At 41.8% G+C, this 57,671-nt stretch carries 53 protein-coding genes, 4 tRNA genes, 4 pseudogenes and 1 riboswitch (1 of these 62 running past the window's edge); of the genes and pseudogenes, 29 read left to right on the top strand and 32 right to left on the bottom strand.

What is annotated here, in order from left to right; all coding sequences use genetic code 11:
- Positions 1 to 317 carry the 3' portion of an ADP-ribosylglycohydrolase family protein gene (locus IQ274_RS09660; RefSeq protein ID WP_194142110.1) on the top strand. 625 nt of this gene lie to the left of the window's left edge, so 317 of the gene's 942 nt are visible here — the last part of the coding sequence; the start codon falls outside the window, past its left edge; its stop codon occupies positions 315 to 317.
- Between the two features lie 62 nt (positions 318 to 379).
- On the opposite strand, the gene IQ274_RS09655 is transcribed toward IQ274_RS09660, so the two are convergent.
- The 4 genes from IQ274_RS09655 to IQ274_RS37285 all read right to left on the bottom strand — a co-directional run bounded on the left by IQ274_RS09655 (position 380) and on the right by IQ274_RS37285 (position 3,260).
- Entirely contained in the window at positions 380 to 1,378 is a 999-nt protein-coding gene (locus IQ274_RS09655) for a transposase (RefSeq protein WP_194142109.1), read from the bottom strand.
- 21 nt (positions 1,379 to 1,399) lie between these two features.
- Positions 1,400 to 2,251, bottom strand: coding sequence for a hypothetical protein (locus tag IQ274_RS09650; protein WP_012407575.1), 852 nt, complete (start codon positions 2,249 to 2,251; stop codon positions 1,400 to 1,402).
- A 139-nt stretch (positions 2,252 to 2,390) separates the two neighbouring features.
- Complete coding sequence (locus tag IQ274_RS09645; RefSeq protein WP_163927757.1) at positions 2,391 to 3,050, bottom strand: Npun_F0813 family protein; 660 nt, start codon at positions 3,048 to 3,050, stop codon at positions 2,391 to 2,393.
- A gap of 84 nt (positions 3,051 to 3,134) precedes the next feature.
- Positions 3,135 to 3,260 carry a hypothetical protein gene (locus IQ274_RS37285; protein WP_265578530.1) on the bottom strand — a complete coding sequence of 42 codons (126 nt, stop codon included), beginning with the start codon at positions 3,258 to 3,260 and terminating at the stop codon, positions 3,135 to 3,137.
- Positions 3,261 to 3,406: 146 nt separating this feature from the next.
- Here IQ274_RS37285 and IQ274_RS09640 point away from each other — a divergent pair.
- Both IQ274_RS09640 and IQ274_RS09635 read left to right on the top strand, forming a co-directional pair.
- Positions 3,407 to 3,479 (top strand) — tRNA-Arg (locus IQ274_RS09640).
- A 39-nt stretch (positions 3,480 to 3,518) separates the two neighbouring features.
- Positions 3,519 to 4,205 (top strand): group I intron-associated PD-(D/E)XK endonuclease, encoded by a 687-nt coding sequence (locus IQ274_RS09635; RefSeq protein WP_228058123.1) that lies wholly within the window; start codon positions 3,519 to 3,521, stop codon positions 4,203 to 4,205.
- A 64-nt stretch (positions 4,206 to 4,269) separates the two neighbouring features.
- Here IQ274_RS09635 and IQ274_RS09630 read toward each other — a convergent pair whose 3' ends face one another.
- The 5 genes from IQ274_RS09630 to IQ274_RS09610 all read right to left on the bottom strand — a co-directional run bounded on the left by IQ274_RS09630 (position 4,270) and on the right by IQ274_RS09610 (position 6,574).
- A complete protein-coding gene (locus IQ274_RS09630) occupies positions 4,270 to 4,632 on the bottom strand; it encodes a hypothetical protein (protein WP_228058122.1) in 363 nt (120 codons plus the stop codon).
- Between the two features lie 428 nt (positions 4,633 to 5,060).
- Positions 5,061 to 5,132, bottom strand: a tRNA-Thr gene (locus tag IQ274_RS09625).
- An 87-nt stretch (positions 5,133 to 5,219) separates the two neighbouring features.
- A tRNA-Tyr gene (locus IQ274_RS09620) sits at positions 5,220 to 5,305 on the bottom strand.
- Positions 5,306 to 5,429: 124 nt separating this feature from the next.
- Positions 5,430 to 6,404, bottom strand: coding sequence for a quinolinate synthase NadA (nadA, locus tag IQ274_RS09615; RefSeq protein WP_194142108.1), 975 nt, complete (start codon positions 6,402 to 6,404; stop codon positions 5,430 to 5,432).
- 14 nt (positions 6,405 to 6,418) lie between these two features.
- Complete coding sequence (locus tag IQ274_RS09610) at positions 6,419 to 6,574, bottom strand: hypothetical protein (RefSeq protein ID WP_163937771.1); 156 nt, start codon at positions 6,572 to 6,574, stop codon at positions 6,419 to 6,421.
- On the opposite strand from IQ274_RS09610, the gene IQ274_RS09605 reads away from it, so the two are divergent.
- Entirely contained in the window at positions 6,554 to 7,474 is a 921-nt protein-coding gene (locus tag IQ274_RS09605; RefSeq protein WP_194142107.1) for a TIGR04168 family protein, read from the top strand. The genes IQ274_RS09610 and IQ274_RS09605 overlap by 21 nt on opposite strands.
- A 131-nt stretch (positions 7,475 to 7,605) precedes the next feature.
- A tRNA-Ser gene (locus IQ274_RS09600) sits at positions 7,606 to 7,690 on the top strand.
- A 51-nt stretch (positions 7,691 to 7,741) separates the two neighbouring features.
- Here IQ274_RS09600 and IQ274_RS09595 read toward each other — a convergent pair.
- Both IQ274_RS09595 and IQ274_RS09590 read right to left on the bottom strand, forming a co-directional pair.
- A complete protein-coding gene (locus IQ274_RS09595; RefSeq protein WP_194142106.1) occupies positions 7,742 to 8,095 on the bottom strand; it encodes a four helix bundle protein in 354 nt (117 codons plus the stop codon).
- A 9-nt stretch (positions 8,096 to 8,104) separates the two neighbouring features.
- On the bottom strand, positions 8,105 to 9,643 hold the full coding sequence (locus IQ274_RS09590) for an NACHT domain-containing protein (RefSeq protein ID WP_194142105.1): 1,539 nt from the start codon (positions 9,641 to 9,643) through the stop codon (positions 8,105 to 8,107).
- A 158-nt stretch (positions 9,644 to 9,801) separates the two neighbouring features.
- On the opposite strand from IQ274_RS09590, the gene IQ274_RS09585 reads away from it, so the two are divergent.
- Positions 9,802 to 10,017: a hypothetical protein gene (locus tag IQ274_RS09585; protein WP_194142104.1), complete on the top strand. Its 216-nt coding sequence runs from the start codon at positions 9,802 to 9,804 to the stop codon at positions 10,015 to 10,017.
- On the opposite strand, the gene IQ274_RS09580 is transcribed toward IQ274_RS09585, so the two are convergent.
- Positions 10,000 to 10,143 carry a hypothetical protein gene (locus tag IQ274_RS09580; RefSeq protein WP_194142103.1) on the bottom strand — a complete coding sequence of 48 codons (144 nt, stop codon included), beginning with the start codon at positions 10,141 to 10,143 and terminating at the stop codon, positions 10,000 to 10,002. The two genes, IQ274_RS09585 and IQ274_RS09580, sit on opposite strands and share 18 nt — an antisense overlap.
- On the opposite strand from IQ274_RS09580, the gene IQ274_RS09575 reads away from it, so the two are divergent.
- The 3 genes from IQ274_RS09575 (at position 10,143) to IQ274_RS09565 (ending at position 11,495) form a co-directional block, all read left to right on the top strand.
- Positions 10,143 to 10,412 carry a hypothetical protein gene (locus tag IQ274_RS09575; protein ID WP_194142102.1) on the top strand — a complete coding sequence of 90 codons (270 nt, stop codon included), beginning with the start codon at positions 10,143 to 10,145 and terminating at the stop codon, positions 10,410 to 10,412. The genes IQ274_RS09580 and IQ274_RS09575 overlap by 1 nt on opposite strands.
- Positions 10,409 to 10,867, top strand: a complete 459-nt coding sequence (locus tag IQ274_RS09570) for a type II toxin-antitoxin system VapC family toxin (RefSeq protein ID WP_194142101.1) — start codon at positions 10,409 to 10,411, stop codon at positions 10,865 to 10,867. Before IQ274_RS09575 ends, IQ274_RS09570 begins: the two co-directional genes overlap by 4 nt.
- A 181-nt stretch (positions 10,868 to 11,048) precedes the next feature.
- Entirely contained in the window at positions 11,049 to 11,495 is a 447-nt protein-coding gene (locus IQ274_RS09565) for an acyl-CoA thioesterase (RefSeq protein ID WP_194142100.1), read from the top strand.
- Here IQ274_RS09565 and IQ274_RS09560 read toward each other — a convergent pair.
- The 3 genes from IQ274_RS09560 to menA are packed head-to-tail and all read right to left on the bottom strand — an operon-like array spanning position 11,488 to position 14,784.
- Positions 11,488 to 12,873, bottom strand: coding sequence for a 2-succinylbenzoate--CoA ligase (locus tag IQ274_RS09560; protein WP_194142099.1), 1,386 nt, complete (start codon positions 12,871 to 12,873; stop codon positions 11,488 to 11,490). The two genes, IQ274_RS09565 and IQ274_RS09560, sit on opposite strands and share 8 nt — an antisense overlap.
- A complete protein-coding gene (locus IQ274_RS09555; RefSeq protein ID WP_194142098.1) occupies positions 12,858 to 13,874 on the bottom strand; it encodes an o-succinylbenzoate synthase in 1,017 nt (338 codons plus the stop codon). The genes IQ274_RS09560 and IQ274_RS09555 overlap by 16 nt, the downstream gene beginning before the upstream one ends.
- A gap of 13 nt (positions 13,875 to 13,887) precedes the next feature.
- A complete protein-coding gene (menA, locus tag IQ274_RS09550) occupies positions 13,888 to 14,784 on the bottom strand; it encodes a 2-carboxy-1,4-naphthoquinone phytyltransferase (protein WP_163935189.1) in 897 nt (298 codons plus the stop codon).
- A 307-nt stretch (positions 14,785 to 15,091) separates the two neighbouring features.
- Here menA and IQ274_RS09545 point away from each other — a divergent pair, with 307 nt between their 5' ends.
- Entirely contained in the window at positions 15,092 to 16,507 is a 1,416-nt protein-coding gene (locus IQ274_RS09545; RefSeq protein WP_163935186.1) for an isochorismate synthase, read from the top strand.
- A gap of 191 nt (positions 16,508 to 16,698) precedes the next feature.
- On the opposite strand, the gene IQ274_RS09540 is transcribed toward IQ274_RS09545, so the two are convergent.
- The gene (locus tag IQ274_RS09540; RefSeq protein WP_194142097.1) at positions 16,699 to 18,003 is read right to left on the bottom strand and encodes a glutamate-5-semialdehyde dehydrogenase; all 1,305 of its coding nucleotides are present in this window, start codon (positions 18,001 to 18,003) and stop codon (positions 16,699 to 16,701) included.
- 403 nt (positions 18,004 to 18,406) lie between these two features.
- Positions 18,407 to 20,692, bottom strand: a complete 2,286-nt coding sequence (locus IQ274_RS09535) for an ATP-binding protein (protein ID WP_194142195.1) — start codon at positions 20,690 to 20,692, stop codon at positions 18,407 to 18,409.
- Positions 20,693 to 20,976: 284 nt separating this feature from the next.
- Here IQ274_RS09535 and IQ274_RS37280 point away from each other — a divergent pair, with 284 nt between their 5' ends.
- The 6 genes from IQ274_RS37280 to IQ274_RS09510 all read left to right on the top strand — a co-directional run bounded on the left by IQ274_RS37280 (position 20,977) and on the right by IQ274_RS09510 (position 29,945).
- Positions 20,977 to 21,285: an aldehyde dehydrogenase family protein gene (locus IQ274_RS37280; RefSeq protein ID WP_265578529.1), complete on the top strand. Its 309-nt coding sequence runs from the start codon at positions 20,977 to 20,979 to the stop codon at positions 21,283 to 21,285.
- A complete protein-coding gene (locus IQ274_RS09530; RefSeq protein WP_265578528.1) occupies positions 21,266 to 22,495 on the top strand; it encodes an aldehyde dehydrogenase family protein in 1,230 nt (409 codons plus the stop codon). Before IQ274_RS37280 ends, IQ274_RS09530 begins: the two co-directional genes overlap by 20 nt.
- Positions 22,496 to 22,632: 137 nt before the next feature.
- Positions 22,633 to 23,850, top strand: coding sequence for a transporter substrate-binding domain-containing protein (locus tag IQ274_RS09525; RefSeq protein WP_194142096.1), 1,218 nt, complete (start codon positions 22,633 to 22,635; stop codon positions 23,848 to 23,850).
- A 757-nt stretch (positions 23,851 to 24,607) separates the two neighbouring features.
- Complete coding sequence (locus IQ274_RS09520; protein ID WP_194142095.1) at positions 24,608 to 25,927, top strand: MFS transporter; 1,320 nt, start codon at positions 24,608 to 24,610, stop codon at positions 25,925 to 25,927.
- A gap of 701 nt (positions 25,928 to 26,628) precedes the next feature.
- Positions 26,629 to 28,446 (top strand): vanadium-dependent haloperoxidase, encoded by a 1,818-nt coding sequence (locus IQ274_RS09515; protein WP_194142094.1) that lies wholly within the window; start codon positions 26,629 to 26,631, stop codon positions 28,444 to 28,446.
- A gap of 449 nt (positions 28,447 to 28,895) precedes the next feature.
- The gene (locus IQ274_RS09510) at positions 28,896 to 29,945 is read left to right on the top strand and encodes a cyanophycinase (protein WP_175586902.1); all 1,050 of its coding nucleotides are present in this window, start codon (positions 28,896 to 28,898) and stop codon (positions 29,943 to 29,945) included.
- Here the strand turns inward: IQ274_RS09510 and IQ274_RS09505 are convergent.
- Positions 29,897 to 30,472: pseudogene (locus IQ274_RS09505) on the bottom strand (SDR family NAD(P)-dependent oxidoreductase). The gene IQ274_RS09510 and the pseudogene IQ274_RS09505 overlap by 49 nt on opposite strands.
- A gap of 194 nt (positions 30,473 to 30,666) precedes the next feature.
- On the opposite strand from IQ274_RS09505, the gene IQ274_RS09500 reads away from it, so the two are divergent.
- Positions 30,667 to 31,623 carry an aldo/keto reductase gene (locus IQ274_RS09500; protein ID WP_194142093.1) on the top strand — a complete coding sequence of 319 codons (957 nt, stop codon included), beginning with the start codon at positions 30,667 to 30,669 and terminating at the stop codon, positions 31,621 to 31,623.
- On the opposite strand, the gene IQ274_RS09495 is transcribed toward IQ274_RS09500, so the two are convergent.
- From IQ274_RS09495 to bcp, 3 genes are all read right to left on the bottom strand, one after another.
- Positions 31,571 to 32,779, bottom strand: coding sequence for a cysteine desulfurase family protein (locus IQ274_RS09495; RefSeq protein WP_194142092.1), 1,209 nt, complete (start codon positions 32,777 to 32,779; stop codon positions 31,571 to 31,573). The genes IQ274_RS09500 and IQ274_RS09495 overlap by 53 nt on opposite strands.
- Positions 32,780 to 32,784: 5 nt before the next feature.
- A complete protein-coding gene (locus tag IQ274_RS09490; protein WP_194142091.1) occupies positions 32,785 to 33,411 on the bottom strand; it encodes a type I restriction endonuclease in 627 nt (208 codons plus the stop codon).
- Positions 33,412 to 33,747: 336 nt separating this feature from the next.
- Positions 33,748 to 34,227, bottom strand: a complete 480-nt coding sequence (gene bcp, locus IQ274_RS09485) for a thioredoxin-dependent thiol peroxidase (RefSeq protein WP_194142090.1) — start codon at positions 34,225 to 34,227, stop codon at positions 33,748 to 33,750.
- 131 nt (positions 34,228 to 34,358) lie between these two features.
- On the opposite strand from bcp, the gene IQ274_RS09480 reads away from it, so the two are divergent.
- The 9 genes from IQ274_RS09480 to arsH all read left to right on the top strand — a co-directional run bounded on the left by IQ274_RS09480 (position 34,359) and on the right by arsH (position 42,079).
- Complete coding sequence (locus IQ274_RS09480; protein ID WP_194142089.1) at positions 34,359 to 35,255, top strand: FAD-binding domain-containing protein; 897 nt, start codon at positions 34,359 to 34,361, stop codon at positions 35,253 to 35,255.
- 34 nt (positions 35,256 to 35,289) lie between these two features.
- Positions 35,290 to 35,706 carry a hypothetical protein gene (locus IQ274_RS09475; protein ID WP_194142088.1) on the top strand — a complete coding sequence of 139 codons (417 nt, stop codon included), beginning with the start codon at positions 35,290 to 35,292 and terminating at the stop codon, positions 35,704 to 35,706.
- A gap of 87 nt (positions 35,707 to 35,793) precedes the next feature.
- A riboswitch (cobalamin riboswitch) is annotated at positions 35,794 to 35,901 on the top strand.
- A gap of 44 nt (positions 35,902 to 35,945) precedes the next feature.
- Positions 35,946 to 37,415 carry a precorrin-3B synthase gene (cobG, locus tag IQ274_RS36435; RefSeq protein ID WP_228058121.1) on the top strand — a complete coding sequence of 490 codons (1,470 nt, stop codon included), beginning with the start codon at positions 35,946 to 35,948 and terminating at the stop codon, positions 37,413 to 37,415.
- 93 nt (positions 37,416 to 37,508) lie between these two features.
- Positions 37,509 to 38,138, top strand: a complete 630-nt coding sequence (locus IQ274_RS36430) for a precorrin-8X methylmutase (protein ID WP_228058120.1) — start codon at positions 37,509 to 37,511, stop codon at positions 38,136 to 38,138.
- Entirely contained in the window at positions 38,138 to 38,845 is a 708-nt protein-coding gene (locus IQ274_RS09465) for a precorrin-2 C(20)-methyltransferase (protein ID WP_194142087.1), read from the top strand. Before IQ274_RS36430 ends, IQ274_RS09465 begins: the two co-directional genes overlap by 1 nt.
- A 227-nt stretch (positions 38,846 to 39,072) precedes the next feature.
- Positions 39,073 to 39,399, top strand: coding sequence for an ArsR/SmtB family transcription factor (locus tag IQ274_RS09460; RefSeq protein WP_012412683.1), 327 nt, complete (start codon positions 39,073 to 39,075; stop codon positions 39,397 to 39,399).
- 196 nt (positions 39,400 to 39,595) lie between these two features.
- Positions 39,596 to 40,657: an ACR3 family arsenite efflux transporter gene (arsB, locus tag IQ274_RS09455; RefSeq protein ID WP_194142086.1), complete on the top strand. Its 1,062-nt coding sequence runs from the start codon at positions 39,596 to 39,598 to the stop codon at positions 40,655 to 40,657.
- A gap of 36 nt (positions 40,658 to 40,693) precedes the next feature.
- A complete protein-coding gene (gene arsC / locus IQ274_RS09450) occupies positions 40,694 to 41,107 on the top strand; it encodes an arsenate reductase, glutathione/glutaredoxin type (protein WP_194142085.1) in 414 nt (137 codons plus the stop codon).
- A 306-nt stretch (positions 41,108 to 41,413) separates the two neighbouring features.
- A complete protein-coding gene (gene arsH / locus IQ274_RS09445) occupies positions 41,414 to 42,079 on the top strand; it encodes an arsenical resistance protein ArsH (protein ID WP_194142084.1) in 666 nt (221 codons plus the stop codon).
- A 71-nt stretch (positions 42,080 to 42,150) separates the two neighbouring features.
- On the opposite strand, the gene IQ274_RS09440 is transcribed toward arsH, so the two are convergent.
- The 6 genes from IQ274_RS09440 to IQ274_RS09415 form a co-directional block, all read right to left on the bottom strand.
- Positions 42,151 to 42,837, bottom strand: coding sequence for a PHP domain-containing protein (locus tag IQ274_RS09440; RefSeq protein ID WP_193945992.1), 687 nt, complete (start codon positions 42,835 to 42,837; stop codon positions 42,151 to 42,153).
- A 486-nt stretch (positions 42,838 to 43,323) separates the two neighbouring features.
- On the bottom strand, positions 43,324 to 44,460 hold the full coding sequence (locus IQ274_RS09435) for an AIR synthase related protein (RefSeq protein ID WP_163930670.1): 1,137 nt from the start codon (positions 44,458 to 44,460) through the stop codon (positions 43,324 to 43,326).
- Between the two features lie 87 nt (positions 44,461 to 44,547).
- Entirely contained in the window at positions 44,548 to 44,754 is a 207-nt protein-coding gene (locus IQ274_RS09430) for a hypothetical protein (RefSeq protein ID WP_114084819.1), read from the bottom strand.
- 436 nt (positions 44,755 to 45,190) lie between these two features.
- On the bottom strand, positions 45,191 to 45,793 hold the full coding sequence (locus tag IQ274_RS09425) for a superoxide dismutase (RefSeq protein ID WP_163930668.1): 603 nt from the start codon (positions 45,791 to 45,793) through the stop codon (positions 45,191 to 45,193).
- 489 nt (positions 45,794 to 46,282) lie between these two features.
- On the bottom strand, positions 46,283 to 47,890 hold the full coding sequence (locus IQ274_RS09420; protein WP_163930666.1) for a bifunctional pantoate--beta-alanine ligase/(d)CMP kinase: 1,608 nt from the start codon (positions 47,888 to 47,890) through the stop codon (positions 46,283 to 46,285).
- A 178-nt stretch (positions 47,891 to 48,068) separates the two neighbouring features.
- Positions 48,069 to 49,178, bottom strand: coding sequence for a septal ring lytic transglycosylase RlpA family protein (locus IQ274_RS09415; protein WP_194142083.1), 1,110 nt, complete (start codon positions 49,176 to 49,178; stop codon positions 48,069 to 48,071).
- 889 nt (positions 49,179 to 50,067) lie between these two features.
- On the opposite strand from IQ274_RS09415, the gene glsA reads away from it, so the two are divergent.
- A complete protein-coding gene (gene glsA, locus IQ274_RS09410) occupies positions 50,068 to 51,051 on the top strand; it encodes a glutaminase A (RefSeq protein WP_194142082.1) in 984 nt (327 codons plus the stop codon).
- Between the two features lie 87 nt (positions 51,052 to 51,138).
- Here glsA and IQ274_RS09405 read toward each other — a convergent pair whose 3' ends face one another.
- The 5 genes and pseudogenes from IQ274_RS09405 to IQ274_RS36425 all read right to left on the bottom strand — a co-directional run bounded on the left by IQ274_RS09405 (position 51,139) and on the right by IQ274_RS36425 (position 56,278).
- Positions 51,139 to 52,023 (bottom strand): nucleotidyltransferase domain-containing protein, encoded by an 885-nt coding sequence (locus IQ274_RS09405; protein ID WP_202985803.1) that lies wholly within the window; start codon positions 52,021 to 52,023, stop codon positions 51,139 to 51,141.
- A 102-nt stretch (positions 52,024 to 52,125) separates the two neighbouring features.
- Positions 52,126 to 52,941 carry a DUF1838 domain-containing protein gene (locus IQ274_RS09400; protein WP_163930659.1) on the bottom strand — a complete coding sequence of 272 codons (816 nt, stop codon included), beginning with the start codon at positions 52,939 to 52,941 and terminating at the stop codon, positions 52,126 to 52,128.
- Between the two features lie 187 nt (positions 52,942 to 53,128).
- On the bottom strand, positions 53,129 to 54,313 hold the full coding sequence (locus IQ274_RS09395) for an AbrB family transcriptional regulator (protein ID WP_163930657.1): 1,185 nt from the start codon (positions 54,311 to 54,313) through the stop codon (positions 53,129 to 53,131).
- A 567-nt stretch (positions 54,314 to 54,880) separates the two neighbouring features.
- A pseudogene (locus tag IQ274_RS37990) lies at positions 54,881 to 55,040 on the bottom strand (IS701 family transposase); the annotation flags it as partial.
- A gap of 137 nt (positions 55,041 to 55,177) precedes the next feature.
- A pseudogene (locus tag IQ274_RS36425) lies at positions 55,178 to 56,278 on the bottom strand (serine hydrolase domain-containing protein).
- A 232-nt stretch (positions 56,279 to 56,510) separates the two neighbouring features.
- Here IQ274_RS36425 and fdhD point away from each other — a divergent pair.
- Together fdhD and IQ274_RS36420 are read left to right on the top strand one after the other, a co-directional pair.
- Positions 56,511 to 57,344 (top strand): formate dehydrogenase accessory sulfurtransferase FdhD, encoded by an 834-nt coding sequence (gene fdhD / locus IQ274_RS09380; RefSeq protein WP_194142080.1) that lies wholly within the window; start codon positions 56,511 to 56,513, stop codon positions 57,342 to 57,344.
- 72 nt (positions 57,345 to 57,416) lie between these two features.
- Positions 57,417 to 57,671: pseudogene (locus tag IQ274_RS36420) on the top strand (hypothetical protein); the annotation flags it as partial.

The following is a 57,671-nucleotide window of genomic DNA, read 5'->3' as shown; positions in this document are numbered from 1 at the left end:
AAAAGCCGCATTTTGGCAGAATTTTTAGTGGTGAGATTGCCAAGTTACCAGTTGAAGAGATTAATTCTGGTGGCTATGTGATTGATACCTTAGAGTCATCCCTGTGGTGTTTATTAAATAGCTCGTCTTATTCTGAGGCGGTGCTGAAAGCTGTCAACTTAGGTGGAGATACCGATACTACTGCCGCCGTCACTGGTGGGTTAGCCGGAATTTATTACGGGGTGGAAAATATTCCTCAAAAATGGATGAACCAAATTGCCCGTAGACAGGACATTATTTACTTAGCAGAGCGTTTTGCAAGGGCTGTATACACTTAAACTTAGCAGTCGAAAGTTAAGAGTTAAGAATTATGAAATTTCTAACTCCTAACTTTTAACTCCTAAAGCGTTGACAAAGAGTATACCTGACCATCAATCAACAGTCGTGTAATGCCCTTAGCTTGCAGATGAGTACGAGCCTTATGGAGCATTTTACTATCAGGAACTTTAATCACGCGATCGCGCTTGGTAGAAAAACGCTTGGCGACGCGATGATTATCAAACACCGGCAGAGTTCTTTGCTGAGTTTCCAGGCTGGGAATTTGTCCCAAATCACCAAAGTCCTTGAGAGGTCGGGTAATTAATTCCGAGGAACGGTCAATTACCAAATAACAAGTTTTCGGCAAATTGGCTATCGACAGAGGTAAAACTTGAACTGATGCTTCACCTGGTCTTCTTTTTGTGACTAAAGGTCTTTCGTCATCCAGGTCATCATCATCAAAGTCTTCTTCCTCAAAGTCATCATCCTCTAAATCATCATCTTCTAAATCATCCAAATCCTCCGATTCATCTAGCAAATCTTCGCCCAGCATCTGCGCGATGACAGCCGCTCCTGGATGTTTATCTTTTAGCGGTGGAATGGAGATGCTGACTATTTCCGGCGGCTTTTGCTCTGGAGTTTCTAATTTCTCTGTAACTCGGAGCTTCGGTTTTTCTGCCGCCGAGGGGCGACGGCGCACCCGTCTACTAGCAGCGAGTGATTCTGCCGTTTCCTCTGAGTAAACTTCCTGCTCTACACGAATTACCCGACGTGGCTGCGGCTCAACCTTTGTCACTTCCAACGGTGGGCTTTCGATGGGTGGAACTTCTATCTCCGGCTCCGGTTGAGTCAGCAATGGTAACTGCTCGTAGCTTACCTGCGCCCTGCCTTCAGGAGTTCTCGCAGCCCGCTTTAAAGAGACTAAGTATTCATACTCGTCCTCTGGCAAAGTGCTTTTGAGCAGGCGACTAATTGTCGAGTTACTCACACCATAGCGTTCTGCCAAAGTTGAGGTTGTTTCGGCAGTCTCTCGATATAATTTAAGAATTTCTTGCTTGTCAGAGTCTGTTAGTTTTCTCACGGTAGATACCAAAAATCTTTACTAAGCTCGTTTACGTCCACTGGTACGCCGCGTTCGTCTTAGTGATGCGTCATATTCTAAGACAGCGCCCATGCCAAATAACACCCCACTAAACACCCAAAACACTTCTAATATCTCCCCACTTTGATAGTTGGGGCCTTGGGCGTATTTAAACCACATATCTGCAATGTAAAGCGAAAAGGCCGCTGCTGCAATCATTCGCCAAGACTGGGAAACTCTTCCCCCCCAAAAGGCTAACAGCAAAGTGGTAGCAATAATTAACAGAACCACATCGCTAACTACGTAAAACCAATTCAAAATAGCGACTAGCAGTTCTGAGGGTGTTTCCTGTTGCATAGAAATCCACCATGCCAACAAACTACCGAACACTGCAATTGCTAACACAATTAGCCACTGCCATTTTTCCAGATTGATTCGCCTGGAAGCCACAGCTAAAATCATGCCTGCGCCAAGTAATAGATAAGTCAGTACAAAAAATATATCGCCTACAGACACATCTGGTTCATCTTTTAACACTATTTCGGTATATCCGAAAATTATCCCCCCAACGAAATAGGAAAGCATACCTAAGCCAATTAAGAGCCAGACATTTCGCCCACTGACGATTTGTGGACTCAGCCAGTTCCTCAAGCATAAGATACTGGCACCCAAATAAGCTAAAGCTTCAAAAATATTTGTACCAATCACGTACCACTCGGCCCGGCTTTCTATGCCATCAGCTCCGGGAACTTTGGCACTAAACAACAAAAAGTATAGCAGTGCTAGTACGGCCCAGCCAATATTAGCTAAGACAATGTTCTGAGTATTGAAAATCGATTTAGAAAGGAACGAATTCTCGTAAGAGTTATTCATAGGACTTGACTATGTAGATGCACTCTGGCAGTATTTTGAGTTAAAGGACTGTATATATAGCAGTGTGTCTGCCAAATAATACACAATCGGACACCAAAAGCAAGTACCAGTGGCCGGAATTTTGTTAAAATTTTCCATGCTACTGCCACAGTTTACCCAGTGGCGATTGATTTAGCCAACTGATAAATAGTAATCGCTCGGCTTCTGGCATATCTTCTAGCTTATAAATCACTTGTTTTGTAAAATTGCCATTGCCAAAATATGCTTTTCCTAATCGATGCAGTTCTTGTAATAGAATAACTACATGATTTTCCTGCCAATCAGGTATTTTGGCGGTTGGCAAAGGATTGGTAGATACCAAATATTTAACTGCTTCTAGGGAAGATGCTTGAGGAAATTGCTTTTGCTTTAATACTTCCGCAATATCTTTTTCAAATAATGCAGCTTGTTTAGCACCTAAAAACTCTTCAATGTCGATAGAAACACCCTGTAACAGCAAAATACCGGCTTGGACTAAAATCGCCGTTTTGCCATGACCACCTGTATCACTATCTAGCTGCTCTAAACGGATTTTACCCCAGACGCTAAAACGTTCCGGTTCCTCCAGCAAAACACAGGCTTTACCCCGGTTATCCGTTAATTCTCTCCATAAGGCTCTAGCTTCTTCTTCTTGACTAGCTTTGAAAACACTAATCAAGCGAAAAGTCTGCCCTTGATAATTGAGAATCGGCACCTGCTGATCCTTTTTTGGGTGCTGAATGCTTGATATTTCAACATCCTGCCGTTTGAGAATAAACATGGCACTAGCAAAAACTCCTCACAGGGGCACTCTTAATATGGAATATATAATGGCATTTGGCAGTATCGCCAAGGCTGAAATTACCTAGCATACTGTGGAAATGAGCCTAGCGATCGCCAGATTCTTCCCCAAGGTAGCCACCCAGAGGGCATTGGCATTAACAGGCAAATAACCTCTTGGCAACTCAATATATCTAAACCAATACTCCATCTGTTTCGTTTTCGGTGTAGATTGACTAACTAGCGACTAGCATCTTAGCCTTGCTAGTGGTAAATCTGCAATTTTTGATTGCTTCTTGCTAAGTAAAGACGATATAATAGTTTAGGTGACTCCTTCAGGAGCCATTGTTTTGTTTTGGGCGCGTAGCTCAGTGGATAGAGCAATTGCCTTCTAAGCAATCGGTCGCAGGTTCGAACCCTGCCGCGCTCGTTTTAACTTAATATGAACCCTCAAGCACCGTTAAGTGATATGATTATTACCTCGGTTGAGGGTTCGTTATTGCTGCATCATACTAAGAATAAGGGCGATATTGCTGCTACCAAAGCGATCGCGGATCTAACGCTTAAAGGTTATTTAGTCCTCACGCCACTTGTTTGTGAACATTTACCTTTTGATTTTGTTGTCTACAAAGACGATAAATTTTACAAAATACAAGCTAAATACGCGGGAGATAACAGGGTAGTAAATAAAACTATTTGGGTAGATAAAAATGGGATTCATCAGAAGAAGTATAAGGTAAATGACTTTGACTTTTATGCTGTTTATCTTCCTGATATAGATAAAGTTGTCTATCCATCAATTAACTTTAAGGGTTGCTACATAACTACTCAGATACCGAATTCAGCTACACCGTTTTACTGGTGGGAGGATTTTACAGACTTTACTGAAGCAGCACTTAAGCGAACCTACAAGGAGTTTGGTATTGATTTAACGACTAGAAAGGTTAACCCAGACTCTAGAATTCATACTAGAAAAGTTGAAAGACCATCAAAAGAAGAACTAGAAAAACTAGTTTGGGAAAAGCCAACCGCACAAATTGGGAGAGATTTTGGCGTGTCCGATAAAGCCGTAGAGAAGTGGTGTAAGACTTATGGGGTAGAAAAGCCGCCTAGAGGGTATTGGGTGAAGAAAGCTTATGGAAAAGTGGAAGGATAATTTTGCTTAAATCTTTCATTTGTTTAAGCATAAGAGAAAGACCTACTAATATAACAAAGGCTATTTAGTTTTTTCTAGAATGCCTAATTGTTAAGAGGCACTCCTCAATAATACTGAAGTCTTCCTCTGAGTATGCGTAACTTTTGTTATTCCACTTCCCATTGACGTTACGAGATACCTTTCTTGGGTTTATGCCGTGTACTTCCCTGTGCTTATCAGCTACACGTGTAGCTAGCTTATGGTAGTCTGATTCATCTACTTGTATTTTATTGTCGTCTAAGTATTGCCCTACGGTTAATAGCTCTTTAGCTGGTATGTCCCCTGATAATTCCTTCATAGACTCAGCTTTAGCTACTATATAGCGCTCTGGGTATGTTAATGCTTCCTCCCAACGCTTAACCAGTTGGGTTTTAGATAATGTATTCAAATACACTACTTCTATTTGCCTGTCTACGTGTGCAGGTGGGAGAATATTAAGAACTAGCACTTGTATGATTAACCTACTAACTTTATACCCTTTAGAATACCCAGTTCTATAAGATACATTAGCTCCATCGAAACCAAAAAACACTAGGCACTAACCACACGTATCAGACAACCAAATACCCATTAGGTACGCTAACTCCTGACTCCCTACTCACCACTTATTACTCAAAGGTTTCAATACCCTGGGAAATATTTTGATTTACCCACGCCAGCCAGCCAGGGAGTCTAAGGATAACGAAAAGTTTTACAGGTCTACACTAAGTTAAAGGTTTGAGATATCTATAGCAAACCATCGTTAGATTGTCTTATGCTTAAGGCACGTTTAGCACAATCTAGGATGTTTTAGCACTGGTAAGTATCTCTGGAAAAAGCCCGTGACGAGGATTGAACTCGTGACCTCACCCTTACCAAGGGTGTGCTCTACCACTGAGCCACACGGGCGAAACATAATTCCAATTTCTCAGCTAGAAGTTAAAATGCTGGGAGTTTTGATGCTTACCCAGACATTATAACTTATAACTTCGTAAGTGGTGGGCCGGGCTGGATTTGAACCAGCGTAGGCGCTAGCCAACGGATTTACAGTCCGTCTCCATTAACCACTCGGACACCGACCCGATTTGTCTCACGATTTAAAATCTTAGCACCATGTTTTAGAAATTGCAAGTGATTGGAAAAAATAACTTGCGGGTAGAGATTACAAGAAAACTGCGTCTCTACCATTGGTATAAAAAATACTGGTTACACGCTCATCTCCAGCATTCGTTGCATTGGCCGCAGTGCAGCAAGACGAATATCCTCTGACATGGTAATTTCGGGAGTACGATTTTTCATTGCCCAGTAAAGCTTTTCTAGCGTGTTTAACCGCATAAAGGGACATTCGTTACAAGCACAGTTATTCATCGGCGGTGCAGGAATAAAATGCTTGTCAGGAGCTAGTTTTTGCATTTGGTGAATGATTCCCGGCTCCGTAGCAACGATAAATTCTTTGGTGAGGCTGCTTTGACAATATTTGAGTAAAGCGGCTGTAGAGCCAATAAAGCTGGCGTGGCGCAATACACTACTTTCACATTCTGGATGTGCGATCGCCTCTGCTTCGGGATGAGCAATTTTTAACTGGACAATTTTCTTTTCCGAGAAGGTTTCATGGACAACACAGCTACCTTGCCATAGCACCAAATCTCGTCCCGTCTGTTCCATCACATACCGCCCCAAGTTCCGATCTGGGGCAAAAATAATCGGCTGTTCCTTTGGTATCTGCTGCACAATTTTCACAGCATTGGAGCTAGTACAAATAATATCGCTCATCGCCTTGATATCAGCAGAACAGTTGATGTAAGACACCACCAAATGATCTGGATGCGCTGCTTTAAAAGCTGCGAATTCATCTGCTGGACAACTGTCTGCTAAAGAACAACCAGCATTCAAATCTGGTAAAAGTACTAATTTATCGGGATTAAGTATCTTTGCTGTTTCTGCCATGAAGTGAACGCCAGCAAAGACAATCACATCCGCATTGGTTTTTTCGGCGGCTCTTGCTAGTTGTAATGAATCCCCAATAAAGTCTGCAATATCCTGAATATCTGGCTCTTGATAATAATGCGCCAGAATAACGGCGTTGAGTTCTTTTTTGAGACTCTGAATCGCGGCAAACAAATCTAGTGGTAGTTCACCCAGTTGGGTGTTTTCTCGTTGAGCTAGTGCAGTAGTAAACACAGTTTAGGGGTGCTTTATGTTGCAAATGTATGTCCTGTGGATTCAATTATAGTAGTTTTTACCAAAAATAGTGGACGGTTGATATTTTGGGGTTGTGTCCAAATCGGGCTGAGTTTCATATCCTGGAGATAGACGGCAAGGAAAGTGGCATGACCAGTCAGAAAACTCAATCGATAAACCTCAAAATTGCTGTAGTTGGAGATATTCACGACCAATGGGAAGTGGAAGATGGCGTTGCACTCAAGCATTTGGGTGTTGACTTAGTGCTGTTTGTCGGGGATTTTGGCAATGAGTCGGTGGAAGTGGTCAGAGCGATCGCATCTCTCGATATTCCCAAAGCAGCCGTAATGGGCAACCACGATGCCTGGTACACCGCCACCGAATGGGGACGCAAAAAGGCTCCTTATGACCGCTCTAAGGAAGACTGGGTACAGGAACAACTCGATTTATTAGGCCCGTCCCATGTCGGTTACGGTAAGTTGGATTTTCCTGCTTGGAATTTAACTGTAGTGGGGGGTCGTCCCTTTACTTGGGGTGGCCCAGAGTGGAAATTCGCGGAAATCTGTAAAGAACGTTACGGTGTGACGAGTTTGGAAGAATCCGCCGATCGCATCTTCAAAGCAGTTAAAAGCGCCGCTTACGAGACGATTATATTTTTGGGTCACAATGGGCCTAGTGGGTTAGGCGATCGCCCCGAAGACCCCTGCGGCAAAGACTGGCATCCGATTGGCGGTGATTTTGGCGATCCAGATTTGGGCGAGGCGATTTCTCAAGCCTTGACTGCTGGTAAAACCATTCCTCTGGTGACATTTGGTCACATGCACCGAGATTTACGCCATACCAAGAAGGTGCAGCGCAAGCCCATCTTTAGAAGTCCAGAGGGGACAATTTACTTAAATGCGGCTAGTGTCCCCAGGATTGTGGAAAATGACGGCGAGAAGTTGCGTAATTTTTCCATTGTCACCCTAGAGGCGGGTGTGGTTTCGCAAGTTTCCCTAGTTTGGGTGGGGAATGACTTTCAGGTGGCTAAGGAGGAAATTTTGTATGAGCGATCGCGTATTGTGTCGTAGACATTCGCATCCAGTAGTGCAATCTGCGTAGATAATAGGGTATAGTATTATCTGTCAAGTTTAGTGCTAATCAACAAAAGCGCCTGAATAGCGTCTGAAACTAGGATCAGCACAAGTTTGACAGATTTACTGGAGAGGTGGCAGAGTGGTCGATTGCGTCCGACTTGAAATCGGATGAGGCTAAAACCTCCGGGAGTTCGAATCTCCCCCTCTCCGTTGAGGAATTAAAAATTGAAAATTAAAAATTAAAAATTGAAGAGAATGAGGTTAGGTGGGGCTTTTGGTGGAGATAATTATGGCACCAAGGATTTTTGTTAGTTCTTCGGCTTCGGATTGGAGTTGACTAATTTTTTCTTGAGGTACTATTTCGGAAGCAATGAGCAACCTTAACCAATACCGGGTTTCACGGGATTCTTTTAGTGCAATCATGAGCTTGCTGATAAAGTCTGCTTTGCTTTGAGCAGCTTGTGCTTCTTCCACATTAGCTCCAATCGATGTTCCTGACCTTAATAACTGTTGAGCAAGGGTTCGTGCTACTCCTGGTTTGTCATCTAAAAACTGGCACAATTTGACTATGCGAACTGAAAAAGTAAAAGTGCGATCGCAAATATCTCTCTTCATTAGTCAAGATTAAAAATTAAAATAAATTACTATTTCGTGAAACGTTAAGTGAGAAAATGAATAGATGCCCTTTGCTCGTTCTACTAATAACCCATGTTGTGCTTCAATTGACTTTAAAACAGCTTCACTATCTAGTTTTAATACTTCTGGCTCTGTGTCAGCATTGCGTATGTTGCGAATAAAATCAGCAATATATGCTTCGGCAGTTTTCTGCTTAAAGAAGTAGTCTTTCTGCTCAAAAGTAGTTAAGCCTATTTGACTCAGCAAGTCTTCCTTACGCTTCAAAGACAGGTTTTTATAAACTTGCTCTCTCTCAATGTTGCGTTTGGCATCCCATTTTTTCAGCAATACATCTAATCCTTCTTGATAAAGTTCAGAACGGTTTGCTGGAAAATCTCCACTATCTCCAAATACCAAACACAGTAATGTCAACAATAAAGGACTACTTGCTAGCTCTTGGATTGGTTTATTCTCCTTTAGTTTTTCAATGAATCTTTTACTTTTAACTGGATCAGTTAACTGGAACCAATTTTGAGCAAAAATGGCTATTTGTTTTTCGTCAAAATCGGCCATTTCTACTTCTGTGAAACTTTGATAGGTGTATTCTTTGGCAGCAATCCGACAGGTAATTACAAACTGATTGGTATGAAACAGGTCAGAAAATTCCCGAATTTCTCGTAAAACACGCTTGGTGTCTTCCTCTCGTACTTCATCTAACCCATCCAGCAAGACCAATGTCTTACCCTGTTTTAAAAGTTTCTCTACTGTGGCACTGGCATGAGTTCCCCCATAGCTGGATAATAGTTGAACAATAAATTTCAAAATATCTGGTTTTTTAGCTGCTTCTGCAAAATCTTTTAAAGTTATAAACAACGGAACTCTGTTTGCTTGAAATTTACCTTCAATACACTGCATTGCTAGATATTTTAAAAAAGTGGTTTTTCCTGCTCCTGGTTTACCTAAAACCATCAGCTTACTATGACGCTGTACAACCTCTAACCCTGAGACTCGTTTCTGTTTTACTCCACTAAGTCCAAGTCGCTCAAAGTTATCATGGTCGCAGCTTTGCATTAGTTCCGCAACTTTTAGCCGTCTTCGTCCTGTTATTGCCTCCAGAATATTGACATTTGTGTAAATACCTTGTTTTCCTGTTAACTCAATTGGCTTAGGCATATCTAATACCCGCATAGTTCCGCACTTTTCTTTGATGTATGGTTTGATTTGTTTGCGGATTTCTTGCACTAAGGTATCAATAGAATCATCTACGTCATCTGTAGTTAAATCGTCAGAGGGTTTTTGCTGTGAGTATCTTTTGCTCAGATACTCCCGTAAGCGGCTTTCTCTAACAGGGCCATTACCAGTGATACAAAATTTTTTGTAAATACCTGTAAGACAAGTGCGGAGGTTACTTTCAGAAATGTTTAATTCTTGAGCTACGTGGACTCGACTCTTACTAAGACCGAATATTTCCAGAAAGACTTCTTTCTCTCGGTGCGACAATTCACTGTATTGCTCCAGTTGCTTAAGAAAGTCCTCTGGTATAGACATTGACCACTCCCACAATTACTTATAAGCCAGTGTAGCCAAAGTTTTTATCAAAATGTGGAGTTAAATCAGTGTAAGTCAGGCTAAGTCAAGGTGTCAGATAAATAACTACAAAAGAAAATTGCGACATTGTACTCAGTCAAGCTACTGAGGCGATCGCAATGCTAGAAACACTAATCCCTCTGGTTGTAAATAAGTCTGTTGAAGTTGTTGTTGGAATACTGCTGGAAAAGTTTTGTAAATGGGTGCTGAGTGATGCCAATATCAAAAGTGCTAACAACTTTCTAAAAATGCAGATTCTTGTACTTTATCTTGATTGGGTTTTACGAAAAACATCACTAAAATCTCTGTCAGAGGAATTAAAAGAGAAGGATTAATAAACAGGTGGGTAGTAGAGATAATGAAGCGATCGCACCCACAAACCAAATGCGATCGCCCCTAACCTCTCCCCCTACTGCGATCGTGCTACCATTACCAATAAATTCTTTTGGGAGTTCAATCAATGGCTACCCTTAATACGCTAAACATACCTGATGAGTTATACGAACAACTGCAAGAGTTAGCTAAAGCTGAAAATAGCTCAGTTGATGCTCAAGTTATTACAATATTGCAGAACGCTTTGCAGGCAAAAACACAGCCAACGGAAGAGGAAAGGCGAAAAAATGTCCCAAAACTCCTAGAGGAAATTAGTCGTCAGCGCCGCTGCTTGAATCCAGCAGACTTTGGATTACCTGATAGTACTGAACTAATTCGAGAAGATCGCGATAGATGAGTAATCCTCTTAGATGCGTGGTAGATACCAGTGTGTGCATCAAGTATTTTATTGCTGACCCACTAACTGCCAAAGTTAATCAACTCTTCGGTCATCTCGCCAATCCACAGACAGAAATTTTTGTTCCAGACCTTTTTTACATTGAGTGTGCTAACACGTTCTGGAAGTATGTTCGTGCAAGGATGTATACTGCTGCTGAGGTTCAGACAGATTTAGCTACTCTGAAAGCTTTTCTGTTGCGTGTTGTTTCAACAGCTGATTTGATGGCGGATGCAATTACTATAAGCTTGAGTTATGGAACTTCTGCCTACGATGGCTCTTATGTTGCACTTTCACAGCAGGTAGGCGCTACTTTGCTGACTCTCGACGGTAAGCTGGTGAAAGCTCTAACAGCTTCGTCTTACAATGTTTCCTCGTTTAATGACTTTGAGGTTCCGGCGTTGGAGTCAATGTAGAAGCGATCGCCTTTCCTCACCATATATTCAACCCCAAAGCATTGAATGAGGCTAAACAAATCGATATATAACTCAGGATTGGGGAAATTAAATTTTTATCACCGACTTATCTTAGTTGCAATAAAATTAGTTTGTAAAGCAGGGAATAAACCTGCTGTTTTTTAATATTCAATTGTCAAAAATGCCTTTTACTTATAACCGCACGGTTCGCTTTCAAGATACTGATGCTGCTGGAGTAGTTTATTTTGCAAATGTTTTGGGTATGTGCCATGAAGCTTATGAAGAATCTTTAGAAGCATCAAGTATTAATCTCAAAGATTTTTTTACTAATCCTTCTGTAGCTTTTCCCATTGTTCATGCTAGTGTCGATTTTTTGCGCCCTATGTTTGGTGGGGACAAGTTGCTGATTAGCTTAATTCCTCAAAAAATAGGTGTTGAGAAGTTTGAAATTACTTATGAAATTACTGTGGGTGAAGTGATAGTTGCTAAGGCTATTACTCGCCATGTTTGTATTGATGTGAGTAGTAGAAGTAAGCAGGAATTACCTGAAGAGATTATTCAGTGGTTGGAGACGAACCGCAGAGACGCAGAGGACGCAGAGAGAAGAAGGTCGAGAGAGATTATGTGATGGAATTTTGGAGGAATTCTGTGGCGATTTGCTGTAACTGTTGACGGTTAATCTTACCTTGAGAGTTGCGGGGTAAGTTTTGCTGGGGAATCCAATATTTAGGCATTTTAAATTTGCTGAGTTTGTCTTTGAGTAGAATTTGAATTTTTAAGGCAGAGGTATCTGATTTTTTGGGAATGTAAATTGCTGTTAAGGCTTGTCCCCAATTTTTATCTGGGATGCCAATGACACAAATATCGGCAACCATTTGAGTTGATTGTATAGCTGACTCAATCTCTGCTGGGTAAATATTTTCGCCACCTGTAATAATTTTGTCGCTGTTACGTCCGATAATATTTAAATGACCTTGATTGTCTAAAAAACCTAAATCATCTACTTGGAAATCAGTTTGATTTTCTCTAGTTTTAGGATAGTAACCAAGGGCTAAAGATTGAGCATGAATGGTGATGTTTCCGATTTGATTGTAATTTAAAATTTCGCCTTGCTGATTGCGAATAGTTACTTTTGCATGGGGAAGAATTTGACCACTGCTAATTTTACCGACGAGAAAATCATCTGGTTTGAGGGTGGCAATTTGAGAGGCGGTTTCTGTCGTGCCATAGGTAGGTGCTAACCGGATGCGGTGAAATCTGGCTTTTTCTAGTAGTTCGTTCCATGCTGGCGCACCTCCCAAAAGTACTGTATTAAACTGGGATAGCCATTCAGTTAATTCTGGATTTTGCAGAAGGCGTTGTAACTGTGTTGGTACTAAAGATATAAAGAATTCTGATTGTTTAATATTTAATATTTGACCGGATTCTACGGCTTTAAATGGTTGAATAGCTAGTTTACCTGCGGTGGTAAAAGAGCGGATAAATTGCATTAAACCGCTAACGTGATATAGCGGTAACATGCAAAATGAATTTACTTGTTTGATTTGAAAGTATTCTGTAAATCCTTGTACCGATGAGACGAGAGTTTCCCAAGTGTGAATGGCAAATTTAATTTGTCCCGATGAACCACCTGTGGGAATCATTATGAATGGGGACTGGGGGCTGGGGACTGGGGACTGGGGGACTGGGGAAGTGGGAGTGTGTAGAAGTTTTCCCAAAATAATATTTGGCTGTACTAAATCAAAGACTTGTTGCCATTCTTGTGTTCCCCAGTCGGGGTTACAAAGAAAAACTGGACAATTAGCTGCACAAGCGGCAATAAAACTTGCTAGAAACTTTAATGGTTCGCGTTCAGCTAAGATTATTTTTGGTGGTGTTCCACACGCTGATAATTGTGTTAGTTCTAAATATAATTCTTGAGCTATTTGATTAAATTCACGGCTGTTATAACCGATAAACCAATCATTTTGAGTTAGGTTATTAAGACAGTCTAAAGGTCGTTCCATAAAGTTTGAAACCACGTTTCTTCTTGTTCAAAAAAATGGTCGATACCAAAACCAACTGCCTTGTTGTTTTGGGATAATTTTGCTGCTAGTTGGAGTGCTGATTTTCTACCGATCGCAGTTTCAAATACTGATGAAAATACAGTATCAATTTGATACTGATGGCAAAACTTTCTCAAACGAGATGGCGAGCCAACGATCCCAGGCTTGATGACAAAAATCCCTCGCCAACCTTGTTGATAACAGGCGGCGAGTTGCCCAAGTGTGGCGACAGATTCATCTAAAGCGATCGCAGTTTCATAACTCATACTCAATTCCAACATCTGCTGAAATTGCTCAACGGGTAGCGGTTGTTCGATAAATTCAATTTCTATGGGTACTTCTGCATTTGCCTTGAGATTGTCGCAAGTCCGCAGCCATAAGTTAGCTTCTTCATAGGTGAGTCCACCGTTGGCATCTAATCGCAGTTTGGTAAAGGCTGGTAAGGTTTGTATTAGTGAGTCAAAAATTTCTAGTTCATGAGCGATCGCATCCACACCAATTTTCCACTTAAACGTGCGATATCCCTTCTGCCATAGAGTTTTCCATTGATTTAAAGCCGCTTTTCCAGATGGTAATAAGCCGCTATAGCGCAAGGAGTGAAGCGCCGAGGATAAATTTAAATTCTTCTCCTCTGCTCCCTTGCTCCCCTGCTCCCCTGCTCCCCTGCTCCCCCACTCCCACGCTGACTCAAAGCCAAATTGACAAGCAGGTAACTTATCTGGAATAGAGAAAATTATCTCGTCTGTGATTTCTTCTGGGAGTTGGCGACAAAAATCTAAGGCTTGTTCTAGGGTTTCGGAACCAAACCAGCTAATGGGGGCAATTTCTCCCCAACCGAGTTTACCTGATTCATCGGTGAGACGGAGAATAATACCTTCACGAATATCCCACTTACCGTGATTGGTGGTAAGCGATCGCAAAAATCTTCGCTGATATGGACGAAATTTAAATTGATAACGCATCAATTAATAATTGCTAAAGCATAAATCCCAGCCCGAACAGCAAGCAAGTCCAAAAATGCACGGCTACGGCGATAAATTTACAGTTGCTAACTTTGTCTGGCTGGTTGTGATTTTCTTGGACGTGGCGACATAATTTGACGGCAAAGGGTAAACTCACCCAACTCAGTAATGTCCAAGCTGGAGAAATTCCCAACAGCACAAACAGCAAGGTGAGGGGATAAATGCTACCAGTAAACCAAACAAGCAGTTGGGCCCCTTTTTGAGTTCCCAGACGGACGATAGGCGATCGCTTACCTGCGGCTATGTCATCCTTAACTTGGTGAAAATGTGAGCAAAACAAAATTAAGGTTGTGGCAATCCCAACAATCACTGAAACTGCTAAACTTGTCATTGACCAAGTTTGAGTTTGGCTGTAATAGGCTGCCTCCACTGCTAAAGGGCCAAAGGCAAAAAAGCAAAGAATCTCGCCTAAACCCTGATATCCTAAGCGAAAGGGAGGCCCTTGGTACATATAGCCCAAACCACAGCATAGTAGAATGATGGCGATGACAGTTAGGTCTTGTTGCCAAAATGCGATCGCTACTATGCCCAGCAACCCCAAACCTAAACACAAATTTCCTATCCAAAATATTAATGGCTTATTGCTAGTTAAATTCACCAGAGAATGGTGCTTATTTTGATCGATACCTGTTTCGGAATCAAAGACATCATTACTGATATTTTCCCAGGCAAGAATTAAAATTGCCGCAGCTACAAAAGTAGAAAATACTGCACCATTGAACATTTTAGTTTCGGCAAATGCGACTGCCGTTCCTACCCAAATAGGCATAATGGCAACGCTGTACATTGGCGGTTTAATCGCTGCCATCCATAACTTCGTGTTGGGATATAAAATTTGCTTGGTAGTCATCAGTTGTGATTAATTAAATTACCGGAATATTACTCACACTTTAGATTTTATGATTTAAAGAGACGCTAGATATGGGTGATATACAAACAATTGTCACTTTTACTATGGCTTGTTAACAAAAGTGTTGTTAACACTCACTCTCACATTGCATTCTTAGGCTAAAACTGTCTTATCATGGTCTAGGAACACCATGAACAAAGCAAATCCTACGCTGGTGAAATGGCAACTTAATATGTTACCTGTAAAAATACGACCACGATTAATTACACTTTAGGAAGTTAACTTAAAAAAAATTTACTATAGATCCATGACAGTTTCACCATGTCGTAGCAACTTGTTTGTAGAGCGCAAAGATTTATATCAATTTCTACTATCAGTCCAAGAAAAGTGCCTCCAAAATAATGGCAAGCAAATTGTCAGTATCTCTCAAGAGATCGATTTAGTTGATCCTTTACTTGTATTGGATCAACTTACACAAGCAAATGAAATAAATTTTTACTTTGAGGACAGAGCTAAAGGGGAAGCGATCGCAGCAATTGATTCTGTAGCAAAATTACAGATTGATGGTGCAGATCGTTTTACTCAAGCTGAATATTTTATCAAATCTTGTCTAAAAAATATAATTAATTTTGGTAACGCTAATCAACCTTTTTCTGGGCCTCACTTTTTTTCTTATTTCAGCTTTTTTGATAAAAATGCCCAGGTAGATTATCCATTTCCATCCGCTACCATTTTTCTTCCACGTTGGCAAGTAGCTGTGAAAAATCAGCGTTGTATATTAGTAACAAATATAATTATTAATGAAAATGCAAATATTCAAAGGTTGTTGGAGAATCTGCAACATAAAATTGAATTTATCCAATCTTTAGAATATTACTCTGCTAATATTGATTGCTTCCCAGCAACCTTTTATAAAAAATCTGTCACAAATGCTACTCAATTTAAACGTTCAGTAGTATCTGCTTTAGAAAAAATTCGGTCTAGTCATTTAAGCAAAATTGTATTAGCAGATATATTAGATGTAAAGTCAAGCAACCACTTTAGCCTAGTTAAATCATTAAATAATCTTAGACAAAATCATCCCAATTGTTATATTTTTTCTACAAGTAATGGAAAAGGACAAAATTTTATTGGTGCAAGTCCAGAAAGATTAATTAGTATTAATAATCAACAGTTAATCACTGATGCTTTAGCTGGTTCTGCACCACGAGGTAAAACCCCTGCTGAAGATGCAGCTAATGCCAATCGCTTACTAAATAGTGAAAAAGAAAAGCATGAACATTCACTAGTACTTAATTTTATAACTCAACGTCTATCTCAGCTAGGTTTATCACCTCAGATATTAGCACCCCGCCTACGACAATTATCTAACATCCAGCATTTATGGACACCTATAAGTGCGATAGTTCCTACTAACATCCATCCATTAAAGATTGTCGGACAATTGCATCCTACACCAGCCGTTGCGGGTGCATCACAAGATGTAGCTTGTGCCGAAATTCGTCGTTATGAAAGCTTTGAGAGAGGTTTATACGCTGCACCTCTAGGTTGGATAGATTCTCAGGGTAACTGTGAGTTTATTGTGGGAATTCGTTCAGCATTGATTGATGGCGATCGCGCGAGATTGTATGCTGGTGCTGGTATAGTTGCGGGATCTGATCCTGACAAGGAGTTTGCAGAGGTGCAACTTAAACTTCAGGCGTTACTGAAAGCGTTAGTTTAAAATTAATTACTAATCTTGTATGCCAGCTAAAGATGTTCATCATAATACCGATAATCATAAAAACTAAGTAGAATTATTTATATAGAAAGCCTCCTTTCTGAAAAGAAAGAAGGCTTTAATCGTACTTAAAACTCGCCAAATACAATTCAAAATGATTTTGTTTTGCACTTATTGCAGAGTTAAAAACTCATCTAAAAATCCTGATGAGTAAAAGCTTTAGCATTTGTGCCAGTGTAATTAGCAACAATATGTCCATCACCAGTCATTTGATATTTATATGTCACCAATCCTTCTAAACCAACGGGGCCACGGGGAGGCATTTGTTGCGTGCTAATTCCTACTTCTGCACCGAAACCATAACGGAAGCCATCAGCAAAGCGGGTAGAACAATTGTGGAATATATTGGCTGAATTTACTAGTCCAAAGAAAGTTTCAACAGATGTTGAATCTTCAGTAATAATCGCATCGGTATGACGAGAACCATATTCGTTAATATGTGCGATCGCATCTTCTATAGAGTCTACAATCTTGATCGACAAAATATAATCGCTATATTCTGTTTCCCAGTCTACCTCTGTTGCAGTTACAATGTTAGACAAAATTTTCAAAGTGCGTTTATCACCTCTCAATTCTACGTGGCGTTCTTGCAAAGCATCAGCAACCTTTGGTAAAAATTCTGTAGCAATTGATTGGTGGACTAGCAAAGTTTCAATGGCATTACAAACAGCAGGATATTGCGCTTTGGCATCTACTGTAATCGGAACTGCTTTAGAAATATCAGCAGCTTTATCTATATAAAGATGGCAAATTCCATCGGCGTGACCTAGTACTGGAATGCGTGTATTTTCCTGCACAAATCTGACAAATGAATTAGAACCTCTAGGAATAATTAAATCCACATATTTATCTAATTTCAAAAGTTCTAAAGTTTCTTCTCTAGTTGTCAGCAACTGTACCGCATCTGGGTTAACAGCAGTTTGAGATAATCCCTGTTTAATTGCCTTAACTATCGCTTCGCAAGAACGGACAGCTTCTTTTCCACATTTGAGGATTACACCATTTCCTGATTTGATTGCTAAGGAAGCAATTTGAATCGCCGCCTCTGGACGTGCTTCAAAAATAATCCCCAAAACACCTAAAGAACAAGTAATTCGTTTGAGAATTAAGCCAGTGTCAAGTTCGCGGTGAATCTGCACTTTACCAACTGGATCGTCTAGCTTACCGACATCTTGTACCCCAGCGATCGCATCTCTTAATTTATGTTCATCCAACTGCAAGCGCTTATAAAGCGGTTTAGGAATTCCTTCGGCATTAGCAGCTTCACAATCAGCAATATTTGCTTGTAAAATTTCATCCTTAGCTGATTCTAAAGCTTGCGCGATCGCAATAATTGCTTGATTTTTTGCCTCAGTAGAGAGAATCGCCAGTTTACTTGCAGCTTTGCGGGTTTTTTGGGCGATCGTAATTAGGGGAGAACCAATATCAAAAATAGTCATAGCAAAAATCTTTACTTTTTCTTCATCTTATCAATCTGAGTTGATCGTTGCTTATCGTCTTCCCCCAATCGGGTGAACCATCTGGGTAATCAATAATTACTCTGATCGGGTGAAGCAAAACCTGGTTCAAAAAACTTATTCTGTGAGTATGAAACACAGAGACGGCAAAAGTAAAAAGTTCGCGCTTATATAAATAACTTAAGTATTATTACAGGCATTATTTGAAAGCCTTAAATATGATTTATGCGTACCATAGGCTAGAGAGACATTATGTTCCTCTGGTCTTTTACTTTAGTAGACAATTTATACTGCTGGCTATGCTTTCGGGTTTGCTACTTCAGCGATCTTTACAAGTAGCTACGCCCACACAATGGCTGATTAAACAACTTTCAGACTAGTTGCGTTAAACTTCTTTGCTGCTTTTAACTAGGTTCGCCACTACTTTCACCAACTTATCTGGCTCGATGGGCTTAGATAGATGAACTTCAAATCCAGCTTCCAGAGCCAGGTTGCGTTCTTCATCTCTAGCATAAGCCGTCAGTGCTACAGCCAGAATCTTCTCTCCACGAAGGGCTTCCTGTTCGCGAACTTGGCGAATCAGCGAATAACCATCCTCATCTGGCATTCCGATATCACTGACTAAAATATTTGGTCTTAATCGCATCAACGCTTCCAGGGCTTCACCTACTGAGCTAACCGATGTCACCTGCGCTCCTGACTGTTCAAGAACAAAAGCAATTAACTCACGAGTATCGGTACTATCCTCTACAAGGAGTATTTGCAAGCCATCGAGCGCTAAGAGATTATTGACTTTTACTTGACTCTCTTTAATTAGCTGCTCTGATTGCGGTTTTATTAGAGGTAACAGGACTGTAAATGTCGCTCCCCGTCCTTCCCCTTCACTAACTGCATAAACTGTGCCAGAGTGTATTTCTACTAAGTGGCGTACAATTGCCAGCCCTAGCCCCAAACCACTTTCTACTCTAGTAGTTGTGCTATCAGCTTGACGGAAGCGCTCAAATATATAAGGTAGAAAGTCAGCACCAATTCCCTTACCTGTGTCAGAGACAGAAATCTCAGCATTTGAGTTTACCTGCTTCAGACACACTTCAACTCGGCCCCCGTTGGGTGTGAACTTGACGGCGTTAGAGAGCAAATTCCAGACTACTTGTTGCAGGCGTTCTGCATCACCCATAACCTCACCTACTGACGAGTCAAGGTTAGACTCAACTTGAATATCTTTAATCTCAGATGTGGGATATATAGCTTCTATTGCCGTGTTAATTACAATTACAAGGTCAACTTTACGGAGATTTAGGCGGATTTTCCCTTGTACAATGCGTGAAATATCGAGGATATCATCAATCAGTTTGCTCTGAAGTTTTGCATTCCGCTCGATTGTCGCCAGCGCCTTAGAAGTAATTGCCTCATCTAATTTTCGATGACGAATTATTTGAACCCAACCCAGCATCGAGTTGAGAGGTGTACGAAGTTCGTGAGAGACAATTGCTAAAAATTCATCCTTAATGCGGTTAGCTTCCTGAGCTTGCCAATAAAGCTGTGCATTTTCAATAGCAGACGCTGCACGTTGGGCAAGTTCTTCAGCCATTGCTAGGTCTACGGTAGTGTAATAGCGCCCTAATTGTGTAGAGGCAAATACAATTGTCCCTAGCTTGTGTTGACGCACTTGCAATGGCACAACCATATAAGACTTAACTTGCAGTAGATTAAGGGATTCATCATTCCATGCTTTTCTTTGTAACGAAGACTCAAGAATGTTTGTAACCAGTTCCGGCTTACCAGTCCGTAAAACCTTTGGTAGTCCATAATCTGCATCAACAGAAATTGGATAGCGTTGTCGGAGTTTTCGGACTAGTGCTTCTTTCTGTGGGTCAGATGCAGCGATGACTGGGTTATTGAAAGCTACCGAATTATTTTCAACGACATCCACAATACACCAATCTGCGAAGGTAGGCACTGCTAATTGGGCGACGCTGGTTAGGGTATTGCGGTAGTCTAAGGAAGACGCTAGTACACGACTTGCTTCAGCCAAAAAATTAGAGCGCCTTTCTGAGGCTTCGGCTGCAATTCGGGCGGCTTGCTCACGCTCAAATAACTGCTCACGCTCCGACTCTAAACGCCTACGCTTGCTAATATCGCGCATTAGCCAGCGCAGAGCAACAGGCTTACCCACCTCATTACGGACGGTAACTACTGTCAAAGCAACATCAAAACAAACTTTTTCCCGTGGTTGCAAACACACTTCCCATTCTCCGCCCCGGTCGAGATGCTGCAACTGAGTTAGGTAATTAAAAAAAGCTTGATGATCTGACTGTCCGATAAAATTAAGCAACGGTTTCCGAATCAAAAATCGCTGTGAGATATTAAGTAAGATAGTAGTGGCGTGGTTAGCTTCAAGGATAGTGCCATAAATATCAGTTACCAAGTAAGCATCAGGCGCAAAATCAAATAATTCTTGATAGCGCTGACGCTCCTTCTCTACTGCAATTCGTGTTGCTTGTAGTTCCTCAGAGGCAATTCTCATTTCTTCTAAAGCGATTTGAAGTTCTGCAAAAGCTTCTGTTGTTAGCTCTTGTTGCGAATACCGCTCACTTGCCGTGCTTTTCAATAATTTCATCACCCGTGAGCGCAATATCTCTATTTGCCGAGTAAAACCTTCTACATTCATGTTGCTCACTTTGCTAAACCTAAAAAGCGCACGTGAGAGAAAAATCAAGCAAGTATGATTCCAACTGTATGCTCAAAGCGGAACTCAAAACTATTGCTCAAAAGATAGAGGTTTGTCTTGCCAAGGCAAGTTAAACCAGTGAATAAAACACAATGTAATTGTCTCAACCACTGACTACTATGCTAAAATAAGCGGCTAATAAACAAATCTACCTAGGGTGCTGTACAGCTAGAAACATAATAGGTAGATTAAAGCAAATTTTTTTATAGCTTAAGGAGGGCCTGATGGTTACAGCAACAGTACCAGGACAACAGGTCAAAATCGGCCCAACCAAGTTGCTGATTAACAATGAGTGGGTAAATAGTGTCAGCGATGTCTACGACGGGCTACGCCTACGCCGATTTGAAACAATCAACCCAACTACAGGTGAGGTAATCTGTGAAGTCTCAGAAGCAGATACCCCAGATGTGGATAAAGCAGTACAAGCAGCCCGCAACGCTTTCGCTAATGGAGAATGGAGAAAGATATCTGCCACCCGTCGAGGCGAGTTACTTTACAAGTTAGCTGATTTAATTGAGCAAAATCATCGATGAGTTGGCGCAGCTAGAAACTCTCGACAACGGTAAACCATTACAAGATTCATTCGGTGACTTGAGTTTAGTCATTGCCTGCTACCGTTACTATGCAGGCTGGGCTGACAAAGTACAAGGCAAAACTATTCCGATTAACGGGCCATACTTCTGCTACACTCGCCATGAACCTGTGGGTGTCGTTGGTCAAATTATTTCGTGGAATTTTCCCCTGTTAATGCAGGCTTGGAAGTTAGCACCAGCTTTAGCAACTGGTAATACAGTAGTTCTCAAAACAGCAGAACAAACACCATTATCAGCACTGCGGGTAGGCGAGTTGATTATTGAGGCTGGTTTTCCGCCTGGTGTGGTGAACACCTTATCAGGATACGGCCCAACCGCCGGGGCTGCGATCGCAAGTCATAGAGATATTGACAAAGTGGCCTTTACTGGTTCCACTGAAGTCGGTCATCTAATTATGGAAGCTGCCGCCAAAAGTAACCTGAAGCGTGTCACCTTGGAATTGGGTGGTAAGAGTCCTAACATCGTTTTTGCTGATGCAAATATGGATGCAGCTATGTCTGGCGACAAGCCGCTTTGCGTCTACGCAGGTTCCCACGATGCCATATTCTTTAACCAAGGACAATGCTGCTGTGCTGGTTCGCGCCTGTTTGTAGAAGAAAAATGTTATGACGAGTTCGTTGCTAGAACTGTAGAAAGAGCAAGAGCGCGGGTTGTTGGTAATCCTTTTGATGCCAAAACAGAACAAGGGCCACAGGTAGACAAAGATCAATTTGATCGGGTGATGAGCTATATCGAATCTGGAATGCGCGAAGGGGCCGAGATGCTATGTGGTGGTAATCAAGTTGGCGACAAAGGTTATTTTATTGCACCCACAGTCTTTGCTGGTGTCCGCGATGACATGAAGATTGCCCAAGAGGAAATTTTTGGGCCAGTGATGAGCATCATCAAGTTCAAAGATATTGATGAAGTCATTCAACGGGCGAATGCCACCATGTACGGGCTTGCTGCCGCAGTGTGGACTCAGGATATCACCAAAGCCCATGCGATCGCTAACAATCTCCGGGCTGGTACTGTATGGGTAAATTGCTACGACGTATTTGATGCTGCTGCACCTTTTGGTGGATTTAAGCAATCTGGTATTGGGCGAGAACTAGGCGAATATGGCTTGCAGCAATATACGGAAGTTAAGACCGTTACCATCAAATTGTAGTACGACTTGAATTTGGCTTTAGCCATATTCATCCCCCTAAATCTAAAAAAATCTGTTTTAGGGGGATGATGAATGTGATATCTGATCTGGGGTGGGCATCATAAATATGCTTTGCATACAACCTCAAGATAATTCTGATGATAAATGCGATCGCTACTAAATTTCGCCAACTTATAACTGGAAAAAAAAGACCGACAGGTTATTTTGATAGACATAACCACAAAAACAAAACTAAGCGTTCCATAGCGCTGTATACCTGCATAGGATTAGTAAGTGCAATTTTGGCATTGTTGTTAATCGCATCCCCAGGACTGGCCCAAAAACCGCAACCCCAACAATCCTTAAAACTCCAACAACCGTTATTAGTAGCTACACGAGTTATACCGCCCTTTGTGCTATCAAACAAAGGTGAGCTATCAGGATTCAGTATCGACCTCTGGCGCAGTATTGCTACCCAAATAGGTATAGAGTCTAAATTTATTGAATATTCCAGTGTGCCAGAAGTGATTTCTGCTATTAAGGACAACAAAGTCAACTTGGGAATTGCAGCTATCTCGATTACAGCCGAACGCGAGCAAAATTTCGATTTTTCATTACCCATTTTTGCTGGTGGGCTGCAAATTATGGTACGCAACCTAGAGAGTAAAAACAGTGCTTTTCCAAATATTTTGCAATTGTTTTTCTCTACTAGTCTTTTGCAGGTAATAGGCATTGCCCTAGTGCTAATTGTTGTAGCAGCCCACATTATTTGGCTATCCGAGCGCAATCACAAAGAAGGGATGATTTCTGAATCATACTTTCCTGGTATTTTTAAAGCTTGTTGGTGGGCAGCAGCCACATTAGCGACTCAAGCCGATGAAATGCCCAAAGGAGTGCTGGGACGTTTTATAGCTATAGTCTGGATGTTTATCGGAGTCCTTTTTGTCGCCTACTTTACAGCCAGTGCGACTACTTCATTAACAGTGCAGCAACTTCAGGGCGATATCAGGAGTATAGACGATTTACCCGGTAAGGTAGTAGCTACAACTGCGGGAAGCACAGCAGCGACATACTTGCGAGAACATCATATTTCAGTTTTAGAAGTCCCCAAAATTGAGGAAGCTTACAAAGCTCTGCAAACAAAAAAAGCTGATGCTGTGGTGTTTGATGCACCTGTACTCCTCTTTTATGCTGCCAATGAAGGCAAAGGGAAGGTAGAGATTGTTGGCAGTATCTTGCGTGAAGAAAGCTACGGAATCATTCTGCCTAATAGCAGTCCCTACCGCAAACCAATTAATCAGGCTCTGCTGAATCTTAAAGAAAATGGCACTTATCAATCGCTATATGATAAGTGGTTCGATCCTAAAAATTCTTAAACTTTGCTAGAAAATTAGAGTTATCGGGACTAGGACGTGTTTTCAAAGTCTTAGCTCCCCTCAAACCCCCCGATAAATTGGGGGGCAAAAACCTCTCAAAGACAAACATACAATGATTTTAAGTAACGCAATGTGCAACTTATTTTTAGAACCCCTCTCCGAACCTCTCTCCCTGTGGACTAAGGTGTACACACATCTTTCTAGAAAACCAAAATCGTTGTAGATCCCCCCAACCCCCTTAAAAAGGGGGACTTTGAGAGGTTTTTGCCCCCTTTTTTAAGGGGGTTGGGGGGATCAAAAGCTTGTGGGATAACTTTAAAAGACTTGTGTGTACACCGTAGCCCTGTGGGGGAGAGGCTTTGATTCTTGCTCCTATAACAGCATTGGCTATGTCTCTATTTTTTTACCTCAATACTAAGCACATAAAATTTATGTCTTGCTAACATTAAGCTTTTCTAATATTATTTTAGGGCTGGTGATATGTAACTCTGCTAAAACTTCATCAAAAATAGGACTTACGCAAAATACCCTGCGGGTACTTCGTTGGAGAACTCGTAGAGTAGCCGCTCTGCTCCTACAGGAATTGCCTTTATCAAAGAATGAGGGTTTTGACTATTGTTTGCGTAAGTTTTAAAAAAATTACAAAACGTTTGTAGTGAGCGATAAATCACTAAATTTTAAAAGCTTTAGCCCTGACTACAAACCACTAGTTCATATTTGCAATTGAAGTCTATTTTGACAAAATAGGGAAACAATCATGCTACCAAGTAATAGAGTAAACTTTCAAAAATACAAACTAAAATTTGTTAATTTTGAAATTCCACCTGCGCTTAAATCTGTCAATTTTTCTTGTTTTGTTATCGGAGAAAGTTTATCTTTTTTTGGGTCTTGGATGACTCAAATTGCTTTGGTATGGCTAGTTTATCAATTAACTAATTCGGCTGTATTAGTTGGTGTTGCTGGATTTACAAATCAAGCTATGGGTTTGATTATTACCCCTTTGGTAGGAGTATTACTAGATCGCTGGAATTTACGATATGTTCTACTAGCTACTCAGCTAGTATCGATTATGCTATCTTCTACCCTGACCTTTTTAACTCTTAGCAACAACATCAATGTTGCATGGATTATTGTTATTGGCACACTTCAGGGAATAGTAAAAGCTTTTGATTTACCAGCACGTCAGGTAATTATTCCCAGACTTTTGGATCAAAAATCAGATACTTATAGTGCGATGGCTTCGCATTCATTCTTGATTAATACAGCAAAGTTTGTTAGTCCCATGATTGGGGGTTTCTTGATTGCTCGATCTGGTGCAGCTTCTTGTTTTTTAGTAGATAGTATTAGCTATTTACCCTTTATATCTGCAATTTTAACTATCAAGGTAAACCCAATTATCAATAATACATCAAATCAAAAAGCCCAAATTTGGCAAAATCTTAAAGAAGGCTTTGTTTATGCATACGATTTTTTACCCATTAAACATTTATTGATATTACAAATTGTTATTTGCTTTATGGGGATGACCCATGTGAATTTAATCCCGATTTTTGCTCAAGAAATTTTGAATGGTAATGCTGAAACTATGGGTTTTTTGATGACAGCTTCGGCTCTTGGTTCTATAGTTTCAGGTATTTATCTCATCTCTAGAAAAAATATCATCGGATTAGGAAGGGTTATAGCGACTTCTGCCGCGATTCTCGGTTTAGGTTTAATCGTATTTTCTCAATCAACAAATTTAGAGTTTTGTCTAATATTTATGTTTGTTATAGGCATGAATAATACTCTCACTCTGGCTTCTCTTAATAACTTTATGCAATCCATTCTTCTTGATGAAGATAAAAGAGGTAGAGTAACCAGCATTTTTACAACTGGTTTTTTAGGAATCCTGCCTTTTGGCAATTTGTTTTTTGGAGTATTCGCAGGTCATCTTGGTGTTACCAATGCTTTATTATTTGGCGGTATTTGTTGCATTATAGGAGCATATTTCTTTAGTAGACAACTACCGAAAATAAGAAAGGTTTTGCATCCAATTTATGCAGAGTTGGGCTTACTTCCACAGTCAAATAAAGGCTAAATGTAGTTGGGATAGCAGCGATCGCGCCTCTGATACTTCATCAAAACTCAGCGTGTCGCGTTTCTCCTCAGCATCAAGCATAGAAGACAACACTGTGCGTGTGTTCCTATAAGGCTTTCACGCTATTGCTAAATTTCTTGTAAAAACTCTTGATTTTCATTACCGATTGTGAGAAAGTCTGATTTAACATCCACAAAATACTGTAAGTCGATAGGTTTATCGTATTTTGGTGGTTTAATTAGAAGTAAGCGGTGGTTTTAGCTGTGCTTTAACCCCGAAAAGCTGCTATCAGAGTGATTACAAGTACAGAAGTATAACAGCCATCTGATGAAGGCATCATACCAGGACTGAATGTCTATATGACTTTCAGGAGAATCATCTTCCATGCAAATTACCTTCCAGTAGAGTAACCACAGATTTCATCCCAAATCTGGTGAAATTGCCCTGCTTCTCTGGAGTTGGGTGTCTTATGTAGGCTAGTAGTCTGCCAACCCAAAAATGCTGCGTGATGTCTGGGGAAAGGGGAAGGTGGGGCCCCCACGAAGTGGGGATAAGGGGCAGGGGTAAGGGATTTGAAACCTTTCCCCCTTCCCCTTTACCCTTTACCCCGCCAAGTTCACTTGGCGAACTACTAGTTGTTCTAGCTTTCAGATGCTCATGTATTCACTCATGACTATATTTTTGCCAGTGGAGAACATCTCATGCAAGTAGATCCTAATTCTCATCAAGGTTCCGAGCAAGATACTCAGGCTAATAGCGAAATAGAGAAACTGAAACAACCCCGTGTAAATAGCAAACGTTTTTTTGGTAGTCACGCCAGCAGACGCTCGTTTCTCGGCCGCGCTGGTTTATTTAGTGCTGCTAGCGTTGTTGCAGGAGTTTTCGGTTCACCTTTCTCCTCAAAGAAAGGAGAAGATGTTGTACAAGCTCAAGATATTAACAGGCGGTATAATCGACCATTCAACTACAACAGTTTTGTTGATAAAGCCTATCGAGTCCGTGTTGAAGCAGCCAGAGTTGAACGAAGTATTCCCATTCCGCCGCATCCGACTAACGGCGATGAGGAGCGTTATGCCAACAAAATCGGCTCTGACAGTAGGGGATTACCACACAATGGACTTGGCGAAGTTAAGTTGGAAGCTTACAACTCTTTGACCAAAGCACTGACAACCCAAAACCCAAATGATTATGAAAATATCATCTTGGGTGGCGGCAGAAAGCTGGTCAATCCTCAAGGCCCCCTGGCAATTAGTCTAGAAGGAATCAATGCAGCGCAGATAGCAGTGCCACCACCACCGGCTCTAGCTAGTGCAGAACGCGCTGCTGAAGCAGTTGAACTCTACTGGCAAGCTTTACTTCGAGATGTACCTCTTTCTAAGCTCCAAAACAATACTGACAACCCAAAAGTCTTAGCAGCCGTCGAAGACCTCAATAAGCTTTCAGCCTTCCGAGGGCCAAAACAAAATGGCCGTGTCACCCCTCAGACTCTATTTCGTGGTAGCGTCAACTACGTCAATATTTACACTTCAGGTATAACTACAAAATATGTTATTCCCCCAGGGGTACTAGATGGCCCTTACATCTCACAATTTTTGTTGCGGACTATTCCTTGGGGAACTCAGTCTGTTTCACCACTGATTCGTACTGCTCTTCCTGGTAATGATTTTCTACTCGATTTCCAGGAATGGTTGACTATTCAGAATGGAGGTAGTTCCGGTAAGTCTATTAAATACGACCCCAAAAACCGTTACATAGCTACAGTTCGGGATTTAGGTGAGTATGCCCATATTGGCGGCCCTACATACCTTGGAGCCTCTTTGATTCTTGGTAGCATCGGTACACCTTTGAATCCGGGCAATCCCTACGTCAGATCGAATACTCAAGTTGGTTCTAATGCAACCTTTGCAGCAGGACATTTACAAGCCTTGCTTAACTTGGGTAGTTCACGTGTGATTAGAGCGTCATACTGGCAGAAGTATTATTTACACCGTATTTTGCGCCCGGAAGCTTACGGTGGGCTAGTTTACAACAACATTGTCAATAAAACCCAATATCCGATTAATTCTGAGGTCTTTAATTCCAAAGCCTTGGCTCAGGCCTTTAGCACCTTCGGCACTTATCTATTGCCCCAAGCATATCCAGAAGGATCGCCAACCCATTCTTCGTATACAGGTGGTGCGGCTGCTAATGCTGGCGTTAATGTCACACTATTGAAAGCATTTTTTGATGAAAACTTTGTTATCCCCGATCCAGTAGTGCCCGATCCCAACGATCCCACAAAAGTAATTCCTTATAGTGGCCCACCCCTAACTGTGGGTGGAGAGTTGAATAAACTGGCAACTAACTATGCAATTGGTCGCGGTCACGGTGGTATTCATTGGCGTTCGGATGGTTCAGCTAGTTTGGCTTTGGGAGAAGAGGTTGCTATTAGCCTTCTCAGGGATGAGAGACTGGGTTACAACGAAATATTCAATGGTTTCACCTTCACAAAATTTGACGGTTCAAAAGTCACAGTCTAAACAGATTTTCGGTATTTAGTGATTTCAAAACTTTTGTAGAGACGCGAAATTGCACTGGGCTAAGTTAATGTACCGTAATGCTTTCGCGTCTCTATACCAAGATTCATGTATCTAATCAGTAACGCCTGATTTTTATCACAAATGTTAAATTTAATACGCAATAACTTACTTAGGATAGAGAATCAATAATTACTCTGGGTTATGGCGTTAAAAAACAGTACAAGCCCTGTACGCTGGAAATTCTACCCTCTCTAGTGCCAGAGTTAAGCTAGTACGCATCTAAATTGCACATTTTTTCGTTAAAACTGTCATTTATCATTAGTTTCATTAGTTATTGATAAAAGACAACTGATAAATGACTAATGATAAAGGACGAATTTCACGAATAAATAAGCAATTAAAGTGCGTAACAGCCTAGCAATAATTGCAGTTTGCTCCAGACGCTTAGTATGACAAAGGCATTCCCAAGCATAGCAAGGCGCTTGAAAAGTACAGGAATCAAGTTGTTGAAGATGGGAACCTTCCTAATAACCCGTTTTATTGCAAGCTGGAAACGCTACTTTCTGGGTGACACTGTTGATGTCCGCCCCTCCACGTCTCCTTCCTCTGATGTCCGCCCCACCTTAGCTGGTCCAGTCCTCAGCTTAGGTGGGGGTGGCCCCGATGTTGATGATGCTATTCAGTGGATGATTAACCAAGTTAGGGGAGGTACTAACACCGCAACCAAGGTTAATGTTGTAGTTCTCCGCACGAATGGTAATCACGATTACAATCGGCTAATTTCTGCCATGAAGGGCGTAAACTCTGTGGAAACTCTTCTGATTCGCAATAGACAAGAAGCAAACAAAGTTGAAATTTATGAAAAAGTCAGAAATGCTGATGTGATTTTTTTTGCTGGCGGCGACCAATGTCAGTACATCCGCAATTGGAAAGATACCAAGCTTGAGGCTGCTGTTAAGTCAGTTTACCTGAAGGGAGGTGGTGTTGGTGGCACTAGTGCGGGTGCGATGATCCAAAGTGATTGTGTCTATGATGCTTGCGCTTCTTCAGAAAAAGGCATTGAAACTAGAGACGCACTTGAAGATCCTTACCGGGATATCACCTTTACCTACAACTTTTTCAATTGGAGTAATTTAAAAGGAACTATCGTAGATACGCACTTCGATAGGCGGGAAAGAATGGGTCGAATTATGGCTTTCATTGCCCGTCAAATTAAGGACGGTGTATCTAGCAGTGTTTTAGGCATAGCGGTTAGCGAAAGTACATCGGTTCTTGTGGATAAAAACGGTTTGGTGAAAGTTATGGGTAGGGGTGCGGCGTACTTTGTACTTGGTAATCACATACCGGAAGTATGCGAACCCCGAACGCCTTTGACCTTTTCTAATTACAAAATTTGGAGAGTTCGCAGCGGCGACACCTTTAACTTAAGAAACAGACCAACCTCTGGGTACTATCTCAGGAGTGTCAAAAGGGGACGGATTGATTCAAATCCATATTGAGTGGGGAGTGAGGAAGAAGCAAGGGAGCAGGGGAGAGGAGTTTTTAGCAGCACCTCGCCCCTCTGCTTCTTTTCAATTCCCAATGCCAAATTCTCAATGCCCCTAACAAGGAAGCACGCCATTTTCGTCAAAAAACCTCCGCTAGAACCATCATCAGGTAGAGTGGCAAGTCTTAATGCTGCGTAGGCGTAGCCCCCCGTAGCGATCGCTCCTTGTTTAAGGGTACGGTATCCTTTGTATTGATTAATGTGAGTTGCTGTGAAACCAGGGTCAGCAGTATTGACTTTAACCGGGGTATCTTTAAGTTCAGCAGCCAACATAACTGCGATCGCATTCACTGCTGTCTTGGATGAGTTATAGGCAAGAAGCTTAAAATTAGCGAACTCATAATTTTGATCGGAGTTCTAAGTCAGAGAACCTAAACCACTTGATAAATTTACTATTCGCCCTGCTGTTGACTTCTTCAAAAGTGGCAGCAGGGCTTTTGTAACTGCAAACACTCCAAATACATTGGTTTCAACTGGCAACTTTTACTATCTTTAAGCAGGTTTAGTGTATATGTAGTGTGTCTCAATACAGTATTTAGGATTTAGTAATCCTACAGAAGTAGTGATTGACTGTCGTGTATCTACTAGTAGTGATTCACACCGCAGATAGCGGTTGAGAAAATATTTGCGGTTTACACTAGCAATTGACTCAAAAATCATTGAATCAGATAGATATGCAAACTAAACAACTTGGCAATTCGGAGCTTTACATTACCCCAATTGGCTTTGGTGCTTGGGCGATTGGTGGAGGTGGCTGGGCTTTTGGTTGGGGAGCGCAAGACGATCAAGAATCTATTGAAGCGATCGCTCGCGCTCTCGATCTCGGTGTTAATTGGATTGACACCGCAGCTATTTATGGTCTGGGACATTCTGAGGAAGTTGTTGCTAAGGCGCTCAAGGGTCGATCTAGTCGCCCCTATATTTTCACTAAATGCTCAATGATTTGGGATGAAAAGGGCGAAATTGGTCGTAGCCTGAAGGCGGATTCTGTGCGTCGGGAAGTTGAAGCCAGTTTGCGCCGACTTGACATTGAAACCATTGACCTCTATCAAATCCACTGGCCTAACCCTGCTACAGAAATTGAAGAAGGCTGGACGACTCTCGCCAAGCTCAAGGATGAAGGGAAGGTTCGCTATATCGGGGTTTCAAACTTCAATGTCGAACAGTTGAAGCGTATCCAGGAGATTGCACCAGTTACCTCATTACAACCGCCTTATTCATTGGTTAAGCGCGATGTCGAAAACGAGACTCTGCCTTTTTGTCAGGAAAATAACATCGGTGTAATTGTGTATTCACCCATGCAATCTGGCTTGCTTACAGGAAAGATGACATCTGAGCGGGTTGCCAATTTACCAGATGATGATTGGCGTAAGAAGAGTGATGAGTTTAAGGAGCCACGTCTATCTCGTAACCTGAAGTTAGTCGAGGTGTTGCAGCACATTGGTGAGCAACACGATCGCTCCCCTGGTGAGGTAGCGATCGCTTGGACTTTAAACAATCCGGCGGTGACGGCTGCGATCGTTGGCGCACGCAATGCCAAGCAGGTAGAAGGAATTATCGCTGCTGGGGAATTTCGCCTCAATCAGCAGGAGCTAGATCAAATTGCTGCTTTCCTGCGCGAGAATCCATAGAAGAAGGCTGGCGTAAACTTTGAATAGTAGCGATCGCATGTTTGGCCACAATATCAATTTCCTCTTGAGTATTAAACCGTCCAATACCAAACCGCACTGAGGCATAAGCTAGCTGTTGGGGGTTTCCCAGTGCTGTCAGAACACTGGAGGGTGAAGTATTTGCCGAAGAGCAAGCAGATCCCGAAGAAACCGCCATTACTGGCTGCAATCCTAGCAAAAGTGCGGCTCCATCCACCCCCTCAACACTGATATTCAAGTTTCCCGCCAATCGCTGTTGAGGGTGGCCGTTGAGATGAATTCCTTCGAGTTGGGAAAGCTGTTTCCACAAGCTTTGTCTTAACTGGGTGAGGCGTTGGTTTTCTGTTGCTTGTTCTGCCAAAGCGATTTCTACAGCTTTCCCAAAGCCGACAATTTGCGGTGTATACAATGTCCCAGAACGCATACCCCGTTCATGTCCGCCGCCGTGTTGCTGGGGAGCCAGTTGCACTCTGGGATCGCGCCTGCGGACGTATAGCGCCCCAATCCCCTTTGGCCCAAATACTTTGTGTGCTGTTAGCGACATCAAATCAATTTTCATCTTTTGCACATCAAGAGGAGTTTTACCAATAGCTTGGGCTGCATCGGTGTGGAAAATGATGTTGTAAGCATGGCATAGTTCCCCAATTTCTGCTATTGGCTGTAAAACGCCAATTTCGTTATTTGCAGCCATCACCGAAACCAAAATTGTCTCAGGACGGAAAGCTTTGTTTAACTCATTTAAATCAATCAGTCCATCTTTTTTAACTGGGAGAATAGTAATTTCAAAACCGAGAGTTTTTAAATAATTACAAGGGTCAAGAACTGCATTATGTTCAGTGGCGACAGTAATAATATGCTGACCTTTTTTAAAATAAGCTTCGGCAACACCTTTAATAGCTAAATTATTAGCTTCTGTTGCACCACTTGTAAAAACAATCTCTTCGGGAGTGGCATTAATTGCTGCTGCTAAAATCTCTCGTGTTTGTTTGACAGCAGCTTCTGATTCCCAACCATAAACATGACCAATACTCGCTGCGTTGCCAAACTTTTCTGTGAAGTAAGGGATCATTGCCGCTAATACCCGTTCATCTACGGGTGTAGTAGCGTGGCAATCAAGGTATATAGGGCGAATAGACATAATTATTAACTCAAACTTTGACTCAAATTTTTTAATATGCTTAGAACCTGATACAGTTCACTTTCTCGTTTCAAAAGTGTAAATTGGTCAGATATAGCATACTTTGCTTGATTTCCTGTGGTAAGTTTCAGGAAAATAAAATCACTGCCATTTGTTACTAATCCAAAAGAAGGTTTGTCTTGACTAGGATTAGACAGCATATAAACAAGTGCTTGCGGTACAGCTTCTAAAAGAGAAAAACTAGACCTTTTCGATTCAATTACTAACAACCAGAATTGTTCTTGAATAATTAAAACATCAATTCTACCTCTTATAATTTCTCCTTCATCTTCCGCAGAAATTTCTATTGATTGCTCGCCTCTTATATAAAAAGGCTCGTCATAAAATCCAGCTAAATTAAGTAAAGGAGATAAAACTACTAATTTTACCGTTTCTTCTGACAAAGGAGGATACTTGACTAAACGGAGGAAATGAAGTTTTACTCTGTCTAAATCTTGCTTTTCTAAATCTGTAATTTCCGGTAAATTTTCAAACCATTCTGTGAAGAATGCCTCATCTTCGGCTAGCTGTAGACTAAATTTTTTCTCCAAATAAGCAAGCCCAATATTTTGTGCTTGGATAAATTGAACCATAATTTATGCAACTCTATATTCTATCAAACAAAACAAAACTAGGTTTTGTTTGGCATAACGTTAACAATTCTTGCTCTGATACCGATTCTGTATGAAGATGCGCTAAACCATATTTAGGTATAAGAAAGAAAAACGAACCGCAAAGGACGCAAAGGACACAAAGAAAGAAGAAGTTAAAAGGGTTTGGCGCAACCTCACAAAGAAATGGTATGAATAGACTCTTTGACTTGAATCATAAACAACAAAAGACCATTTTTTGGCAAACTTACACGCAAATAGCCATAGTTCCTCACTTATTGAAGTTTTGCTGACATTTCTTAAGACTCACTGAGAATTTTACGTGGCTGCTAATTCCTGTAATTTAGTTAAAACTGCCTGAGCATGACCTTTGGCTTTTACGTTCGGCCAAGTATAGGCAATAATTTTATCAGGTGAAATGAGAAAAGTTGAACGAGCAACACCCATATATTCTTTTCCCATAAATTTTTTTAAGCGCCAAGCACCGTAGGCTTCTGTCAAAATATGTTCTGGGTCACTCAAGAGGGTGATTGACAAGTTATGTTTGCTGATAAATTTACAATGGGACTTACCCAAATCTGGACTCACGCCTAAGATTTTCGCTCCCAGTTCGCCGAAGTCTTGATACAACTCGCTGAAATCTTTCGCTTCGGTGGTACAACCGGGTGTGTCATCTTTGGGGTAGAAGTAGAGGATAACCCACTGACTGCTGAGGTCGTCAAGAGTGACTGAATTGCCATTTTGGTCAGGTGTGGAAAAATCTGGCGCTGGTTGTCCGATTTGGGGAATGTTGGTCATGATGGGTGTGAGAGATTGCAATCGTTTTAGAATTGTACATAACGTTGAGCTATTGAGCGATGCCTGTGGTGGTCACTGAGCTTTGTCGAAGTGCGGGCTACGCCTATGCACCCATTCATAATTTGCTTACAATGTCTAAAGATATGCAACGCGAATTTACCAACCGCGATGAGTTGGTAGCCTATCTCCGCGAACAATTCCCAGATGCGGCACAACGCGATGACCACATCAGTGAAAAAGTGGGGGGACGCAAAGCAGCACAAGAAGCGCTGCAAAAAATCGACCCGGTACATTACGCACAAACACGTAATTTTTTCACAGGTGCGGTGACGCGACTTTCGCCTTACATCCGTTATGGCGTTTTGAGTTTGCGAGAAATTCGAGATTATGCCCTTGAAAAGGTACAGCAAAAAAACGATGCTACGAAATTAATTAATGAGTTAGGTTGGCGCGACTATTGGCAAAGGTTATATGTGAAGTTAGGGGATGAAATCTGGAAAGACCAAGAAGAGTACAAAACTGGTTACACTGTGGCTGAATATTTATCCGAATTGCCGCAAGATATCAGACAAGGAACCACAAACAGGGTTTGCATCGACAGTTTTAGCCATGATTTAAAAGAAACTGGCTATCTACATAACCACGCCCGAATGTGGCTAGCGGCTTACATTGTCCATTGGCGACGTATTGGTTGGCAAGCAGGAGCAAAATGGTTTCTTGAACACCTTTTAGATGGTGATCCTGCTAGCAATAATATGTCATGGCAGTGGGTTGCCAGCACCTTTAGTCAGAAACCGTATTTTTTCAATCGTGAGAACTTAGAACGCTATACTGAAGGCGTTTATTGCCAGAAATGTCCGCTTTACGGTCATTGTGATTTTGAAGGCAGCTATGAAGAATTACAACAGCGACTTTTTCCCAAAGGAGAATTTAGCAAACAAGCCAATAGCCAAAGTTGGCAGCGTGATAAAAAAGGGAAGGGGAGCAGGAGGAGTGGGGGAGGACAAGGGGGACAAGGAAGAGAATAATAACTCTTGACAAATGACAAATGACAAATAACAAATGACTAAACCAATTGTTTGGGTGCATGGAGACTGCCTCAGTCCATACAACCCCGGACTAAAAAAATACCCTGATGCCCCAGCTATCTGGGTTTGGGACGAGGCTTTGATAGATGAATGGCAACTGAGTCTTAAACGCCTCACGTTTATTTACGAATGCTTGCTAGAGTTACCTGTTGTTATTCGTCGTGGCGATGTGGGACAAGAAATTTTAGCTTTTGCGAGAGAACATGATGCGAATTTAGTTGTCACAGCCAACAGTCCCAGTCCCCGGTTTGATGATATCTGCAATCAAATAGAGGGTTCTATAGCAGTGGAAACGTTAGAGGCCGAACCATTTTTTGACTATGATGGCTATATTGACCTGAAACGGTTCTCGCGCTATTGGAAAGTGGCTCAAAATTATGTTTTTGAATAGCTAAATTAGCGATCGCTTTTTCTAGCAATAGACGCAAGATTTTGCGATCGCAACTCCAACTATTAAATTTTCTGACTACCTTCTCGTGCTAAATTATTAAGGCTTGGTGTTGGGAAACTCCGGTGAAATTCCGGGACTGTGCCGCAGCTGTGATGGGATCGCTCAAGTCAGAATGCCAACTCTCAAGATGTCACACTCACCATCTACTCCCTGCGTTGCACGGGGAAGGAGTACCAAGTTTGCTTTCTGGATTTGCCACTTGTCCAGGCTTGTTTTATGCTACACCCGCCGCCGATGGTATATTATCTCGCATTAGAATACCAGGTGGAATTATTAGTAGTCAGCAGTGCCGTGCGATCGCAGATATAGCAGACCAGCATGGTGGTGGCTATGTTGATGTCACTAATCGAGCTAACCTACAAGTCCGCGAAATTCGCACGGGGATAAATAGTGAGGTTTTGCAGCATTTACAGGATATGGGATTGGGTTCTCGCAATTCTGTTGTAGACCACATCCGTAATATTATGACCAGCCCAACTGCTGGTATTGACCCGCAAGAATTAATCGACACCCGCCCTTTTGTCCAAGATTGGGATAATTACATTGCCGCACATCCGGCGCTTTCGGGACTGTCGGCAAAGTTTAGCGTTTGCTTTGATGGTGGTGGAATTATTCGGGTGTGCGATCGCTTGAATGATATCCTATTTGCTGCTGTCTTAGTTGACGGTAATGTTTACTTCCGCCTCTATCTCAGTGTCGGGGCAAAGGGTCAACCGCCCAGCGATACGGGGATTTTGTTAACACCAGAGCAATGTTTACCTGTCTTAGCAGCTTTAACAGAGGTCTATCTAGCTCATAGTAATACTACAAATAATCGTCGGCTACGTCTCTTAGAGTTATTGAATACTTTGGGTTGTGAAAATTATCTCCAAGAAGTTCAGCAGCGTCTACCTTTTTCTCTTTTATGCAGTAACCTAACCCCCCAAACCCATTCCCTGGTAGAGAAGGGGGAGGAATTCTCTAATCTTTTGCAAGCAGAGGGGAAATATCAGCATATTGGCCTCCATCCCCAACGTCAGCAAGGCTTATTTTACATTGGTGTCGTCTTACCCCTTGGACGGTTGGAGAGTAACCAGATGAAGGGTTTGGCAGATTTAGCAGCAAAATATGGTAGTGGCACTCTTCGGTTAACCCCCTGGCAAAATTTGCTGCTAACAGATATTCCTCAGCAATGGGTTGGTGATGTCCAAAGTGAAATTGCTTTCTTAGGATTAGATACTTCAGCAACTAACATCAAGAGTGCGTTAATTGCCTGTTCTGGAAACAAAGGTTGTGCCTCTTCTGCCACGGACACTAAAAGTCATGCGTTGGCATTAGCAGAATATCTTGAAACTCGCGTTACTCTGGATTGCCCAGTTAATATCCACTTTACTGGCTGCGAAAAATCCTGCGCCCAGCATAGCAAGAGTGATATTACTTTGCTCGGTGTCAGCATTGAGGCTGACGATGGAACTGTAGAAGGCTATCACGTTTATGTTGGTGACAGCGAGCATAAATTTGGACGGGAAATATATCAATATGTGACTTTTGCGGAACTACCTGCATTAATAAAGCGGATGCTAGATGTATATAAAATTCAACGCTTGAATCTTGATGAATCCTTCAGGGAATTTAGCAATCGATGTGCGATCGATCAATTGCAACTGTAATTCAATAAACACTTAGGTAAGTTGGCGCGAAAAAAACCAAGTATGTTACGCAACGTAAATAGACTTAAAGCCCTTACAAATAACAAATGACCAATGACAAATGACTATATCCGAGATGCCAACGAAATTTACCGTAATTCTTTTGCAATCATCCGGTCAGAAGCAAACCTAGATATGCTGCCACCAGATGTAGCAAAAGTTGCAGTGCGTCTTATTCATGCCTGTGGGATGACGGATATTGTTACTGACTTGGGATATTCATCAACAGCAGTGCAATCCGCAAGGGCAGCGCTAGCAGAGGGAGCGCCAATTTTATGCGATTGTCGGATGGTTGCTGATGGCGTTACTAGGCGACGGTTATCTGCAAATAATCAAGTTATCTGTACCCTCAACGAGCCGGAAGTCCCAGAAATGGCCCAGCGTCTGGGTACTACAAGATCGGCAGCAGCCTTGGAATTATGGCGATCGCATCTGGAGGGATCGGTAATTGCAATTGGTAATGCACCCACAGCACTATTTAGGCTCTTAGAAATGCTCGACGAGGGAGCTAATAAACCTGCGATTATCTTAGGCTTTCCAGTGGGATTTGTCGGTGCAGCCGAATCGAAAGCAGCACTGGCAGCAGATAGCAGGAATGTACCATTTTTAACATTACATGGTCGGCGCGGTGGAAGTGCGATCGCAGCCGCCGCAGTTAACGCCTTGGCAACGGAGGAAGAATAATGAGCAAAATCAAAGGTCGTCTCTATGGAATTGGTGTAGGCCCTGGCGATCCCGAATTATTGACTCTGAAAGCATTGCGGCTATTACGTGCGGCTCCTGTTATAGCCTATCAATCAGCCACAGATAAAGAAAGCATCGCTAGAGCAATCGTGGCGCAATATCTTCCTGGTAATCAAATCGAGGTGTTGTTTCATCTCCCCCGCGCTTTAGAACCAGAAAAGGCCAAGTCTATTTATGACCAGGAAATTGAACCAATCGCCCAGCATTTAGCCGCAGGTCGAGATGTGGTGGTGCTATGCGAGGGAGATCCATTTTTCTATGGTTCATTCATGTACGTTTTCACGCGGTTATCTGAACAGTACCCAACAGAAGTTATCCCCGGAGTTTCCTCACTGATGGCTTGTCCGGTAGCTTTGGGTGTACCTTTCACTTACTACACCGATATTCTCACAGTCTTACCCGCCCCATTGCCAGCAGAAGAACTGACTACACATTTGTTGATGACTGATGCAGCAGCAATTATGAAGCTAGGTCGCCACTTTACCAAAGTACGAGATATTCTGCATAAATTAGGGTTAGCATCACGGGCAAGATATATTGAGCGGGCATCAACATCACAGCAACGCATCATACCCTTGGATGAAGTTGATCCTGATAAAGTACCCTATTTCTCAATGATTGTGATTCCAACTAAGAATCGACTATAAATACAAGACGCGATGAATCGCGTCTCTACAAAGGGGGATTAAAAAAACGATGCCTGCGGCGGGCTACGCCTACGCATTCCCATTCTGCAAACAATATTAATTGGCGTAAATGCCGAAAACCGCGTTCGCATAATGACTAACAAGTAGGCATCATTCACGATGCAATGATGCTAATTGCTTTGCAATGATTTAGACTTTACCATAAAGAAATACTTCAAAAAAAATTGATGGCTCCTAATAGCACCTTCACTCCTGATGCGATCGCTGCTGGCTTTCATGCCCTATCCGATCCCCTAAGAATTCAGGTCTTAGAACTCCTACGCTCTCAAGAACTATGCGTGTGCGACCTATGCGACCACCTGGGAACCACTCAGTCTAAACTGTCTTTTCACCTCAAAACCCTGAAAGAAGCGGGTTTGGTTCGCGCTCGTCAAGAAGGGCGCTGGATTTACTACAGCCTCAATCTGCCGCAATTTGTTGCTTTAGAGCAGTATCTAGCAGAATTTCGTCGCTTTAGCCCAATATTACCTATTCGTCCCCCCTGCGAAACTTAAATATTCATCAATTTTTTTTGTAATATTTTGTTTAATTTTAATTTTATAGGCATTGACAAATCAAGTTTTTTTGAAATGATGGGTATATACTCTTGAGATAACTCACCAAATTTTAGATTTTCAATTTTGGATGTTGGATTGAATAATCTGAAATTCCTGCTCTAAGCTCCTGCATTCATGTATGGGGTTAATTGTAATGAACAAAAAAACTGCAAAACGTCTCTCTTTTATTGACCGCTTTCTAACCTTATGGATTTTTTTAGCAATGGCCATCGGTGTTGGCTTGGGCTATTTCTTTCCTGGAGTAGAAGCGTTTATCAACCAGTTCCAGGTGGGAGCAACCAATATACCAATTGCCATCGGGTTAATTCTGATGATGTACCCTCCTCTAGCCAAGGTGCGATACGAAGAGTTAGGGGATGTATTTCGCAACGGAAAAATTCTTGGTGTATCACTAATTCAGAATTGGATCATTGGGCCAATTTTGATGTTTGCTCTGGCGGCTATTTTCTTACACGGTTATCCAGAATACATGACGGGATTAATTCTGATTGGATTAGCCCGTTGTATTGCAATGGTAGTTGTGTGGAGTGACTTGGCACGAGGCAATACAGAATACACAGCTGGATTGGTTGCCTTCAACAGCACCTTTCAAGTTATCTTTTATAGTCCTTATGCCTGGTTTTTTATCACTGTATTACCGCCACTTTTTGGCTTACAAGGTAGTGTTGTGAATGTCAGCATTGCCGAGATTGCTGAAAGTGTATTTATCTATCTTGGTATTCCCTTTTTAGCTGGATTTTTCACTCGTTACTTCTTAGTAAAGGTGAAAAGTAAGCAGTGGTATCACGAGGAATTTGTGCCTAAAATCAGCCCGATCACGCTGATTGCTCTGTTATTTACAATCGTCGTTATGTTCAGCTTGAAAGGGAATTTGATTGTTCAGATCCCCTTAGATGTGGTGAAGATTGCAATTCCGTTGATCGTCTACTTCATCATCATGTTTCTGGTCAGTTTTTACATGGCTTGGCGCGTTAAGACGGACTATTCTAGAGCCGCAAGTGTAGCATTTACATCGGCAGGAAATAATTTTGAACTTGCGATCGCAGTTGCGATCGCAGTGTTTGGGATTAATTCGGGTGTTGCTTTTGCCGCCGTTGTCGGGCCTCTGGTGGAAGTGCCTGTGTTGATTGGTCTTGTTAATGTTGCTTTCTGGTTTGAAAAACGTTATTTCACAACACCGGAATCGAGAGCCTGATAAGTTTAGTCCACAATTATTCCCAGGAGTTGAACTATGAAACGTGTAATGTTCGTCTGCAAAAAGAATTCTGCCCGTTCTCAAATGGCGGAAGGCTTTGCTAAAACCCTTGGTAAGGGAAAAATTGAAGTGATTAGCTCTGGATTAGAAGCAAGTCAAGTTAGACCAGAAGCGATCGCCACCATGAGAGAAATTGGTATCGACATTACCAATCAACACTCCAAACCCCTTAGTGATTTCCAAGCACAAGACTTTGATATAGTGATTTCTTTGTGTGGCTGTGGCGTGAATTTACCGCCAGAGTGGGTTATGCAGGAAGTATTTGAAGATTGGCAATTAGACGATCCAGCAGAACAACCAGAAATTTTTTCTAGAGTCCGCGATGAGATTAAAGAACGGGTGACTCAATTGATTGAGTCTGTGAATAAAGAAATTACACCTGCTCGATAAAGATTGCAACTTCTTCATCTCTCCATGTCGCGCCAGTTGCTACAAGTCGGGGAACCCGACGACAGTCGCCTCAAGTCCCACGGCGCTGTCTCCCCAACGCACTGCAATACTTGTCGGTTAAGGGGAAAAGGGGAAGGGGAAAAGGGAAAGAAAAAACCTTTAACCTTTACCCTTTAACCTTTACCCTAAATCCAATTCCGAGTTAAAAATGCTTAACCGAGCAGTATTGCAACGCACTGGCTTCTCTGCGCCTCTGTGGTTCCTTTTATTGGATACTTATTTCTTGGAAATCCCTAAGCAATTATCATGACGACATTTGACCATCCGCCCAGAATTTTGTTTTTGTATGGCTCCTTGCGTGAGCGTTCCTATAGCCGTCTTTTAGCGGAAGAAGCAGCACGCATCATTGAAGAATTTGGGGCAGAAGTGAAGTTTTTCGATCCTCGTGAACTGCCGATTTACGGTAGCGTACCTGACACCCACCCAAAGGTGCAGGAATTGCGTGAATTAAGCCTGTGGTCAGAAGGCCAAGTCTGGTCTAGCCCAGAACTGCACGGTCAGATTTCTGGCATAATGAAAAACCAAATTGATTGGATTCCGCTTAGTATCGGAGCCGTTCGCCCGACTCAAGGCAGAACTTTAGCTGTGATGCAAGTAAGCGGTGGCTCGCAGTCTTTCAACGCTGTCAACACATTAAGAATTCTTGGACGCTGGATGCGGATGTTCACGATCCCCAATCAATCCTCAGTGGCGAAAGCATATCAAGAGTTTAATGAAGACGGCACAATGAAAGATTCACCCTATCGCGATCGCGTTGTAGATGTGATGGAAGAACTTTACAAGTTTTCCTGGTTATTGCGTGACAAAGTTGATTATCTCACAGACCGCTATAGTGAACGTAAAGAAAAAGCTGCCAAAGAGACAATTAAAATAGCTTCTCAATCTCTTGAAATTAACTCTAAAGTAAATTAACTATTGGACATCCAAAAAAAGATAACCTCCTGGCAGATTGAACCAGGAGATTTAAAAAAATTGATTCATCTTTACAAGCGTTGTAGCAGGCTCAAACCGTGAGTGTCAGTACCACAGGTATTGAAAAGAAAGTATTCATCAGCCAACTTTTGCACTTGTTCGGATTCCAATACGCTGGGTTTCCAAGGGTTAGGGTTATTGTAGGCGTAGAAAGTTTCCACACCATCGATTCCCTTTTGGGATGCAGCTGGAATTAAGTCAAAATGCGATCGCTTATAACGGGCTGGATGAGCCAGAACTGCCAATCCCCCAGCTTGATGAATAGCGGCAATCACGTTACTTGCCTGATATTCTTGGCCTGTAGTCGGCCTTCTTTGCAGATAGGGTTTCATGCTAGGGTGTTCTGGAGCAAAAGCGTAAGCCAAAATGTGAACTTCTATATCCAGAAGGTTAGCATTGATTTCTACGCCACTCCACAGGTAAGGAGTTGTTGCACCAGGATTACTCCACTTCCAATCTTCTAACCAAGCAAGGGCCGCTTGATAGCCGATAATGCCATGATGGTCAGTAATCGCTAATCCTTTTAGTCCAATAGCGATCGCCTGCTCCATCAATGCACTCGGCTGCAACCTGCCATCCGAGTGGACAGTGTGCATGTGAAAGTTGAATAACCTTGGACAACTGTATGCATCAATGTTCTGGAATACTTGCTTCAAAAGTTCTGCCGAAGCAGTAGTCCGGGCCAAATTTACAGCCATAACCCCCTCTGAATAAAAATATATATTCTTAACACACTAAAACGCCCTATTTACGGATGAGAAATTTCCAACACTGTAAATTAGTGTATTGGTGGCTACTTTCTCAGCTTTTTCAGCAAATTTTTCAATATGTTAAGACTACGTTAGCAAATCTTAACCTCAGTAGTCATGGGTAGTTTGAACTACTTTAAAGTTAAGTAGTAAAAAATATTGCATATAAAATTTTACAAATAAGCCTATATTATTTATGCTAAATAGCTTGTCTTTAAAGGCTTAGGAGAATAATTTTCTCAAATCAGTCTGAGATTTAAATATATATCACGTGTTAAAAAAACAGAAATCTCAGTAATTATGCTAACTTTTATTTCATTTAGTAATGACTACAGTGTAGGCGGAGCCCGCCGCAGGCACCGCATAAGTGAGTTTATAATCGCTCTCCAAAAACTAGCGATGTCTACGACGGGCTATGCCTACGCTTGCGGCTCATTATACTCCCCGCGCAATTCCAAAAGAATCTCCCTTCAACGTCACCCCAAGCGGTTCTATTACCACCTCGCGGCTAAGGGATGCTTCAACCTTGCCGGCAATCACAGCTGTTAGCTGATGTTCTCTTGCGAGAATGACAATCCTTTCTGCATCCTGCTCAGATTCCGTATAGAATGCAAATCCGGCTCCGTAATTGAACACGGAAAGCATCGTCTCTGCCCCGCCCTCAAGATGACCCTCAACAAAAGTAAATATCTCCGGCACTGGGAGCATTGTTTTGATGACGTACCGAAGTGGCTTCACCGACCGCATCAGCTTCTGCCAACCATGACCAGTGATATTTTCCATCGCGGTGGGGCGAATTCCTTCGCCAAGCACCGCCTGTACAAGTGGCGTGTAGAGATAGGATGCTGCATTCATCGCTTCCCAAAACTCCTGCCCACTCGGAAGTTTTGTTCTATAGCCATCAGGAAGAGACTCAGTGAGCTTTCGCAATGGGGTAAACCCGTTTTCATGGGGGCCAGAACTCTCAACAAGAACAATAGTATTTCCGGCATCCAGACGCGAGCTATCAATGGCAGCGACACCAGGCGGCATCACGCCAAAAACCGAACCCGCAATGTCGAGCCGGCCTGGAATCATCTTAGTTTTCAGTTGAGGAGTTTCCCCTGAGAGATAGACACACCCCACTCGTTTGCACCCCTCAACGACTCCATCCAGAAACCCATCAAGGAAAGCGGGGGTAAAGATTGTTTCAGGAGTACTTGATGGCAGATAAAGACCAAGAAGTAGAGTCTGCATCCCTGATGTTGCCGCGTCGTTTGTCAAACACGAGATCATCTTGATACCGATATTCCACCAAAATCGCCGAAGTTCTTCTTCGGAAAGGTCGTCAGGGCGGGTATCGTCTGCCGTTCCTAGTCCTTCAGGGACGAGTGTTAGAGAAAGTTCTGGAGCGCCCGCTTGAATAAATGGAGCGAGGTTGAAGTTGAAAGCGTTAGCACTTGCTCCAAGACCCGACGAGGGGACGGTACCATAGGCATTTGCAAAGGTAAGTGTGCGTTTTGCAGCATCGATGAAGCGTCTTTTTGCGGCATCGAGAGTATCGTAATCGACTTGATCGAGAGCTTGAGCCATCAGGTTGCGTTTTAAGTTAGGAATGGAGATGCGATTAATAGCGTCTGTGCAAGAGTTAAAAGTTAGGAGAAGTCATAACTCCTCACTTTAAAATACCTCATCTTCAATACCACGCCACCATTCACCCAAATTCATCAAGTCTTGGTAAATATCTTCTAATTCTTTGGCGTAGACATCGTTTGTAAGGGTGGCTCGACGCTCTTGCAATTTCTTGAGGCGCAGTTGTACCAATACCCAAGGTTTAGTGATGCTATTCGTTGCTTCTATGTATTGTGCTAGTTCTTTGCTATCCATAATGTTTATATATTTTTCAAAATTACACGCTGTACAAAAGAATCATGTTGTGTATAAGTTAAATATTTGGTTTTAGGTTTTTATTAATTATTCTTTAATAGTAAATAGATCCGCGTTATAAAAGCAATTCATGTAGACGCAAACCGGCTACTCTTACGAGAACGCTTTCAGCGAACCCGCAGGGTATTGCCTTTACAATAAATGGTTTTTTAAACATTCATATTTGGTCTTTTCTGTCAATGCATAAGTCCTAATTTTGACTTTCATGCAACTACTTTTATTCAGACAGTGCCCATCCCACTACTGAAAAACAGAAAAGGGAGAAAATAAAAAGAATTTCTCCCTTTTCTGGTGGACTTTCTGCTTCAACTTTTGCAAATTAACTTATGGAGCAGCTTACTAAGAGGCATCGCACTCAGTTAAAACCAGTAATTAATTAAGCTTTAGCCAAGTTTTCAGCAGCAAAGTCCCAGTTAACCAAGTTATCTAGGAAATTCTTGATGAACGCTGGACGAGCGTTTCTATAGTCAATGTAGTAAGCGTGTTCCCAAACATCCAAGGTTAGGAGTGCCTTCTTACCATGAGCTAGAGGGTTTTCTGCATTTGGTGTTTTGATCACCTTCAGCGTACCACCATCATCAATCAGCCAAGACCAACCACTGCCAAATTGAGTTGCAGCTGCGTTAGAGAACTCTTCCTTGAATTTGTCGAAGCTACCAAAATCTTTATCAATTCTGGCTGCGAGATCGCCAGTGGGTGTGCCGCCACCATTTGGCTTCAAGGAATTCCAGAAGAAGGTGTGGTTCCAAACTTGAGCAGCGTTGTTGAAGATTCCCGCCTTAGAGGAGTCTTGAAAGGAAATTTTAATCACTTCTTCCAGAGACTTATCAGCAAGTTCTGTACCTTCAGTCAGCTTGTTGAGGTTGTCTACATAAGCTTTGTGATGCTTACCATAGTGATACTCGAAAGTTTCAGCTTTCATGCCATTTGGCTCTAAAGCATTCTTGTCGAAGGGTAGCGGGGGCTGTACAAATACCATTGTGTGAAATCCTCTCTTTACCGGTTTCCAGTTTCAAGCTATTGCAGAAGCTTGGAAAATTAACAGCTTTTATTTTTAAGGTTTTATGTCTTTAATGATGGAACATAAAACTTAACATCGTCATTCTACTACCAAAGTGAAGATAAAGTGAAGATGAAAACAAAGTACTTCGCTGATAAGTCAAATCGCTATGAATTCACGGTTATAAATAAAAATGGCTAATATCTCGTAGCGAAAGTCCAATCTGTAATTAGCATTTAGCAATTAAAGCTTTAATACTTCTATCTTTAGTAGGATTAATTGCGATGTGGTAAATCAGTCGAAAGCGAGATGATTTAATACTTAAATAATCTAATAATATTAAAACTAAGGCTTAATAAATCACTGATGAAATTATCTTATTTTTAAATATTGTTTTGAGGATGGTAAGTGAATAATCACTCACCCACCACCCTTTGAAACTAAAAAGTTAACAGTAAATAGCAGTGATTAGCGCTGAGATAAACGCTGCTGGTAATAGTTAACAATTTGTGCCGTGACTTCAGACACATCCAAACCATCAGTTTGAACTTCAATGGCATCTGCTGCTTTTTGCAAAGGCGAAACTTTGCGTGTGCTATCTTTCCAGTCACGCTCGGCAATATCCCTTTCTAACTGCTCTAAATTGATTGCGGATTGGCCTTGTTTGTTAAAGTCTTCCTGGCGGCGACGGGCGCGTTCACTGACAGAGGCAGTTAAGAAGATTTTGACTTCGGCATCGGGGAAAACGTGAGTACCAATGTCTCGTCCTTCAGCGACTAAACCACCTTTTTTACCCCAGCTTTGTTGTTGTTTAACCAGTGCTTGACGGACAGCGCTTTGGGCTGCGATCGCAGATACAAGAGAAGTTACCTCAATGGTGCGAATTACCTGAGTAACATCAGTACCGTTAATCCAAACCTGCACGGACGATTGTAAATCCTGGGTAGGAGTAAGTTCAATTTTACACAGGTTAGTTAATTCAGCGATTGCACACTCATCATCAATAGCAATCCCCTTTTGCAGTACAAGCCAAGTGACAGCACGGTACATTGCTCCTGTATCTAAATAGACTAAACCCAAGTTTGCTGCCACTTGTCGCGCCACTGTCGATTTTCCAGCCCCGGCTGGGCCATCAATGGCGATGATGGGTTGACGATCGCGCAAGATGATATTGTCAATCAAACGTGTAGAACCAAGACGAGCTGCGATCGCCAACATTCCTTCCTCCTCAACTTTTTCTAAAGACATCAACGTAGTCGGTTCAACTAATTCAATATATTCCACTAAAATTGTGCTGACCATTGCCACTTCTTGCTGTACCACTGCTATCAACTTGTTGCTATTGCGATCGCCTGCAATGAATGCAGCTTCAGCCCGTTGCAAGCCGCGATATAATGCTGCCGCTTGTTCTTTTGCCGTTGCAGTCAAATATTGATTACGAGAACTGAAGGCAAGACCCGACGCTTCCCGCACTGTTGGACAAGCAACAATTTCTACTGGCAAATTTAAGTCAGCTACTAAGCGTTTAATAATTGCCAGTTGCTGACCATCTTTTTGACCAAAGTAGGCACGGTCAGGCTGTACCAAGTTGAAAAGCTTGGTAACAATCGTAGCGACACCTTGAAAATGACCCAGGCGAGAACGACCACACAAGCCTGTCATCATAGCAGATGGGGGTATAACTTGTGTAACCTTTGATTCTTGTATACTCTTCTGGGGAACTGCCATTTCTTCAGGAGTCGGTGCAAAAATGGCATCTACCCCAGCTTGTTCGCAAAGTTTTTGGTCTTGCTCTAAAGTCCGGGGGTAGCGTTGATAATCCTCATTAGGAGCGAATTGCAGGGGATTGACGAAAATACTCACAATCACCGTAGAATTTTCTTGCCGCGCCCGTTGGATCAAGCTTAAATGACCTTGATGCAAATTCCCCATCGTTGGCACTAGACCGACTGCCGTCTGATACCAGCCAGTTATCTCATCTAGTCTGAGATCCTCAGTAACCGCAATCAGCTTGTTTTCTGAGCAGCGTTTAGTTAAATAGCAGCGTAAAGCTGCGACTGTTGTCAGCAGGCGCACAAAAATACCCCTAGTTCTTATCGATCCCTCCCCCGTTAGTTTATATCTGAAACAGAGGTAAGAGTTGATTGAACTAGGGGAATTAAGTGATACGGAACTTGAATTGGAGTTAGGGGAAAGGTTATAGGTGACAGGTGATAGAGAATAATCTTTTCCCTGTAACCTGTAACCTACTCGATTATTTTCCCAAAACTTCAATATGTACTGGTGCAACACCACTACCCATCATTCCCAAAATTCGAGCCGCGCCAGCAGATACGTCAATGACTCGACCCCGAATGAATGGGCCTCGGTCATTAATTCGCAGCACTACAGAACGACCGTTGCGGGTATTGGTTACACGCACTTGCGTACCAAAGGGTAAGCTGCGATGAGCAGCAGTCATTGCTTCTGGGTTGAATCTCTGACCGCTTGCAGTCTGAGTACCAGAACCGTCATAGCCGTAATAAGAAGCCATACCTCTCAAAGTGGCTTGCACTACTCCAACGGCAATCTGTTGAGGCAGCTTTGGTATTGAGACTGGTTGACGGACTGGTAAATTAGCAATTTCTTTTAGGGGAGATGCATTGCCTAGTAGCCTCCGCAGGCGATTAGTTGCTTGCAATGCATCTTCTGCCAAATTTTTGGTGGGATTGGTCTGTGCTAATCGTGTAGCTTCGTTGATTTCGACCAATTCTTCGCCATTAATTTTGATTACATAGCGATCGCCATCTTGCCGGGAGGGAGCGCTTTTGTTTTGTACTTGATTGGCATTAGATTTTTCCCCTGCTTTCCAACTGACGGTAATTTTACTGCCGTCTACACTTTCCCGATTCAACTGGTTGATCTTAGCTGCTACTACACCAGCTATCTGAACCGGGTCATTGTCAGAGGAGCTAATCTGGTTACTCACATCTGTTACGTCGTCAGCATTCAGTGCCTTTGGTGAATTGCTAGCAATAAGGGCGTACTCTTGTACGCCCCCAGTATTTCCAATTGCACTAACTTTTTTAGATTCAAAATTCGTATTTGATACAGAACTCAAAAAGGTGAGAACAGGTATATTTCGGATAAAAAGGGTTGCCGCCTTACGTCCTCTAATGTTGTGAGGATGAATTTCTGTAATCACAGCATCCAAGGTTTGTCTCCCTGCTCTGGATTGGTACTCTCCCACCTTAACCACATCAGGGGCAGGTGATTTTTGGGATGCTAGAGCATTTCCCTTGGTGGTTTGAGTACAACCGACTGAAGGTATGCCCAAAACAGCCATAGACAGGGCAACAATAATCCACAAATGTCTTTGATTCATGCGTCCGTTTTTGAAAGCGACTGTAGAACTTTAAGTTTTATAAATTGCGGGATTTTTCACTCGTGAAAGTGATTTCCCTTCTGAAAAACTCGAACTCGTTCCGTTTTCACTTTGTTATTTATAACTCGCAACAGACTAACACGAACCTTTTGGCTTGGGGATCAGGGTTTTAGCGTAATTATCGACTGCTTAATCAAATTAAAGTTCCAAATTTAAGGTTGAAACCTTTCTCAAGGGCGGACTTTGGCTATGTAACGCTTTTTTCTGCAACTCAAAAATTTCTTAAAAAAACTTTACGCTTGTTGCACCCCAAAGTGACGACACCCTATTGACTTCTGTTCTAAAGGCTCATTACTATTCGTGTATTCTAGATAACATGTATTTTCACTATTTCCTATAAGAAGATAATATAACTTTAATTAAATGGCATCGGCATAAATACTTAAAATCGTTTATTTAATTAAATATTTAGATTTCCCTATGAATAAGTCGTGATATGAGTTACATCTACAATAATTATGCAAATTAGTTTGAGTTTAAGATGTTTTTTCTACTTAGATTAATCATGACTTTTATTCCCCATAAGTAAACGTAGATGAGTGATTAATATTACCTTTAATTACCGTATTACTGAGTATAAAATAAAGAAGGATACTCAACCTAATATTTTTTGTGATTAATGATAAAAAAATTAGAAAATCTTCGCGATCGCTTATAAATCAATTTTTGGTTGTATCAAAAAGAACAATAGCTATTTTTGGTACTAAGTAATTGTTCAAAGATGATTTTTTAGAGCAAGCTAGCTTTTTCAAAATCTTTGCGGCTGTAAGTATGTACGCCTGCACCCCTACTATATATAGTGAGTATTTTGGGGAGTGCTATCAGCGTGATGACAAGCCAAGTAAATCAGAGAGATTTAGAAATAGATTCATCGCCATTATTAGCTGTTCTTCAGGAATTGCATTCTCAGTACAAGTTCCTGCAAGAGGGTGCAGTAGCTAAATATATTCCAGAATTGGCAAAGGTAAACCCGGATTTGTTCAGCATTTGCATTGTCACAGTAGATGGTCAGATTTACAAAGTTGGCGATTACGACCAACTTTTTACCATTCAGTCGATTTCTAAAGTATTTGCTTATGGACTTGCCTTAGAAGATCATGGACTGGATTACGTTTTAACAAGAGTTGGCGTAGAACCGACAGGCGATGCATTTAACGCGATCGTTTTAGATGAGCAATCGAAGCGACCTTATAACCCAATGGTAAACGCTGGTGCGATCGCAACCACTAGCTTAATCAAAGGTTCTGGCCCAACAGAACGTCTTAACCGAATGCTGGATATGTACAAGCGATATATTGGCCGGGACGTGTTCGTTGACATTTCAGTTTTTACCTCAGAACGCAGTACCGGACATCGCAACCGTGCAATGGCGCATCTGATGCTCAACTTTGGCATGATTGACCGGAATATTGAAGAGTCGCTGGATCTTTATTTCCAGCAGTGTGCTGTGATAGTGAATTGCGAAGACTTAGCAGTGATGGCGGCTACTCTAGCTAACAAAGGTATGAACCCCATCACCAAAGAACAGGCGGTAGATAAGCGTTACATCAAAGATATTCTGAGTGTGATGTACACCTGCGGAATGTACAACTTTGCAGGTGAGTGGGCTTACAAAATTGGTCTTCCGGCAAAAAGCGGAGTTTGTGGTGGGATTATCGCGGTTGTACCCAATAAGATGGGTATTGGGGTTTTTTCACCCCTGCTAGATGTGCGTGGTAATAGTGTGCGCGGGGTGAAGGTGTGTGAAGAACTTTCCCAACGGTTAGGTTTACATCTATTTGATTGTTCAGGTTCAGAGGCGAAATTTGATTAAAGAAGGCAGATTGTGCAGCGTGCCGTAAGACAAGGTAGGAAGCAGGAGGTTTCATCTCAGTTGGAGATTTGAACCTTGAGTTTTGCGCTATTTGAAGTCATTTATTACTTTTTCTAAATACTTTGTGGAAGCAACTTCTGCTTGAGAGCGGATAATTAACTCTGGCATTGTTAATGTAGAGCGAAGCTGGCAGTACAAGCGAATGGTATGTTGAAGCGATCGCGCAATTTCTTCTTGATCATGTTTAGCGGGAATAGTCTGACGAAAATCGTTCAAGTAAGACGGAATTTCCCTTTCCAGATTTCTTACACCGCGTGCAAGCAGCCCAGATTGCACCTTAGCTAATGGGGCTAGAACTTGCCCACGCAGAAAAGAAAGAAAATCAATGACTTCAAAAAGTTCACCTCTTCCTAATTTAGTTGCACCATAGTGTACCCACACCCAAAAGCGGTCTTCAATCCACTGTGGGTCAAAGGGTGGATAGTCCCGCGGGTTCTCTGAAACAACTAAGGTTAGTAGATTTCCCCGCTCCCATAGAATAATCGGATTTTCTACGCGGTCTGTTTGAAAATCTTTTAAAAGCAAAAACTTCAAATCGACGTGTACAAGAGGACTGTCATACAGACAGATTAATAATCTGGGTTCGCCAACGTGTTCACCAGTAAAAGCTGCCAGCAATTTTCCCAGTCTGCTGGCTAAAAGCTGACGCTCTTTTAAAACTTGCTGATAATGAACATCATCTACAACAATAATGAGATCGAGGTCTGAGTACTCATCCATTTCTCTACTCAAATAGGAACCACCGATGGCTACACCTAGCAAGCGGTCATCTGTCTTCAACTTTGCGAGAATCTGCTCTAAAAGCTTTCGTTGGGGTTCGGGAACAGCCATACTATTTCCAATTTCATTAGCGATCGCAAAATAACTATATATATAGTCAGATATAGCGGTTCCCGCATGGGTAAGGTACAAAAAGAAATAATAGATACTGGTAGGGGCGCACAGCTAGCTGTGCGCCTATGGTCAAATTTTAAATTATCTCTCTTCGCATGTTCATCCAACTTTCTAGCTAGTTTACAATTCTTCTGCTTGGGTAAGCGGGAAGATTTCACCAGCTAAATAAGACTGAAAGTGCTTTTGAAAGTACAACCAGGAAGTCATATCTTCCCCATCTATCAATGCTTTTGGGGCTTGTTTATATAGAGGAATACGGTTATTAATTTCGTCTTGCAGCAGTGGGGGCAGTTCTGTTAAACCATTGACTTTGCTGCCAACAGCACTGTAGATTAGTTGACCGGGGCGATCGCCCATTTTCATCCAGGGAAGCCATTGACCAATCCGATCCCAACTCAGTTTGAGTTCAGAAACTGAGGGAAGCGCTGAGTTGAATAAATCTGCGGTTGGCACAGTCAATTTAAACAATTCTGCCGCCTGATAAATTGGATTTGGGCTGTATTCGGCAAATTTGGGATCGTCTGCTAGGGGATTGGGGTAATAGGGAAATATGTCAAAAACGAAGGTTGTGCTGTCACCATCTACTTGTGCAGGAAAATTTCCCTCAAACTTACCCTGCACTGGATTATTGGCAACGTGGATTACCGGAACTGTCTCGTTTGTCCAAGGATTCTCCCATTTGCGTAAGACTTCATCGGTTTTTGGGTTGAGGTAGTAAGTCAGTTCTCTAGAAGTAAAATCCCAGCTACCCTCTGCTGTGGGAATACATCGGCTAACGCTCAATCCCAGCATTTTAAACAGGAGTTGTCTTTTCTCGCCGGGGATAAAGGCATAAATCTTACCTTTCCAAATCAGGAAAGTGGATTCGCTAGGGTCGAGGGAAGAACGAGTTTTAACCCAGTGCTGCGCTTCAAGTTCTTGAATTTGAGCAACCATCTAAAGTATCCTTAGTGTTTGGATAACAAAAGGATAAGCTAACCAGCATTCAAGTTGCATTTTTGTCATTTGTCATTTGTCATTTGTCAAAAACTAATGCCCCATACTTCCCTACGGGATGCTGTGCTTCTCCAAAGGAGTATGACTGCTCTCAGTACCAATACCCAATACCCAATACCTTCATTAATTAAACTGATTCAGAAAGTTGCTCATCCAGACGGCGAAACAAAAACACCCAAAGAGGTAGGGAACTGTTAATCGCAATTAGTCGCACTAAATGACCAGTTGTGACAATTTCAACATTATGATTCAATGCCAGGGAAACCAAGATCATTTCTGCCGATCCTCCTGGTGCTGTGACTAGCAAACAGGTTAACCAGTCCCAAGAGGTGAATTGCATCGCAAGTATAGCAGCGATCGCTCCGGCGATGAGAGTCATCCCTACAGACATCAAGGCATAGCCAACAGTCCGCTTCTGAAAGTTGGGTTTGTCTCCCCAATACTCACCAATGGTAATTCCCAGAAGCATTTGACCCAATAAGTTAATTAAAGGCGGTGGACTAAAACTAATATCACCCACAAAAGGCAGCCAATGTAGCAGAGGATTAAACCCGATACCAATTAACAATGCACCAAAGAAATCGCCGGCAGGAATTTTAAATAATATAGCTGGATAAACTACTAATGCAGTGATTAGGAGTATTAACAAGAGTAATTCTAGTTGAGATGGATCGAGATTGAGCCAATCCGCGTTGATTGGGAGTGTTTGCGGGTAGTAATTACCAGCTGATGTCTTAGCGATGAAGGGGATCAAAACAACTACTGAAGTGACGCGAATCGCCTGAACTAGGGCAACTAAGCTGACATTTTTATTGTAATCGGCAGCGATCGCTGCCATAATTCCGACACCACCAGGAACAGTAGCCAGCATTGCTGTCAATAGATTAGTTTTGCTGAGGCGGGCATACATATAACCAATACAACTTCCACTCAGCAGCAGAAACAAGGTCAGAAAAATAAATATGGGAATACCAGAAGCAACACTAGCTAGATTACCGTGGGTATTGGAAGCGCCGACAGTTAAGCCTACAAGTGCCATTCCCACTTTTCTAGCAGTGCGGTTAGGTTGAGGATAATATTGATAAAAAATTCGACACCCTTGAAGAACTACTGTACCAGCAGCAATCCCGCCAAATATCCAGGCAATCCTGCCAATTTGGAACTTGGCGAGGAGTAAACCCAGAGGTAATGCCAGAAGCATTTCCAAGACAAGGACAATTAATTGCTTCGTAAATAGCTGTTGTTTGGTAACAACAGGATTTTCATGGGTGTGTTCTTCTAGGCTGGGAGCAACACTTACGCTTTGATTCATCAATACAAGCTTTTTTATTAATTTAACTTATGTACTAAAGCTAACGCGATCGCACAACATAAATAGAGTCTATCAAGCCAAGTTTACTAGGATCGTAGTAAGCACTTTAGCGTTCAAATCAATCATTAAAGTCCTGACTAGGAAGTTATTCATCTATTAAAGTTAGTTTAGTGGACTACTAGATGTAAATTTACCGCGTGTTGCCTTCAAACAAAAATACCTATAGAGAGAGCATAAGGGCACAATGAGAGAGCGGAGTATATGTACGGCTGGACAAAAGCCGAGGCTTTAGGACATTAATTATTGAAATGATAAATAAATACGCCTGGGTTAAGGATAATCGTAGGTTGGCTTTAGGAACTAAACCCAACAATTAACTCTTGATGTTGGGTTCCGTTCTTTAAGCCAACTTACACAGTTTAAAGTTTTTATGGTTAACTGAACCGTATTGAATGATAAATAAATATAGTGTTATAGGACTCATATTTGATTGCGTGAAAAAAACTCCGTATAACTCAAAAAGCCTTCTTTCCTATTGCCTTCTTACACAAGATAGTTATTCAAATCAAGTAAATGTGAGCATATACTTTTTTTAATTTTCTCTCGGACTTGATATTCTTTTAGTCCTAACCAACACGAGAGCTTCTCTATAAAAAACTTCTACCCAATTTCTTGAGCTATAAGTGTCAACTATCCATTGTGGTGTGACAATTGATGAAGAAACATGAGCTTTTTTCAACGTGAAAGCTATGCAAGTTTTGCATTATACCCTTTTTACTCTCCTCTTTTGTTTAAGTCCCGATAAGGGTTTTAGCCTAGTTCATTAATATTACATAGTTTGATTTTATTGTGCCAACTTACTTGTTATTCATTACTAATAACCTCTAAACCTGTCCTAGCTATTGATTTAATATCAACACCCTGATCGTTTAGCAGCACTACTATAGTGGTATTTTGATTGGGGAGATATGCCAGCAATGTTGTGAAGCCATAAGCTATACCACTATGGCCAATTGCTGTTTCCAAAGGAGATGAGAACCGTTCTACACCTAACCCATAACTATAGCTTTCGCCATTATCTTTAAATTTCAGCATTTCTTTCATCATCTTCGAGGAAAGTAAGCTTTTTTTGACAAATAACGCTTTAGCAAACTTGGCTAAATCCTCTGCTGTTGAAACCAATCCACCATCTCCTAAACCGTTGCCATCATTGACTTCGGCGTAGCTATCTAGCTTACCATCCTTATTGCGATCGCTATAACCTGTAGCTACTTCTCCAATTGTCGGTTCGCGCAATTCTGTAAAGGTGTGTTTTGATCCTAATCGTTTTAAAATCTGACTGCGGATTGCTTGTGCGAGAGTTTCCCTAGTTATATTTTCAACGATCAGTTCTAAAAGAATGTAGTTGCAATCAGTATAAATAAATTTTTCTCCAGGATTTGCCTGCGGTTGTTCGTGGTAAATATACTGAATAGCTTCTCTGGCTGTCCAAGGCTGTTAGCGGCTTCTTTTGGCAGTAGCTTGAATAAACTCTTTTGTATTCAGGTATTCAGCAACACCACTGGTATGGTTGAGTAGTTGACGAACTGTAATTTTGTCGCTGTTGACAATATGAGGAGTGATGTCTCTTGGTAAGTAGGTTGCGATCGCGCGATCTAATTCGATCTTCCTTTGCTCCACTAATTTCAGCACAACCACCGCCATAAAAGTTTTACTCATACTGGCAATGGAAAAGCCATCTGTGCGTTTCATCGGAGTTTTAGTTGACAAGTTATTGACACCAGATGCTCCTATCCAAGAACCTTGAGGTGTAGAAATATACATTACTGCGCCGGGGATTTTTTCTTCTGCAACTATCTCATTTAAAAGTGTCTGTAACTGAGAACTTTTTCCAACGATGGAGGTAGATGTGACTTGTTTAGCAAAAGATTTTTCAATTACTCTTTGACTAATGTTATTACTCACTAAATATCCTGCAAAACCAAGGGAAATCACAAAGACTATTGCAAATAAAATTTTTCTGAAAGTCAAAAACATTAGGTTCATTTTACTTCCTAAATAGAAACCTACCCGATTTAGAACGACTGCACAAAGTAGTTAGTGAGAATCAAAGAGACATCTGATATACAAATAGCATTACTCTATTCCCAGATTAGTATCAAAATTTCGATTTACCAAATCTTACATAAATTTGACAATGCCAACTAAAAGCAAAACCAAAGCCACTGTTTGGGTAGTGGAAAAAGGTCAAGTACGGCCTCGTTTAGATCATCTCACTACTGAGGAACCTTTAGAAATTCGTCTTGTTCCTTTCCAGAAGACGGTAGCTGTAACAATGCGGACACCAGGTGCAGATTTTGAACTAGCAGCTGGTTTTCTCTACAGTGAAGGAGTCGTTAGCCACAGAGAAGATATCCGACGTATCAGCTACTGTGTTGATGAATTAGTAGATGGTGAGCAACGCCATAATATTGTAAATGTAGAATTGCGGGATGGGTTGATTCCAGATTTACAGCCTTTGGAGCGTCATTTTTATACTAGTAGCGCCTGTGGGGTGTGTGGTAAAGCTAGCCTTGAGGCTTTGCGTCTGCGAGGATGTCCAGTGATTCCTTCTGGCCCGACAGTAACACCTGAGATCGTATACAGCCTACCTGATAAGCTCCGGGCTGCTCAAGGTATCTTCACAGCTACAGGAGGTTTACACGCTGCGGCTATCTTCGATACTCAAGGTAATTTGTTAAACCTGTGGGAGGATGTTGGACGACACAATGCTTTGGATAAATTGATTGGTACAGCTTTTCTCAGTAACGAGTTACCTTTAAATAATTGTATTGTCCTGGTCAGTGGACGCTCTAGTTTTGAGATTTTGCAAAAGTCTACAACTGCTGGAGTTCCCATTGTTTGTTCTGTTTCTGCTCCCAGTAGTTTGGCGGTATCTGTAGCCAAGGAATTCGGGATTACCTTAATTGGATTTCTGCGGGGAGAACGATTTAATATTTACACTGGTTTGCAAAGAATTAACGCTGTTTAAGAACACTTTTATAGTGGCGTAGCGAGGCTAAATTGTTGCAAAAAAAATTGTAGGTTCGGTTGAGGTTTTTTGATGAAAATTCTAAATCATAAAGACGCGATAAATCGCCGTCTCTACACAATACTGATTATTGTAAAGACGGCGATTTATCGCGTCTCTTGCCTTAACCGATCCAATCAATGTTGGGTTGAGCAACGCGAAACCCAACCTTGTATCTTAGAAATAGTAGTAGACCGTCCCAACCTTGGTCATCATAGACCGCTTCGTAGCATGGGTCACTACAAAAATCTCTTTGACAGAACTCGAACAGTCGCCAGGGTCAAAGCT

The sequence above is a fragment of the Nostoc sp. LEGE 12447 genome (genome assembly GCF_015206985.1).
In the GTDB taxonomy this organism is placed as follows: domain Bacteria; phylum Cyanobacteriota; class Cyanobacteriia; order Cyanobacteriales; family Nostocaceae; genus Nostoc.
The sequence above is the reverse complement of the archived record's forward strand: the minus strand, read 5'-3'. Positions and strand labels throughout refer to the sequence as shown.

Coding starts and splice junctions, on each gene's coding strand:
- IQ274_RS09540 (WP_194142097.1), bottom strand. CDS start 18,003: ATGACTATTTTTGATATTGGTTCTCCCCTAATTACGATCGCCCAAAAA.
- IQ274_RS09490 (WP_194142091.1), bottom strand. CDS start 33,411: ATGGTTCAATTTATCCAAGCACAAAATATTGGGCTTGCTTATTTGGAG.
- IQ274_RS09645 (WP_163927757.1), bottom strand. CDS start 3,050: ATGTTTATTCTCAAACGGCAGGATGTTGAAATATCAAGCATTCAGCAC.
- IQ274_RS09520 (WP_194142095.1), top strand. CDS start 24,608: ATGCTACCAAGTAATAGAGTAAACTTTCAAAAATACAAACTAAAATTT.
- IQ274_RS09395 (WP_163930657.1), bottom strand. CDS start 54,313: ATGAATCAAAGCGTAAGTGTTGCTCCCAGCCTAGAAGAACACACCCAT.
- IQ274_RS09590 (WP_194142105.1), bottom strand. CDS start 9,643: ATGTCTATACCAGAGGACTTTCTTAAGCAACTGGAGCAATACAGTGAA.
- IQ274_RS09545 (WP_163935186.1), top strand. CDS start 15,092: ATGACAGTTTCACCATGTCGTAGCAACTTGTTTGTAGAGCGCAAAGAT.
- IQ274_RS09575 (WP_194142102.1), top strand. CDS start 10,143: ATGGCTACCCTTAATACGCTAAACATACCTGATGAGTTATACGAACAA.
- IQ274_RS36430 (WP_228058120.1), top strand. CDS start 37,509: ATGACAAATGACTATATCCGAGATGCCAACGAAATTTACCGTAATTCT.
- glsA (WP_194142082.1), top strand. CDS start 50,068: ATGACAAGCCAAGTAAATCAGAGAGATTTAGAAATAGATTCATCGCCA.
- IQ274_RS09650 (WP_012407575.1), bottom strand. CDS start 2,251: ATGAATAACTCTTACGAGAATTCGTTCCTTTCTAAATCGATTTTCAAT.
- IQ274_RS09495 (WP_194142092.1), bottom strand. CDS start 32,779: ATGTCTATTCGCCCTATATACCTTGATTGCCACGCTACTACACCCGTA.
- IQ274_RS37280 (WP_265578529.1), top strand. CDS start 20,977: ATGGTTACAGCAACAGTACCAGGACAACAGGTCAAAATCGGCCCAACC.
- IQ274_RS09595 (WP_194142106.1), bottom strand. CDS start 8,095: ATGAAGAGAGATATTTGCGATCGCACTTTTACTTTTTCAGTTCGCATA.
- IQ274_RS37285 (WP_265578530.1), bottom strand. CDS start 3,260: ATGGAGTATTGGTTTAGATATATTGAGTTGCCAAGAGGTTATTTGCCT.
- arsC (WP_194142085.1), top strand. CDS start 40,694: ATGAAACGTGTAATGTTCGTCTGCAAAAAGAATTCTGCCCGTTCTCAA.
- IQ274_RS09565 (WP_194142100.1), top strand. CDS start 11,049: ATGCCTTTTACTTATAACCGCACGGTTCGCTTTCAAGATACTGATGCT.
- menA (WP_163935189.1), bottom strand. CDS start 14,784: ATGACTACCAAGCAAATTTTATATCCCAACACGAAGTTATGGATGGCA.
- IQ274_RS09480 (WP_194142089.1), top strand. CDS start 34,359: ATGTCTAAAGATATGCAACGCGAATTTACCAACCGCGATGAGTTGGTA.
- IQ274_RS09570 (WP_194142101.1), top strand. CDS start 10,409: ATGAGTAATCCTCTTAGATGCGTGGTAGATACCAGTGTGTGCATCAAG.
- IQ274_RS09525 (WP_194142096.1), top strand. CDS start 22,633: ATGATAAATGCGATCGCTACTAAATTTCGCCAACTTATAACTGGAAAA.
- IQ274_RS09500 (WP_194142093.1), top strand. CDS start 30,667: ATGCAAACTAAACAACTTGGCAATTCGGAGCTTTACATTACCCCAATT.
- IQ274_RS09560 (WP_194142099.1), bottom strand. CDS start 12,873: ATGGAACGACCTTTAGACTGTCTTAATAACCTAACTCAAAATGATTGG.
- IQ274_RS09400 (WP_163930659.1), bottom strand. CDS start 52,941: ATGGTTGCTCAAATTCAAGAACTTGAAGCGCAGCACTGGGTTAAAACT.
- IQ274_RS09585 (WP_194142104.1), top strand. CDS start 9,802: ATGCTAGAAACACTAATCCCTCTGGTTGTAAATAAGTCTGTTGAAGTT.
- arsH (WP_194142084.1), top strand. CDS start 41,414: ATGACGACATTTGACCATCCGCCCAGAATTTTGTTTTTGTATGGCTCC.
- IQ274_RS09460 (WP_012412683.1), top strand. CDS start 39,073: ATGGCTCCTAATAGCACCTTCACTCCTGATGCGATCGCTGCTGGCTTT.
- IQ274_RS09555 (WP_194142098.1), bottom strand. CDS start 13,874: ATGCGTTATCAATTTAAATTTCGTCCATATCAGCGAAGATTTTTGCGA.
- IQ274_RS09475 (WP_194142088.1), top strand. CDS start 35,290: ATGACTAAACCAATTGTTTGGGTGCATGGAGACTGCCTCAGTCCATAC.
- IQ274_RS09535 (WP_194142195.1), bottom strand. CDS start 20,692: ATGAATGTAGAAGGTTTTACTCGGCAAATAGAGATATTGCGCTCACGG.
- IQ274_RS09515 (WP_194142094.1), top strand. CDS start 26,629: ATGCAAGTAGATCCTAATTCTCATCAAGGTTCCGAGCAAGATACTCAG.
- arsB (WP_194142086.1), top strand. CDS start 39,596: ATGAACAAAAAAACTGCAAAACGTCTCTCTTTTATTGACCGCTTTCTA.
- IQ274_RS09510 (WP_175586902.1), top strand. CDS start 28,896: ATGACAAAGGCATTCCCAAGCATAGCAAGGCGCTTGAAAAGTACAGGA.
- IQ274_RS09435 (WP_163930670.1), bottom strand. CDS start 44,460: ATGGCTCAAGCTCTCGATCAAGTCGATTACGATACTCTCGATGCCGCA.
- IQ274_RS09425 (WP_163930668.1), bottom strand. CDS start 45,793: ATGGTATTTGTACAGCCCCCGCTACCCTTCGACAAGAATGCTTTAGAG.
- IQ274_RS09465 (WP_194142087.1), top strand. CDS start 38,138: ATGAGCAAAATCAAAGGTCGTCTCTATGGAATTGGTGTAGGCCCTGGC.
- IQ274_RS09430 (WP_114084819.1), bottom strand. CDS start 44,754: ATGGATAGCAAAGAACTAGCACAATACATAGAAGCAACGAATAGCATC.
- IQ274_RS09415 (WP_194142083.1), bottom strand. CDS start 49,178: ATGAATCAAAGACATTTGTGGATTATTGTTGCCCTGTCTATGGCTGTT.
- IQ274_RS09635 (WP_228058123.1), top strand. CDS start 3,519: ATGATTATTACCTCGGTTGAGGGTTCGTTATTGCTGCATCATACTAAG.
- bcp (WP_194142090.1), bottom strand. CDS start 34,227: ATGACCAACATTCCCCAAATCGGACAACCAGCGCCAGATTTTTCCACA.
- IQ274_RS09440 (WP_193945992.1), bottom strand. CDS start 42,837: ATGGCTGTAAATTTGGCCCGGACTACTGCTTCGGCAGAACTTTTGAAG.
- IQ274_RS09605 (WP_194142107.1), top strand. CDS start 6,554: ATGACCAGTCAGAAAACTCAATCGATAAACCTCAAAATTGCTGTAGTT.
- fdhD (WP_194142080.1), top strand. CDS start 56,511: ATGCCAACTAAAAGCAAAACCAAAGCCACTGTTTGGGTAGTGGAAAAA.